52 protein-coding genes are annotated in these 53,575 nt (G+C 38.6%); 19 read left to right on the forward strand and 33 right to left on the reverse strand.

Translation table 11 applies throughout. The annotated features are described in order from the left end of the window. From ED2_RS07025 to ED2_RS07080, 13 genes are all read right to left on the reverse strand, one after another. The coding region (locus ED2_RS07025; RefSeq protein ID WP_164703920.1) for a transposase family protein at positions 1-279 on the reverse strand (279 nt) is incomplete at its 3' end. Between the two features lie 339 nt (positions 280-618). Then, the gene (locus tag ED2_RS07030; protein WP_016177161.1) at positions 619-927 is read right to left on the reverse strand and encodes a hypothetical protein; all 309 of its coding nucleotides are present in this window, start codon (positions 925-927) and stop codon (positions 619-621) included. A gap of 13 nt (positions 928-940) precedes the next feature. Then, on the reverse strand, positions 941-1,498 hold the full coding sequence (locus ED2_RS07035) for an NUDIX hydrolase (RefSeq protein WP_016177160.1): 558 nt from the start codon (positions 1,496-1,498) through the stop codon (positions 941-943). 586 nt (positions 1,499-2,084) lie between these two features. Next, positions 2,085-3,479, reverse strand: coding sequence for an oxaloacetate decarboxylase subunit alpha (locus ED2_RS07040; protein WP_016177159.1), 1,395 nt, complete (start codon positions 3,477-3,479; stop codon positions 2,085-2,087). Further along, positions 3,442-4,020 (reverse strand): citrate lyase holo-[acyl-carrier protein] synthase, encoded by a 579-nt coding sequence (gene citX, locus ED2_RS07045; RefSeq protein ID WP_025481371.1) that lies wholly within the window; start codon positions 4,018-4,020, stop codon positions 3,442-3,444. The genes ED2_RS07040 and citX overlap by 38 nt, the downstream gene beginning before the upstream one ends. Beyond that, positions 4,013-5,545: a citrate lyase subunit alpha gene (gene citF, locus ED2_RS07050; protein ID WP_016177157.1), complete on the reverse strand. Its 1,533-nt coding sequence runs from the start codon at positions 5,543-5,545 to the stop codon at positions 4,013-4,015. The genes citX and citF overlap by 8 nt, the downstream gene beginning before the upstream one ends. A gap of 2 nt (positions 5,546-5,547) precedes the next feature. Then, positions 5,548-6,435, reverse strand: coding sequence for a citrate (pro-3S)-lyase subunit beta (gene citE / locus ED2_RS07055; RefSeq protein WP_016177156.1), 888 nt, complete (start codon positions 6,433-6,435; stop codon positions 5,548-5,550). Further along, positions 6,423-6,731, reverse strand: coding sequence for a citrate lyase acyl carrier protein (gene citD / locus ED2_RS07060; protein ID WP_016177155.1), 309 nt, complete (start codon positions 6,729-6,731; stop codon positions 6,423-6,425). Before citD ends, citE begins: the two co-directional genes overlap by 13 nt. Positions 6,732-6,736: 5 nt before the next feature. Beyond that, the gene (citC, locus tag ED2_RS07065) at positions 6,737-7,741 is read right to left on the reverse strand and encodes a [citrate (pro-3S)-lyase] ligase (protein WP_016177154.1); all 1,005 of its coding nucleotides are present in this window, start codon (positions 7,739-7,741) and stop codon (positions 6,737-6,739) included. Between the two features lie 12 nt (positions 7,742-7,753). After that, positions 7,754-7,879, reverse strand: coding sequence for an OadG-related small transporter subunit (locus ED2_RS16035; protein ID WP_016177153.1), 126 nt, complete (start codon positions 7,877-7,879; stop codon positions 7,754-7,756). A gap of 15 nt (positions 7,880-7,894) precedes the next feature. Beyond that, positions 7,895-9,010 carry a sodium ion-translocating decarboxylase subunit beta gene (locus ED2_RS07070; protein WP_016177152.1) on the reverse strand — a complete coding sequence of 372 codons (1,116 nt, stop codon included), beginning with the start codon at positions 9,008-9,010 and terminating at the stop codon, positions 7,895-7,897. Positions 9,011-9,036: 26 nt separating this feature from the next. Continuing rightward, positions 9,037-9,429, reverse strand: coding sequence for an acetyl-CoA carboxylase biotin carboxyl carrier protein subunit (locus ED2_RS07075; protein WP_016177151.1), 393 nt, complete (start codon positions 9,427-9,429; stop codon positions 9,037-9,039). A gap of 13 nt (positions 9,430-9,442) precedes the next feature. After that, positions 9,443-9,775 (reverse strand): hypothetical protein, encoded by a 333-nt coding sequence (locus ED2_RS07080; protein WP_016177150.1) that lies wholly within the window; start codon positions 9,773-9,775, stop codon positions 9,443-9,445. A 412-nt stretch (positions 9,776-10,187) separates the two neighbouring features. Between ED2_RS07080 and ED2_RS07085 the strand changes: the two genes are divergently transcribed. The 3 genes from ED2_RS07085 to citG all read left to right on the forward strand — a co-directional run bounded on the left by ED2_RS07085 (position 10,188) and on the right by citG (position 13,324). Further along, on the forward strand, positions 10,188-11,534 hold the full coding sequence (locus tag ED2_RS07085) for a CitMHS family transporter (protein ID WP_016177149.1): 1,347 nt from the start codon (positions 10,188-10,190) through the stop codon (positions 11,532-11,534). A gap of 223 nt (positions 11,535-11,757) precedes the next feature. Beyond that, complete coding sequence (locus ED2_RS07090) at positions 11,758-12,453, forward strand: GntR family transcriptional regulator (protein WP_016177148.1); 696 nt, start codon at positions 11,758-11,760, stop codon at positions 12,451-12,453. After that, complete coding sequence (citG, locus tag ED2_RS07095) at positions 12,446-13,324, forward strand: triphosphoribosyl-dephospho-CoA synthase CitG (RefSeq protein WP_060789731.1); 879 nt, start codon at positions 12,446-12,448, stop codon at positions 13,322-13,324. Before ED2_RS07090 ends, citG begins: the two co-directional genes overlap by 8 nt. Here the strand turns inward: citG and ED2_RS07100 are convergent. After that, complete coding sequence (locus tag ED2_RS07100) at positions 13,273-14,007, reverse strand: response regulator transcription factor (protein ID WP_016177146.1); 735 nt, start codon at positions 14,005-14,007, stop codon at positions 13,273-13,275. The genes citG and ED2_RS07100 overlap by 52 nt on opposite strands. A gap of 57 nt (positions 14,008-14,064) precedes the next feature. Between ED2_RS07100 and ED2_RS07105 the strand changes: the two genes are divergently transcribed. The 3 genes from ED2_RS07105 to ED2_RS15840 all read left to right on the forward strand — a co-directional run bounded on the left by ED2_RS07105 (position 14,065) and on the right by ED2_RS15840 (position 16,649). After that, entirely contained in the window at positions 14,065-15,846 is a 1,782-nt protein-coding gene (locus ED2_RS07105; protein ID WP_016177145.1) for a sensor histidine kinase, read from the forward strand. Between the two features lie 388 nt (positions 15,847-16,234). Continuing rightward, positions 16,235-16,492: a hypothetical protein gene (locus tag ED2_RS15835; protein WP_016177144.1), complete on the forward strand. Its 258-nt coding sequence runs from the start codon at positions 16,235-16,237 to the stop codon at positions 16,490-16,492. Further along, positions 16,461-16,649 carry a hypothetical protein gene (locus tag ED2_RS15840; protein ID WP_016177143.1) on the forward strand — a complete coding sequence of 63 codons (189 nt, stop codon included), beginning with the start codon at positions 16,461-16,463 and terminating at the stop codon, positions 16,647-16,649. The genes ED2_RS15835 and ED2_RS15840 overlap by 32 nt, the downstream gene beginning before the upstream one ends. 793 nt (positions 16,650-17,442) lie before the next feature. On the opposite strand, the gene ED2_RS15665 is transcribed toward ED2_RS15840, so the two are convergent. Continuing rightward, a complete protein-coding gene (locus tag ED2_RS15665) occupies positions 17,443-17,604 on the reverse strand; it encodes a hypothetical protein (RefSeq protein WP_005877524.1) in 162 nt (53 codons plus the stop codon). Positions 17,605-17,695: 91 nt separating this feature from the next. Then, on the reverse strand, positions 17,696-18,277 hold the full coding sequence (locus tag ED2_RS07120) for a TMEM175 family protein (RefSeq protein ID WP_005877526.1): 582 nt from the start codon (positions 18,275-18,277) through the stop codon (positions 17,696-17,698). A 245-nt stretch (positions 18,278-18,522) separates the two neighbouring features. On the opposite strand from ED2_RS07120, the gene ED2_RS07125 reads away from it, so the two are divergent. Further along, complete coding sequence (locus ED2_RS07125) at positions 18,523-18,720, forward strand: hypothetical protein (protein WP_005877528.1); 198 nt, start codon at positions 18,523-18,525, stop codon at positions 18,718-18,720. Positions 18,721-19,075: 355 nt separating this feature from the next. On the opposite strand, the gene ED2_RS07130 is transcribed toward ED2_RS07125, so the two are convergent. Beyond that, a complete protein-coding gene (locus tag ED2_RS07130) occupies positions 19,076-19,894 on the reverse strand; it encodes a ZIP family metal transporter (protein ID WP_005877530.1) in 819 nt (272 codons plus the stop codon). Between the two features lie 149 nt (positions 19,895-20,043). Here ED2_RS07130 and spxB point away from each other — a divergent pair, with 149 nt between their 5' ends. Beyond that, positions 20,044-21,774 carry a pyruvate oxidase gene (spxB, locus tag ED2_RS07135; protein ID WP_060789732.1) on the forward strand — a complete coding sequence of 577 codons (1,731 nt, stop codon included), beginning with the start codon at positions 20,044-20,046 and terminating at the stop codon, positions 21,772-21,774. Between the two features lie 103 nt (positions 21,775-21,877). Here the strand turns inward: spxB and ED2_RS07140 are convergent, their stop codons facing one another. Continuing rightward, the gene (locus ED2_RS07140; protein ID WP_016177142.1) at positions 21,878-22,399 is read right to left on the reverse strand and encodes an HdeD family acid-resistance protein; all 522 of its coding nucleotides are present in this window, start codon (positions 22,397-22,399) and stop codon (positions 21,878-21,880) included. 386 nt (positions 22,400-22,785) lie between these two features. On the opposite strand from ED2_RS07140, the gene ED2_RS07145 reads away from it, so the two are divergent. Further along, positions 22,786-24,408 (forward strand): ABC-F family ATP-binding cassette domain-containing protein, encoded by a 1,623-nt coding sequence (locus ED2_RS07145; RefSeq protein WP_016177141.1) that lies wholly within the window; start codon positions 22,786-22,788, stop codon positions 24,406-24,408. A 360-nt stretch (positions 24,409-24,768) separates the two neighbouring features. On the opposite strand, the gene ED2_RS07150 is transcribed toward ED2_RS07145, so the two are convergent. The 14 genes from ED2_RS07150 to dnaA all read right to left on the reverse strand — a co-directional run bounded on the left by ED2_RS07150 (position 24,769) and on the right by dnaA (position 42,580). Next, the gene (locus ED2_RS07150) at positions 24,769-25,632 is read right to left on the reverse strand and encodes a DegV family protein (protein ID WP_005877537.1); all 864 of its coding nucleotides are present in this window, start codon (positions 25,630-25,632) and stop codon (positions 24,769-24,771) included. A gap of 283 nt (positions 25,633-25,915) precedes the next feature. Continuing rightward, entirely contained in the window at positions 25,916-27,208 is a 1,293-nt protein-coding gene (locus ED2_RS07155) for an adenylosuccinate synthase (RefSeq protein WP_005877539.1), read from the reverse strand. A gap of 561 nt (positions 27,209-27,769) precedes the next feature. After that, complete coding sequence (dnaB, locus tag ED2_RS07160) at positions 27,770-29,137, reverse strand: replicative DNA helicase (protein WP_005875816.1); 1,368 nt, start codon at positions 29,135-29,137, stop codon at positions 27,770-27,772. Positions 29,138-29,766: 629 nt separating this feature from the next. Then, on the reverse strand, positions 29,767-30,219 hold the full coding sequence (gene rplI / locus ED2_RS07165; RefSeq protein ID WP_005875813.1) for a 50S ribosomal protein L9: 453 nt from the start codon (positions 30,217-30,219) through the stop codon (positions 29,767-29,769). Between the two features lie 5 nt (positions 30,220-30,224). Further along, entirely contained in the window at positions 30,225-32,198 is a 1,974-nt protein-coding gene (locus tag ED2_RS07170) for a DHH family phosphoesterase (RefSeq protein WP_016177140.1), read from the reverse strand. A 248-nt stretch (positions 32,199-32,446) separates the two neighbouring features. After that, on the reverse strand, positions 32,447-32,683 hold the full coding sequence (rpsR, locus tag ED2_RS07175; protein ID WP_005875810.1) for a 30S ribosomal protein S18: 237 nt from the start codon (positions 32,681-32,683) through the stop codon (positions 32,447-32,449). A gap of 25 nt (positions 32,684-32,708) precedes the next feature. After that, positions 32,709-33,221: a single-stranded DNA-binding protein gene (gene ssb, locus ED2_RS07180; RefSeq protein ID WP_060789733.1), complete on the reverse strand. Its 513-nt coding sequence runs from the start codon at positions 33,219-33,221 to the stop codon at positions 32,709-32,711. A 49-nt stretch (positions 33,222-33,270) separates the two neighbouring features. Continuing rightward, on the reverse strand, positions 33,271-33,570 hold the full coding sequence (gene rpsF, locus ED2_RS07185) for a 30S ribosomal protein S6 (RefSeq protein ID WP_005875806.1): 300 nt from the start codon (positions 33,568-33,570) through the stop codon (positions 33,271-33,273). A gap of 320 nt (positions 33,571-33,890) precedes the next feature. After that, positions 33,891-36,392 carry a DNA gyrase subunit A gene (gyrA, locus tag ED2_RS07190; RefSeq protein WP_016177139.1) on the reverse strand — a complete coding sequence of 834 codons (2,502 nt, stop codon included), beginning with the start codon at positions 36,390-36,392 and terminating at the stop codon, positions 33,891-33,893. A 19-nt stretch (positions 36,393-36,411) separates the two neighbouring features. Next, on the reverse strand, positions 36,412-38,358 hold the full coding sequence (gene gyrB / locus ED2_RS07195) for a DNA topoisomerase (ATP-hydrolyzing) subunit B (protein ID WP_005875803.1): 1,947 nt from the start codon (positions 38,356-38,358) through the stop codon (positions 36,412-36,414). Continuing rightward, positions 38,359-39,480, reverse strand: a complete 1,122-nt coding sequence (recF, locus tag ED2_RS07200; protein ID WP_005875801.1) for a DNA replication/repair protein RecF — start codon at positions 39,478-39,480, stop codon at positions 38,359-38,361. Further along, the gene (gene yaaA / locus ED2_RS07205; RefSeq protein ID WP_005875799.1) at positions 39,467-39,709 is read right to left on the reverse strand and encodes a S4 domain-containing protein YaaA; all 243 of its coding nucleotides are present in this window, start codon (positions 39,707-39,709) and stop codon (positions 39,467-39,469) included. The genes recF and yaaA overlap by 14 nt, the downstream gene beginning before the upstream one ends. A 216-nt stretch (positions 39,710-39,925) precedes the next feature. Further along, on the reverse strand, positions 39,926-41,056 hold the full coding sequence (gene dnaN, locus ED2_RS07210; RefSeq protein WP_005875797.1) for a DNA polymerase III subunit beta: 1,131 nt from the start codon (positions 41,054-41,056) through the stop codon (positions 39,926-39,928). 189 nt (positions 41,057-41,245) lie between these two features. Further along, positions 41,246-42,580 carry a chromosomal replication initiator protein DnaA gene (gene dnaA / locus ED2_RS07215; protein ID WP_005875795.1) on the reverse strand — a complete coding sequence of 445 codons (1,335 nt, stop codon included), beginning with the start codon at positions 42,578-42,580 and terminating at the stop codon, positions 41,246-41,248. Positions 42,581-43,112: 532 nt separating this feature from the next. Here dnaA and rpmH point away from each other — a divergent pair. From rpmH to jag, 4 genes are all read left to right on the forward strand, one after another. Beyond that, positions 43,113-43,247 (forward strand): 50S ribosomal protein L34, encoded by a 135-nt coding sequence (gene rpmH, locus ED2_RS07220; protein WP_002293121.1) that lies wholly within the window; start codon positions 43,113-43,115, stop codon positions 43,245-43,247. Positions 43,248-43,364: 117 nt separating this feature from the next. Continuing rightward, positions 43,365-43,721, forward strand: a complete 357-nt coding sequence (gene rnpA, locus ED2_RS07225) for a ribonuclease P protein component (RefSeq protein WP_005875793.1) — start codon at positions 43,365-43,367, stop codon at positions 43,719-43,721. Next, positions 43,718-44,539, forward strand: a complete 822-nt coding sequence (locus ED2_RS07230) for a YidC/Oxa1 family membrane protein insertase (protein WP_005875785.1) — start codon at positions 43,718-43,720, stop codon at positions 44,537-44,539. The genes rnpA and ED2_RS07230 overlap by 4 nt, the downstream gene beginning before the upstream one ends. 14 nt (positions 44,540-44,553) lie before the next feature. Then, the gene (gene jag, locus ED2_RS07235; RefSeq protein WP_005875783.1) at positions 44,554-45,312 is read left to right on the forward strand and encodes an RNA-binding cell elongation regulator Jag/EloR; all 759 of its coding nucleotides are present in this window, start codon (positions 44,554-44,556) and stop codon (positions 45,310-45,312) included. A 186-nt stretch (positions 45,313-45,498) separates the two neighbouring features. On the opposite strand, the gene ED2_RS07240 is transcribed toward jag, so the two are convergent. Next, positions 45,499-45,837: a heavy metal-binding domain-containing protein gene (locus ED2_RS07240; RefSeq protein WP_005875781.1), complete on the reverse strand. Its 339-nt coding sequence runs from the start codon at positions 45,835-45,837 to the stop codon at positions 45,499-45,501. A 337-nt stretch (positions 45,838-46,174) separates the two neighbouring features. Between ED2_RS07240 and ED2_RS07245 the strand changes: the two genes are divergently transcribed. From ED2_RS07245 to ED2_RS07270, 6 genes are all read left to right on the forward strand, one after another. Further along, a complete protein-coding gene (locus tag ED2_RS07245; RefSeq protein WP_016177138.1) occupies positions 46,175-47,317 on the forward strand; it encodes a hypothetical protein in 1,143 nt (380 codons plus the stop codon). Positions 47,318-47,597: 280 nt separating this feature from the next. Further along, positions 47,598-48,995 (forward strand): tRNA uridine-5-carboxymethylaminomethyl(34) synthesis GTPase MnmE, encoded by a 1,398-nt coding sequence (gene mnmE / locus ED2_RS07250; RefSeq protein WP_060789734.1) that lies wholly within the window; start codon positions 47,598-47,600, stop codon positions 48,993-48,995. A gap of 13 nt (positions 48,996-49,008) precedes the next feature. Beyond that, positions 49,009-50,913 carry a tRNA uridine-5-carboxymethylaminomethyl(34) synthesis enzyme MnmG gene (gene mnmG / locus ED2_RS07255; RefSeq protein ID WP_016177137.1) on the forward strand — a complete coding sequence of 635 codons (1,905 nt, stop codon included), beginning with the start codon at positions 49,009-49,011 and terminating at the stop codon, positions 50,911-50,913. A gap of 354 nt (positions 50,914-51,267) precedes the next feature. Continuing rightward, complete coding sequence (gene rsmG, locus ED2_RS07260; protein ID WP_005875772.1) at positions 51,268-51,981, forward strand: 16S rRNA (guanine(527)-N(7))-methyltransferase RsmG; 714 nt, start codon at positions 51,268-51,270, stop codon at positions 51,979-51,981. Positions 51,982-51,992: 11 nt separating this feature from the next. Continuing rightward, positions 51,993-52,760: a ParA family protein gene (locus ED2_RS07265; protein ID WP_005875771.1), complete on the forward strand. Its 768-nt coding sequence runs from the start codon at positions 51,993-51,995 to the stop codon at positions 52,758-52,760. Next, a partial coding sequence (locus tag ED2_RS07270) for a ParB/RepB/Spo0J family partition protein (protein WP_060789735.1) occupies positions 52,747-53,575 on the forward strand: 829 nt, incomplete at its 3' end. The genes ED2_RS07265 and ED2_RS07270, both read left to right, overlap by 14 nt.

The raw sequence follows: 53,575 nt of genomic DNA on the forward strand, positions 1-53,575 counted from the left end.
AGACTTACATTTAAATCGTTGTTTCTTCAATTCCAGATAAGTGCGATACTCAGACACATCATTCAGTAACAACCGAACGGTTGTCGTCCCCCAACGAATGATCCTAGAGGGGACGACACAAAGACAATGGGGACACTCTTCTGGCGTGTACTGAAGAGTTCCTTTGTAAATCAAGCAAATTTGCCCTTTATATTTTTCTTTAGTTAAACAATTTTCCTCGAAATAGATATTTAGGTCTAGAATATTTAGGGTATCTTTGATAAGCTGAGTATGAGACATCTTGATTCCTCCTATGAATTTGTTAGCCAAATTAATTCTAAAGGATTTCAGGGTGTCTTTTCTATATTTTTTTATACAAAAAAAGATGTTGGCGAAGTTCACCAACATCAAAAAGTATAGAGCCCAAAAATCCCTTGTCAGATTAACGTTTGACAAGGGATTTTTCTTTTGTTCGCTATTTTTCAAGACATGGTTGGCAATCCTATTCTTTTATTATTTTTGAAAAAATGTGGAAATTCTATCATATCACGCTTTTCACCTAGATTACTTTGAATGTGTTTTGCTGAATTTAATGAATTCGTAACCAAAAATAATCCTGAACGTCTACAAGTATCTATGTTAAAAAATAATTTCCAACAACGCTTCATCAAAAATTTCTTTTGATTTGAGCAGCGGTTCAGAATCACATCCACAAATATGAAACTCTAGCGGCCAGTATTTTTGGTGTTTAGGGTTTAATACATTTTCAATGATTGTATCAACGCCTCGAATACTAAAATGATCCACTAATGGATTATTTTTTTTGTATCCTTTCTTCCCTATACACCATGCACAATTTAAATTACATCTTCCATTTACAGGATGTATATCAACTACTCTAGGAAATACTACTTCATCAGCGTTCAACAATTGAGTTGAAATTTCCATTTATCTTAGAATGTCAGTTCTCATTTTGGCTACCTTTTTCATTAAAGAAATAGAGTAATAATGCTGTTAGAGACAATCCATCATCAAACTTATTACTTGCAATCATGGACTTAACTTTCTTCTTATCTATCCATTCTATTTTTTGAATTTCCTCTTCATCAATGCCCCTTTGAAAACTATTTTTATCTACTTCTGCAAATAGAACATGAAATTTTTGATTACTTACTCCATTACTTGCATAAAAGTCAAAATGCTCTTTTTTTAAATAAATAGAGTACCCAGTTTCTTCCAAGCACTCTCTAACTCCTGCCTCTGATAGATCTTCTCCTTGCTCTACATTTCCAGCTGGAATTTCTAAACAGATTTTATTCAAAATATATCTATATGCGCTAACAAACAGCACTTCCTCATTTTCATTTTCTATGATTACTGCAACCGAATCGTTAAAAAAATCTATGAAAAAATAGTCCTGTTCTAGCACTTTTCCAACCTCGCTTAACTTATCTAAATAGATCTTATACCACTGGTTTTGTAACACAGGTTCCCTTGAAATTAGTGTGTATCTATCCAATGCAATCTCTCCTATCGTTAATCACTTTCTTAGCATCTGACTATGTTTCACCTTCACACTTCTTTTAAACACTACGAGTCCCTTCCGTCCAATTACGCTTCCATCCTACTACTGTTTCGTACTTCCTTATTCTTACCGAAATAAGTAAAAACGTTTTCGTAGCTTTTACAATTTCAAACTACGGATCATGATTCGTCATGGCAAAACATTTTTAACCAAATAAACAGAACAGGAAGAGGGTTTCTTCTTTCTGTTCTGTCCAAATTATTCTAAGATTTCTCTTTACCAACATCATTTGACAAAGAGCCCGAATAAACGGCGGGAGCAAAAAGCAACTCCTTCGGAAATTTCAAAAAAAAAAAACGAGCAATACAAAAAGCGTATTGTTCGTTTTTCTCTCCAATTTCTCAAACCTGAACGACTTTTGTCTCGACCTCTCTAAGCACGAATAGATGGTGGAAGCAGAAGCCTTCGAAAACCGAAATTCACAAAAGTTTGAAAAGTGATTTTTCGTGAATCCCTTTATATTTCTCAGTGAACCCCTACTGTTTAGGACTCTTATGAAAATTGATCGTCTGTGCTATGTTTATGCCGAAAAATCGATCTTCACTTCTACTGTTTGAAGAGGTATATCGTAAAATGGGTCTTCTCTGCGCCCAAGAAAATCTTTGGCTTGTTTTGGAAATAGAGCATACATCAAAACATCTTCTTCTGTTTTCGCATATTCTGCAATTTCCTTACGAAATTCCGGTAGTTGTGATGCAATCAAATCAGCAGGTCGAACAGTAACAACTGCTTCTTGACCGATGATGAGTTCTTTGATTTCCTCACTGATCGGTACTGGAGCTTTTCCATAAAGCCCTCTGACGTAATCCTTGATTTCACTGGGCACTAATTTATAGCGTTCACCAGAGATCACATTCATCAGTTCTTGTGTACCTACCATTTGAGAAAGTGGCGTAACAAGTGGCGGGTAACCCAAATCTGCGCGAACTTTTGGTACTTCTGCCAAAACATCTTCATATTTGTCTTGAAGTCCTTGTTCGGTCAATTGACTAAGCAAGTTCGAGAGCATACCACCTGGAACTTGGTAGATCAACGTTTTAGGCTCGATGTCCTTCACTTTGGGATTCAAGAGGCCTTCTTCTCTAAAACGGTCACGTACAGGATTGAAATGTTCAGCAATCTGCGCCACTTTGTCCATATCTAAACCAGTATCAAAGCCCATTTCGGCTAACGTCATCGCTATCGATTCCGTAGCAGGCTGACTTGTTCCGCCAGCAAAAGAAGAAATGGCCGTATCGATGATATCAGCTCCTGCTTCAGCGACTTTCAGATACGTCATTTCAGCAATTCCACTGGTCGCATGCGTATGGACTTCTAAAGGTAGATCAATCGTTTCTTTGATACGGCTGACTAATTCAAAACCAGTGTGTGGCGTCAATACACCGGCCATATCTTTGATACAGATAGAATCCGCACCTGTATCCGCCATTTCTTTTGCTAATTGGACAAAATAATCGACTGTATGAATCGGACTTGTCGTATAAGAAATAGCTGCTTGACAATGCCCACCTGCTTCTTTTGCTGTGACGATCGCAGTTTGTAGATTGCGGGTATCATTCAATGCATCAAATACTCGAATGATATCTATCCCATTTTGGATCGATTTTTCAACAAAATCACGCACAACATCATCCGCATAATTTTTATACCCTAACAAATTTTGTCCTCGCAGCAACATCTGTAATTTTGTGTTTTTTACTTCTTTACGAATCGTTCGTAATCGTTCCCAGGGATCTTCATTCAAAAATCTTAGGCAGGAATCAAAGGTCGCCCCTCCCCACATTTCTAGAGAATGGTACCCTGCCTGATCCATTGTTTTTAAGATAGGCAACATGTCACTTGTTGGCATGCGTGTAGCAATCAAGCTTTGTTGGCCATCACGTAAAACGGTTTCCATGAACTGGATTTTTTTCATAAAATCGTCTCCTTTCTTTGTCTACGATTGCTTGGATTGCGTACTGCATTTCTTTCACCGTATGCGTTCTTGAACGGCCGCATACTTTCGCTTCTTCTGTACAAAGCAAACATTTTCGCTTAGGATATCCCAATTTTTCACGGGTAAGAGGTTGAATATTTTCTGTAAATGCGAGTACGTCGATATCTGCCAATCGACCAAATGGATGTTCCTCTTCGATCACGACCATTTTTTGTTTCGCTTCTTTTTGTGTTACATTGAGTTTTAAATAATACTCTGAACCTGTCCATTCATGATGGAGTACTTTTGCGCCCATTTCTTCTTCTGAAAAAGCCTGTTCGATTTCTTTCACCAAGACGAGAAAGACATTCTGCCATTCATATGAATTTTTGATTGGCCCAGGAATATTCAGGGTCAAACAAACCAGACTTTTATTTTTTTCTTGCCCTAATAACTTTTTCTGTCTTTCCGCTCTGTTGGATCGCGCAGTTAGCATTTGCTCTAAAGTAATCGTGCGCCCTTTAAATAATTCGTTAGACATTTTTGACCACATCGATGATCGTGCCATCACGGTATTCGATCAAAGCGACTACTTTTTCCCCATATTCGATTGACTCGGGCGTGCCAACGATTTGATAGGCTTTTTCTTTTAGTTCTTCCAGCGTGAATTGTGGGATATCTACGGTATTAAAATGAGCCAATAAGTCTGAGCGGTTTGGATTGATCGCAATACCTACTTCTGTGACTACGACGTCGATACTTGAGCCTGGTGTGACTACTGTATTGACTTGATCCACGATCGTAGGGATTCTTCCACGAACTAACGGAGCGATAACTAGGCTCATTTTACATGCCATACTCGTATCTGAATGCCCGCCAGAAGCTCCACGGATCACCCCATCGGACCCAGTGATCACGTTGACGTTATAATCCGTATCGATCTCCAAAGCAGATAAGATAGCCGTATCTAGCTGATTGATCACTGAACCTTTACTTGAAGGTGATGCATACATATTGGCATCAATCTCATAATGCTGGTCATTTTTCCCTAACGACAATGCAGAAGAATGATCAAAATCTTGGACATCGATGATTTTTCCAACTAAGCCTTCTTCTAATAATTCAACCATGGCATTCGTGATTCCGCCAAGAGCAAAACTTGCAGTAATCCCATCTTCGATCATTGCTTCTCGCAAAAAGCGTGAAACAGCTAATGCTGCGCCCCCTGTCCCTGTTTGGAAGGAGAAACCTTCACGGTAATAAGGCGAATTCGTGATTACTTTCGCTGCATATTCAGCAATCAATAATTCTTTGGGATTTTTTGTAAATCGAGTGGCACCTTTAGCAATTCCTTCTGGATCACCGATTTCATCAATCTCCACTACAAAATCAACATCCGTTTGTGGAATGCTGATGGGGGTGTTCGGGAAAGGAACAAGCGTGTCTGTGATGATGACTACCTGATCTGCATATTTCGCATCAACCATTGCATAGCCCAGAGAGCCACAAATGGCCTTCCCTACCGTACCATTCGCATTTCCATAAGCATCTGAACTAGGCGCTCCTAGAAATGCCACATCGATATGGATATCCCCAGTGGCAATTGCGCGAGCCCGTCCACCATGTGAACGAATAATCACTGGATTCTCCATGATTCCTTCAGAGATAGCTGCCCCGACTTTATCTCTTAGACCGCTGGAAGTAATGTTTGTGACTACTCCGTTTTTGATATGCTCAATCAAGGGCTCGTGTACATTTGCAATGGAACTTGGCGCAATCGTCAGATTTTTGATGCCCATGTGCGCAATTTCTGCCAATACTTGGTTCATCACTCGATCGCCTTCACGAAAATGATGATGGAAGGAAATCGTCATGCCGTCTTTTAACCCTGTTTTTTCGATTGCTTCACGTAGACTGCCTACTAATTTTGTTTCTCGTGGTTTTCTTGGCACAATCCTGCGACTGGCTTCATCATATGGTGTGATATGCGCCAATTCTCCTTCGAAAATATCGTAATGTTCAGCGATTTCTTGAGGAATCTCTTTTCCCGCTTTGTTTCTAACCATCTTTACATCCCCTCCTCTGAGATTAATTTAGCTGCTTTTGCAAGTGCAATCACTCGTTGCGCACGTTCTACGATTGGTTTGTCGATCATTTTTCCGTTGAGTGAAATGACACCAGAACCTTTTGCTTCCGCTTCGTTGATTGCCCAAATCACTTCTTTTGCATGTTGGATCTCTTTTTCTGTTGGTGCATAGATGGCATTGACTAATGGGATCTGTCGAGGATTGATCACGGATTTTCCATCGAAACCTAGCTGTTTGATCAAGTTTGTTTCTGCTTGGAAGCCTTCGACATTGTCTACATCAGAATAAACGGTATCGATTGCTGCGATTCCTGCTGCTCGTGCCGCATGTAAAATCATATTTCGTGCAAAAAACAGTTCTTGCCCATCTGGATATCGTTTTGTTTTCATATTCGTCACATAATCTTCTGCGCCCAAAGCAATCCCAATCAGTCGAGTAGATGCTTGCGCGATTTCTCGTGCATTCAACACACCTTCTGCAGATTCGATCGCTGCCATCATTTTTGTTGTACCAACTGGGATCTGATTGCTTTCTTCCACTAGTGTAATTGCTTCATCCACATCAATGATATCTTGGGCTGTCTCTGTTTTAGGTAATCGAATGACATTGACACCTGCTAAAACGACTGCTTCAATATCTTGTTTTCCGACAGTATCTAATCCATTGATTCGCACAACTGTTTCAACTGCTGAATAATCAAAGGTCTTTAAAGCAAAATGGACAAGTGTCCGTGCTGCATCTTTTTCTTTTAACGAAACCGCATCTTCTAGATCAAACATGATGGAATCTGCTCCATATAGTGGCGCATCGCGAAGCATTGCCGCATTTGCACCTGGAACAAACATCATCGTTCTTCTTAAACGTTCCATGAGTCGATCTCCTTCCAGTCATAACTTTCTTCTTCCGCTGCGCGATGGACAGCAGTAATCAAACGAGCAACGATCGTACAATCTAAGGCACCTTTGTCCACTGCTGTTACTTTTGCTCGTGTAATCCCCAATTGTTGTAAGGTAGTGGTCATCATCTCACGAATCTGTTTCCCAAATTGTTTTTCCACGCTGCTTTCTAATGAAAGTTCGATTTGCTCCTGTTCATTGGGTGCAATAGTAATTAAAATATCACTTGATTCTACTGTACCGGCAGAAGCGATTTTTTTGATTTCCATTCGTTTCACTCCTTGATTATTTTCAATTTATGCAAATACATGTAAGTCGTCTCTGGCAGAAATTTTTTTAAAAGAGGCAAGTCATTTTTTTGAATGGCTTCACGAACTTTTGTCGCACTGATGATCGAATCATCAACCTGTAAGCGAGGAATGATCGTCAAAGTTATTTCTGGATAAAAGACAGCTTTCATTGCTTCGTTATACTTATTCGTTACTGGCGAAAATGGTTCTTCACCGACATAGCGCCGTTTGATCATTAAGATAGGTGCAATCTTTTGCTTGAACAATTGTGCATCAAAGGTAGCCTGTAGCTGAGCAAGTTCTAATGGCGCACGCTCTTTTAGAAAATAAGCAGGAAATACGGCTGACGATACGAGATACTCGTTGGTCGTCAACACCACCACATTTTTTAAATGTGCAACCCCCATTTTCACCATTTCCAATCGATCTCTTGCAGAAAATTCAGAGCGCTCTTCTGATAGAACAAAGACATAGACTTGTTCACTTTCAGCTGCTGCTGTCTCAATCAAATATTGATGCCCTTTGGTAAAAGGATTGGCATTCATCACGATTGCACTTTGGTTTTGCCCTTCTTTTTTTCTACTTCGCAAATATGCTTCATATTGATTGAAGGAAGGCGCTCCGAGTTCCATGAAACTGATCGTTTGAGTCGTTAAGATTTCTTGGAAACCCAAAGAATGAAAAATCGCTTGATTCTCTGGCTTTGTATATACAAACAGATGGTTTTGGTCCACCGCTCTTAATCGTTCCACTAAATGTGTGATGATACTTGTTAAAAGATTCTCAGATTGATAGTTCTTACAAACAGCGAGACATTTGATGATTTTCCCTTGATAAGAACCTGTAGCAATCAGTTGGCCTTGTTCATAAATGCCCACCGTGTATTCCACTGGTTCATCTGTGCGCAATCCTGTTTTTTCTAACAGCGCGCGCCATTGTTGCCATGCTTTTTTATCTTGAGCTAACCACAAACGTTTTGGATTCTCCATTTGACCCCTTCTTTATTTTTTTACTGGGAACAGCTTTGCTAAAGTTAATGAGGCTAAGTAGATGATCAAGATAACTGCAAAAACACCGCCCCAACCGAAAAGTAATAGTTCTAATGATACCCACAAATCATGTGTCATCTGTCTTCCTCCTTCTTAAGTTAATAAGGCTAATAACAGCCCACCAGCGATAACCGATGCGATCTGTCCCGAAACATTCGCGCCTGCTGCATGCATCAAAATAAAGTTTTGCGGATCTTCATCTGTTGCCATTTTTTGGATCACTCGACTAGACATTGGAAATGCAGAGATACCTGCTGCACCAATCATTGGATTGACTTTTTCTTTACGGAAAAGGTTCAATAACTTCGCAAACAATACCCCACCGATCGAATCCATGATGAACGCCACTAATCCTAGTGCAATGACCATCAACGTATCGATTTGCAGGAATTCTTCATATTGCATTTTCACTGAGATCGATAACCCTAAAAGAATACTGATAATGTTGACCAGTTCATTTTGCGCAGTAATAGAAAGTCGATCTAATACGCCACATTCTCTTAACAGATTCCCAAACATCAAGAAATCTACAAGTGGCAACGATACTGGTGCAATCAATCCAGCAACGATCGAGATCACAATTGGAAAAAGAATCTTCGCTGTTTGTGAGACTTCACCTGCTCGATAGTTCATTCTGATCCGACGTTCATTTTTAGTTGTTACTGCTTTGATGGCTATAGGCTGGATGATTGGTACTAACGCCATGTAGGAGTAAGCGGCAACCATGATCGCTCCCATGTATTTTGAGTTCAGTGTGTTCGCTACAAAAATAGAAGTAGGTCCATCGGCTGCACCAATGATCCCGATAGATGCAGCATCATTTAAATCAAATCCTAGCAACACCGCCATAATGATCGTAAAGAAGATCCCAAACTGAGCAGCGGCTCCGAATAACAATAGGAATGGATTTTGCAACAATGGACCAAAGTCGATCATTGCACCGATCCCGATAAATAATAGCAATGGAAATAGTTCTGTATTGATCCCCATATCAAAGAGTACTTGGAATGGTCCCGCCTCTCCACCGGCACTCAATACTCCTGAGTTCGGAAAATTGACTAAGATCGTTCCTAAGCCCATCGGTACTAATAAAGTTGGCTCATATTCTTTTTTGATTCCCAGATACATCAGCACGCCACCGATGATCATCATGACCAAGCGACCAGGTTCAGCCCCGATCCCCATCACACCTTCTAACAAAGTCTCCATAAACGTCACTTCCTCTTTTCTTTAAATTAATTGATTGTAATCAGCGCATCTCCTGGATTGACCATATCCCCCGTTGAAACATGGATGCCAGCAACAACTCCTGATTCTCCAGCAACGATTTCATTTTCCATCTTCATTGCCTCTAAGATCATCAATGGTTGGTTTTCTTGAACGGATTCTCCGGGATTAACTAAGATTTTAAGAATCGTACCGGGCATTGGTGCAGTCATCGCATCTGCTGTGGCAGCACTGGTTTGAACTGGTGCTGCAGGTGCTGTTGGTTCAACTACTGGTTCTGGATTTTCTGCCGGAACTGGTGCGGTTGGTTGCGGTACACTAGCAACTTGTGGTGCGCCGATTTCTTCCATCTCTACTAAATATTCTGTTCCATTTACTGTGATTTTAAATTTTCGCAACATGTTATTTCCTCCATTATTTTGATCTTTTCTTTATATTTTTGACAATGAATTGTGATTGCTGAGATTCCCCTGCCATAATACTTGCCGCAATCACGGAAGTAAGGACAACTTCAGGATTCTTTTGCTTGATACTTTTGATAATAAATTGACTATCTGGTCGATCACCCGCGGCGATCGCCGTAGCAATCACACTAACTAAGTCATAATCCTCTGGGGGAACCGGTATATATTCTGGAACCGTTTCCCATTCATCGGTCAACACACGCTGTTTTTCTTGTTGATTGCTCGGTTGGTCAATTTTCTCTTCTTTTTGTGTTTTTTTGAACAATCTTTCGAAGATCCCCATTTCGCCTCTCCTTTCTATTTTTCTGACTTACTCTTAATTATAAAAATTACTCGAGATACGGCTAGTGTGAATTGTAGGATAAATTGTTTTTTCATTGTTTCTTTTTATCCATTTTTTCTAAAAACTAGTTAAAACGTTGATATGAAGCGTTTTTTATAGCGTTAATATTTCATTAAGAACTTTTTAAGCAAGCGATAAGATTTGTTTCTCTGGATTGTTTTTTTCCTGTTCTTTTTCTAGGAACCTCTTTTCTTCTCTCAAAATTTTGACTATTCTTAACCACATCAAAGAAAGTTAAAAAGAAAGGAGAGGCTCCAAATTTGTTTATATCATCACAAATAAGAACTTATTTTTTTACGATTATTTGTTAACGCTTACAGATTTTTATTTTAGTTAGAGAGGAAGGAACACCATGTTACTTACTGTTTTATCTTATGCTATGATCATTGTTTTTATGTTCGTTATTATGAAAAAGAAGATGTCTCCTTTTACTTCTTTAGTCCTTATCCCGTTGATTTTTACACTTGTTGCGATGGTATCAGGTGTCGCAGAGAAAGGTTCGATTGGTGATTTTGTTTTAGAAGGGATTTCTACTACCGCTAACACGGAGATCATGTTGCTTTTTGCTATTTTGTATTTTTCAATCATGCTTGATGCAGGTCTTTTTGACCCCATCACTAAAAAAATGATTTATTTTGCTAAAGGCGATCCGATGAAAGTATTGATGGCTACAGCAGTTGTTGCAGCAGCCGTTTCATTGAATGGCGATGGCACAACCACCACGTTGATTTGCTGTTCTGCATTTATTCCGATTTATAAGAAGTTGAATATGAAGATGATGAATCTAGGTGTTTTGATCATCCTACAAAACACGATCATGAATCTTTTGCCTTGGGGTGGTCCGACAGCACGTGCGATGGCAGTATTAGAAGTAGATGCTGACATTTTGACTTATCTTCTGCCTGGTATGGTTCTTTCTCTGCTTTATGTTACCTTCTTTGTTGCTCGGAGAATGGGAAAACAAGAACGGGCACGTTTAGGGATCACAGAACTCACTACTGAAGAAATCGAAGAGATGACCACGATCACTGATCCTGATACATTAAAAATTCGTTGTCCACACAACTTTATTTTCAATGGATTGTTAACGATCCTTTTGATTGCTTGGCTTGTAGCAAGCTCGTTTATCGATGCGATCGCATTACCGCCGATTTTGCTGTTTTTATTGGGTACATGTATCGCGTTGATGATCAACTATCCAATATTAAAAGATCAATCTGCGCGTATTGGCGCAAATGGTGGGGACGCTGTTCAAGTAGTTATCTTAGTCTTCGCAGCCGGTGTCTTCATGGGCTTGTTCCAAGGTTCAGGGATGGCAACTGCTTTAGCGAATAGTTTCACTACGATTATTCCAGAACAACTGGCAGGCTTCTGGGGATTAGTCATCGCCTTGATTTCTGCTCCAGGCACATTCTTTATTTCAAATGACGGTTTCTACTTTGGGGTCTTGCCAGTCTTAGCTGAAGCAGGAAGAGCCTATGGATTTACCAATATGGAGATGGCCCTTGCTTCACTGATGGGACAAGCCTTCCACTTATTAAGCCCACTTGTCGCATTTATTTACTTGCTTTTACGCTTGACTGGGCTAGACATGGGACAATGGCAGAAAGAAGCCGCAAAATATGCCTTAGGTATCTTTTTCATCTTTGTAGTGACGATCGTACTTTTAGGCCATATGCCACTTTATATTCCACAATAAACAAAAAATAGCTAGTAGAAAATTTATGATTGAATTTAGTTGTGTTTTTCGTTATGATTCCGATAATGAACCGATTAGTTCCTTATAAGTAGATAAGATAGACGGCGTTTATTACGAAGTTCCTGTTCAATAAAAAGTTGAGTGACTGATCTCTTCTTGATTGATGAAAGGTGCCTTACAATAAATGCCGTTTATTTGAACGAATCAGAGTAGGAGTTGACAAATGAATGCAATGATTGAAAACGTCAGACAAAACTTAGACTTCTCGCAGAACAAACCTTTAAAAGTTCTTGTGTATGAAGCATTTCGCAAAACGATTATTTTAGGTCAAATCCCTGCAGGCTCTAGAATCAATGAAAAAGAGTTCTCAGATACCTTGAACATCAGTCGAACACCCATCCGTTATGCGTTAAGGCAATTAGTTGATGAACAGTTGGTCGAACATGTACCTAAAATCGGGATCGTAGTCAAAGGAATCAGTAAAAAAGATGCATATGAAATTTTTGATATACGCAAATCTCTTGATACATTGGCAACGATCAAAGCAATGGAAAAAATGGATGAGAAAGATTTTCTGGAATTAAAAGAATTACTGACATATGGAGACAAATTGAACGAAGAAGACCGTGTTGATGAATTGTTAGCCAATTTTTCAGATTTCAATACCTTCATTTATGAAAAAAGCCAGATGTTACGTTTAAAAGGAATCGTGATGGAATTACGCTCTTATCTACTTTATTTTCGTGATATCTCGATCCGTTCTTCTGAACGACGCAGTGTTGCTTTAGCCGAACATTGGTTGATCTATCGAGGGATGAAAACAAACAATATTGCACAGATAAAGATGATCACGCAGGAACATTTAGATCATTCATTGCAATTCATACTAGCGGAAATGGAGCGACAAAAAATTGGATGAACAATTACTTACGATCAGTAACTATGCGGAAACGGCTTTATACGAAGAAGTTGCATTGTCGCCAAAACCTGGGCTCGTAGATCGCTTTTCGAACGGGGCCCACCGTGACATGGATTTCCAAACGTTTCTGGCGAGCATCCAAAGCCTGCGCCCATTCTTCAAGGAATATCTCTATTTAGGTTTGACTCATCGCGGTCAGCCTTCTTCATTATTCGACTCTTTGCGTGAAACTGGAAAAATGGCGGAAACTGCTATGCTAAAAGCAACAAAAGGGATCAATACACATAAAGGAGCTAACTTTTCTTTTGCTGTTTTACTAGGGGCTACAGGACTTCATCTGCAGTCGAATACACACCTCCCTTTTACTGCTAAAGATACTCAAAAGATCCTGTCACTTTCACAGGATATCACGCAAGACATAGTTGCCAAAGATTTTCAACAATTAACAACCAAGCAACACTTGTCTTATGGGGAAGAATTGTATTTGAAGTACCAAATATCTGGTATTCGTGGGGAAGCGGCCAACGGATATCCGGCACTGCAAAAATTGATGTGTTTTTTGCGCAAACACCAAGAACTCAGGCAAGAGGAATTACTTTTACGTGCATTACTGTATTTAATGAGTGAGGTGGAAGACAGCAATATCCTCCATCGTGGGGGGCGAGATGCTTTAAAAGAGATAAAAAAAGAAAGCTTAGATTTACAGAAATCTAGACTTTCTTATGTGCAACTAGTCAAAAAATTAAAAGAATATGATCAGCAACTGACCACCCGCTATCTCAGTCCAGGTGGTTCAGCAGATCTACTCTCATTAGGGTTCTATTTTTCATTTTTAGAAAAGTTGTTTTCCCCTTCTGGTAAAAAGGTATAGCCGATCCCCCAAACCGTTTTGATATACTGCGCGTTTTTGGGGTCGGTTTCAATTTTATTTCTTAGATGATTCACAAACACCATGATCGTGTTTGCGTCAAATTCACCATCTTCCCAGACGCTGCTATAGATCTGTTCTTTCGAAAAAACCTGGTCCGGATTCAGCATAAAGAAACGCATCAATTGGATTTCCTTGGAAGAAAGCTTGATAGGCTGTCCATTTTTATAAAGTTGGTAGCGATTTTGATCAAAACGAAAATCGCCAACAATGATTTCTTTTTTTTCAGCTGTCGAATGATGATTCCGAATCACTTTGTTACGATCCAACGCCGCAACAACTTGAGCACGTAAAAGATCCAATGAAAAAGGCTTTGTCAAATATTGATCTGCGCCAACTTCAAGGCCATTGATGATTTCTTGCTCACTTGTTTTACCGCTTAAAAAGAAAATAGGCGTAAATGGATTCGCTTCTCGGATCATTTGAGCAAGATGATACCCATCATTTTCATGCTCCAAACAGATATCCAACAAAAATAGATCAAACTCAACTCGAGTGATGATGTCTAGCGCTTTTTCTACTGAATCACTTTGATACACTAGAATCCCTGTTGACTGAAGTGCTTTCCAAATCAAACGGCGTACACTTGGTTCATCGTCTATGATTAATATTTTTTCATTTCGCAAAAGAAACTCTCCTCGCTTTATTATATAATAATGGAAACGGTAAAAAGGAAGATCATGATGAAAAAGCTAACTTACAAGAAACTTTATAGTCTCATCCTAGTCGTTACATTACTGACGATTCTCGGCATGATTTTTACCTGCTCTAGCTATTACCAATTGCAAAAGCATGCGGTTGATCTAGCAGAAAATCAGCTCTCGACCCTCAATCATTCCGCAATCAACGTAGTGAAAACAAAGTTTCGTTCTTATCAGCAAACATTGAACCTGCTCCAACCACAAATGACAAACGAACAGTTCATTGAGGAACCAAAGAATCTTTCCAATTTAAAAAATGAAGAAGCGCTCGTTGGTCTTTTCCTTTTTTCGCAGGATGGAACCTTAATAAATAGCCAACCTTTGCACACCTCACAACCGACTGCAGGATTAGCTAAACTTGTTGCCAAAGATCCCGACTTTTCTCAAGCTTTATCGGGTAGTATCAAGCAGAATGGTGCCGTTTATTTCAATGATAACCACTCCTACATAAATATCTATCAAACCGTGCCTTTAAACAATAATCAGCATGCCTTACTCGTATTGCTCGCTGATCTGCAGACCCTCTACCATTCTGAATTATTGGATACAGATGATCAAGCTGGTTATACGATGGTCAAAAATCAAGAAATGAAAGTCGTCATGCATCCTTCAAGTGAGCAAGTAGGTCTTTCTATTGTAAATGGGCGAGAAGAAAAATACCCCACACTTGATTTATCTGATCTAAAAAAATTAGAAAAAAAGCAATTGACACAATCTAGAGGGGATGCTGTCTATTACTCTTATTGGTGGCCTAAACCAAAAATTAAAAGAGTATTGAAAATCACGTCATTCGAATGGACTACTATTGGAAATAGCCGTCTCATTTTTGCCAGCAATGAAGACTACTACGAAAGAAACGGCTTGTTGCTGCAAGATGGATTGATCATTATCGGTTTACTCATGATCTTATTGGTTGTCATCGCGTTATTAGGTCTATCAATTAAATATTATCATAAGCGCAACCAAACTTATGCTGAAAATTTACAATTAAAGAAACATCAACAGCTGCTCCAAGAGAAGCATGCCCTTGAAAAACAAATTCTTCAAGAATCGAAGCTCGAAACAATTGGGTTACTGACCACTACGATCGTCCATGACATGAATAACTTTTTAACGCCCATCATTGGTAATTTGCAGTTGCTGATGGAAGAACATCATGAAGACGAACTATTAGTGGATGACCTTAATGAAGTTTACCAATCTGCGATCAAAGGACAGAATCTTTCAAAGAATGTTCTAGGTTTTTCAAAAGTGGAAACAGCACCTAAAAGTAATTATGCACTTTCGCAAGTAATACAAGAAGCCATCGATCATCTTTCTTTACTCGTGCCAAAAAGCTTTACTTTAACTACGGATTTGCCAGATATAGGAAAAACTGTCTTTGAAAAAGAAGATCTGCAAATCATCATCTACAACTTGATCACGAATGCTTACCAAGCCAAACAAGATGCACATGTTTCAATTACACTCTTTGCTGATGATCCATCTGCATATTTTGATCAATCGCTACTTCCTAAGACGAAGAAAAAGACAAATGTACCTGGTCAATTCGCAATTATCGAAATTTCTGATAACGGACCTGGTATTCCGTTAGAGATCAGAGAAAAAATTTTTACTCCCTTCTTTACAACAAAAAAAGAAGTCGGCGGAACTGGCCTAGGGTTATTCATCGTTTCATCCATCATCAAAAAAAATGGATGGTCGATCCAACTCGTCAGCCAGTCACAAGGCACTACCTTTTATCTAGGTATTCCGTTAAACTAAGTTTCAAAAAATAGACCTTGTTAAAAATTTTCAAGAAAATTCGCTACTTGTAATTTTATTCGCTACTGAATGAGAGAAGCAATACGAATTTTCTTGAAGCTTTTTTATATCTTATCACGAAAACGCTAACAAAATGAAAACAAGAATAATTATCATCAACAGTTTCATTAGTTATTTTTCATTTAACTCTCAATAAAATAAACTATAAAATAAAAAAATTTATGCTTTATTTTTTCTATAAATACACTTATACTTTGATTGTGGTAGTTTATTAATAACGCATTTTAAAAATGTAGCTTTTATTATTACTAACAACATCACTCACAAAGATTTTTTATAATATGATCAACTGTTTTTATAGCATAATCACCATATAGGAGTGTGGAAGATGAAAAAAACAATTATTCTCGTTAGTAGTATTTTAATAATAGTCGCTATATTTTTTATTGTTGATTTCTTGACCTCTCCTATAAAAGATATCTCTTCAAAAGCACAGATGCAGCCAACACAAACATCAAAGATGGACTATGTACCTACTGAAAACGAACTAGTCAAAAATGAAGGCCCTCAGCTTCGTCTATTAGGCAGTTATGAAGTTGTTGAGATCAATTTTGATGATCAACCCTTATATCACTTTGCGCAATGAAGAACACGAGGATATCAGCTTTACGATCACTATTTTAGACAAAGATAAAAAGACATTCATTATCCCAGCTATCCAATTCGCACCACAGAATCTACATGTATCAGATACCTTTGGTTTAGCAAAAAAAGATACTCGCTATTTTGCTTACAAAGAATAGCATCCCCCTCCTGAGTGCAACACTATTGAGAAATCCTCCAATTAATATACCCCCTCACGGTATTTTTGTGCAATACATAGAGGACATAAGGCAAAAGTAAGGGCTCTTTTGCCCTCCCACTTCAACCGCAAATAAACGGCGGGAGAAAAAGACATTTCCTTCTAAAAATCAGTATTCACCAAAAATTTGAAAAGCAATTTTCATATAGCCTTCTTCTTTCTCAAAATGAAACACTTCTTTTGTTTACTTCCCATTTTTGAAGTTTCCGGACTGATCTGTTCTACCCACTCTCATTGATGTATCCTTCTCCACATTTTACTCCATTTACTTCTAGCTCCTACAAACGTCTTTACGATTTTCTTTGATTCGTTATTTTAAATCTATAAAATAACATTCATTTTCATTGCTGCAAGTTATTTTTTTATTTGCTTTTTCTTAGCTCATACAATCTATTAATATTTATACATTATCTATGTATAATCGATTTTGCCCCTATAGCTATGCGTTTAACCTCCTTCCCTCTTTATGTGGAAAACAATTTTCCAATCCAAAAGTTTTCCACATGAGCGTCCAAATTTGCTTTTTTACGGAGCTCACAAAAACGAATGGGAGACAAATCTAAAAATCAAGTTTGCTACAAACTCTCGAATAAACGGCGTCCAAAAGTCAGTTTTTTCGGAAATCTCAAAAAAAAAGCGTGGGACAAAAGTAAGAAACACTTCTGTCCCAGCCTATTTTCTCTTCAATTTCTCAAACCTAAACGACTTTTGTCTCGACCTCTTTTCAGCAATGATCATTTGTTTTTTCTTTGGTCTTTGGTTTTCAGTGAAACAAAAAACGTAAGCAGCAAAGATAAAATGATGACTACTGAGCCGCATTTCTGTTGATCCAGATAAATGAGGATCGTTACCATGCTAGTAATCAACCCAATTGTTAATTTTTTCCTGTCTATCATAAGCATCCCTCTTCGGATACTATTCTCTTCTATAGATTAGATCATTTTTTTATCTTTTGTTTATATTTATCTTAATTTTTCTTATTGTTATTTAGTCAACATAATGGGATTCGATTTTCTTACTTGGCATCAACCAACCGAATAACATGATTCCATTAGTGATCAAGACAGCGAGGGGCGTCACTAGATAGCCTAGAACGATTCCGATGATATTCAATGAGATGGTCAAATAGGATTTTTTATAGTTACCTAATAGTTCCTTGATCGCTTTCTTATGGGCTGTATCAGAATTGACCAATTCCCTTGCGAGGAAATAATAAGCGATATTGGCACCTAAAGATACGCCTCCATATGTGATTGCAGGAACTAAACTAAATGTGTATTCGCTGATCCAAGAAGTCGCAAATGGAAAAAGTGACAAAGCAAAGAGAAAAAAGCTATTTGCCCATAATACCTTCCCATTTACTTTATGGACGACTTGGAACATGTGATGATGATTGTTCCAATAGATAACTAAAGTAAAAAAACTGATAATGTAGATCAAAAAACGAGAGCCTAAAGCTGACAAAGCTTGCCAAGTATCTGAACTTGGTTCATGTAACTCTAAAACGAGAATTGTCATGATAATCGCAATCACGGCATCGGTAAAAGCTTCTAAACGATTTTTCGACATAAGTTCCGCCTCCTTATTTGCCTTATTTTAGTAGAAAAGAACGAAAAAAAGCAACTGTTTTATACATCTAAATACCAAATAAAAAATCAGACTAACGATGGATGTGGCTGTTCATTCATTCTGTTATACTTTTTTCAATAAGAAGTTACCATATTTGTTCATCGAGCACCGGGTCAATTCAATTGCTGCAGTAAAGGACATCAACGTAACCGCTAGTCGATGCAAATAAGAAAAGAGGGGTTGTTATGCAACGTAGAAATAGTTTCTTAAATATCTTCATGTTGATCATGGTATTGGTTGTTGCTGGTTTTGCCATCAGTCTTTTTGTTGGTGTATTGAGCAGCATCTTATGGTTTGCTATCAAATTGCTAATTCCTATAGCTATCATTATTTGGCTGATTCGTGCCATTAGTGGGGCTAATCGAAACCGCAAATACTATTAATCGAATACTCGAATGAGTTGATTACTCGGACATTTACTACAAAAAAAACAGGAACAGATTAGACAACCTTCAGAGGTTGCTTTTCTGTTCCTTTTTTTATCCAACGCTAAGGGGTCTGCCTCTAGAAACACTTCCCAAAAAAAAGAGTGTGGGACAAATCTAAAAATCAGGTTTGCTAAAGACTCTCGAATAACCGGTGTCCAAAATTCAGGTTTTTCTCTCCAATATCTCAAGCCTAAACGACTTTTGTCTCGACCTCTTTATTAAATGTTCTTCAATAAGATCTTATGGATTATAGCATGATTTCACACATTTTAGTTTTTTTCCATCCATTATCAAATGATATATCATTTGCTCAACCCAAAGCAACATCAAGGATCATCATGATGATGAATCCTAACATCACACCAAATACAGCAAAATGCCGCTTGCTTGATAATGTTTGCTGTGCTTCGGGGATCAGTTCTTCGACAACGACATAGATCATTGCTCCAGCTGCAAATGCCAACGCGTAAGGCAACAAGATCGATACCTTCGTCACTAAGATCGCACCAACGATACCAGCAATCGGTTCAACGATACCGGATGCTTGTCCATACATAAACGCCTTCGTACGGCTCAATCCTTCTTGCCGTAAGGGAATAGAAACGGCAGCTCCTTCTGGAAAGTTTTGAATACCTATTCCTAGTGCAACAGAAACTGCTGCTAAAACAGCCGTTGTAGGGTTATCTGCGGTAGTTGCTGCTCCAAAGGCTACCCCAACAGCTAGACCTTCTGGGATATTATGCAATGTAATCGAAAATACCAATAAAATCGTCCGCTTCAAGTGGGTGGGTAAGCCCTCTGTTTCATGTTGTGGCCCAAAATGCATGTGGGGCAATGTCTTATCCGCAATATAAAGGAAAAGTCCACCTAGTCCAAAGCCAATACTTACCACTAACCAAGCAATGTCGCCATTTTCTTCTGCTTTCGTGATCGCGGGATCTAGCAACGACCAAAAACTTGCAGCGATCATCACTCCTGAAGCAAAACCAAGCATCAAGTTCAAAACGTCTTTCTTGATCTCTTTAAAGAAAAAGACTAATGCAGCTCCCAGTGCAGTCATGAAATAGGTAAAGCCAGTCCCTACCAATGCCTGTTGCCATGGTTCTAATCTTAATAGCCATTCAGCCATATATTTCTCCTTTCAATCCTTTACTTACTACTCTAGCATATAGAAAAAAGCATGACTACTATTTTACGAAAAGACGTATTAGTTGGGGTTTTTCTGACAAAGCACTATACTTTAGTTAGTAAATTTTATCACTAAGGGAGTGGAAAGTTATGTCAACAATCAATGCTGGTGTCGCTATGGTAAAAGTTCTTGAAAGTTGGGGAGTCGATCATATTTACGGAATTCCTGGTGGTTCATTCAATTCCATCATGGATGCTTTATATCATGAAAAAGAAAAAATCAAATATATCCAAGTTCGTCATGAAGAAGTCGGTGCATTAGCCGCAGCTGCCGATGCAAAACTAACGGGCAAAGTCGGCGCTGTGTTTGGTTCTGCTGGTCCTGGCGCGACCCATTTGATCAATGGACTATATGATGCCCAAATGGATCATGTCCCTCTCGTAGCGCTATTAGGACAAGTGGCTTCTGCAGCGATGAATTATAATTCTTTCCAAGAATTAAATGAAAATCCTATTTTTGCAGATGTTAGCGTCTATAACCGAACAGTGATGACGCCACAAAGTTTGCCACATGTAGTCGATGAAGCAATCAAAGCTGCTTACGAACATAAAGGTGTTGCGATCGTGACGATTCCTGTAGATTTAGGTTTTGCTGAAATCGAAGAACAAGATTTCACAACTGCAGCTACACACAAAACCGGCTATATCTTACCTGACGAAAAAGATTTGTTGGCTGCACTTCCTTACATTGAAAAAGCAAAGAAACCTGTATTGTATGTTGGGCAAGGCACGCGTAATGGCTTCGAACAGATCAAACACTTTTCAGAACACTTTTCAGTTCCTGTCGTTGCTTCCGTTCTAGCCAAGGGAATCGTTCCTGATAGTTATAAAAATTTTCTTGGGTTTGCTGGACGAGTTGCGACGAAACCTGCAAACGAAGCACTTGCTGAAGCTGATTTGATTTTATTCGTGGGAAGTGACTTTCCATTTGGTCGAGCTTTCTTCAATCCTGATGCTGCCTTTATTCAAGTAGATATCGATGCATCAAAATTTGGCCGCAGACATGCCGTTTCTCTTTCAATCCTAGGAGATGCCAACACCACTTTAGAAAGATTAGCAGAACTTGGCCAACCTCGACCTGAAGATCGTTGGTATCTAGCAAACCAAGAAAACAAAGAGAACTGGGTCAACTGGTTGAAATCATTTGAAGATCGTGAAGAGCAACCTATCCGCCCAGAAGCGGTTTATAAAGAAATCAATCGTATTGCGAAAGACGATGCAATCTTTGTCACGGATGTCGGCAATACCACGATCCACTCGATTCGTCTTTTAGATATGAACGGCAACCAAAAGCATACTACTTCTGGTTGGTTCGCAACGATGGGAAATGGTGTTCCTGGAGGAATTGCTGCTCAATTAAGCTTTCCAGAAAAGCAAGTGTTCACTCTAAGTGGCGATGGCGGATTCGCGATGGTCATGCAAGATATCATCACACAAGTCAAATATCAATTACCAATCATCAACGTCGTATTCTCAAATGATTCCTTTGGTTTTATCGAAGCAGAACAAGAAGATACAGAACAAAATAAATTCGGTGTCTTTTTGGAAGATGCAGATTTTGGTAAGGCCAGTGAAGCATTAGGTGCAGACAGTTTCACGATTACTGATTATCATCAACTACGACCAGCCTTTGATGCAGCTCAAAAGTCAACACGCCCTGTAGTAATTGATGTCAAAATCGAAAATAAACGACCATTACCTGTAGAAGACTTGCATTTAGATCCTCGAAAATATTCCGCAGATGAAATCAATGCCTTCAAAGAAAAATATGAAGTACATGATATGCCTGTATTAAATGAGCTATATGAAAAACGTGACTAAGTTATCCTAAAAGCACACTATAAAAAAACGAATAAGCTCATAAAAAAAGAGGCAGGACATAATAATGTCCCGCCTCTTTTTTATATAAACTACTGTCGAATATTTATCTAAATGCGTACACGATATGAGTAATACCAAATAGCATAAAATAGAATCCAACTAAGAAACTTAGGGTCAATGCTGATGAGATAGGATTAAATAATAGCATGATCCCCAAAATGATACCTAAGATATTTACGATGACAGTGAACCAATAATAGCCATTACTTACCCCTTTAGCCAAATCAGCAGCCAATAAAGCAAATACGGAATCCGCAATGAACCACACTGCAAATACGAATGGCAATACCACTACACCGGCTCCAATATTGAATAAGAAAAAGATTCCTACTAAGATATCGATGATCCCTACAACTAATGGTGTCTTCCCTTTGTAGCCAGTCAATTCCTTCATGCGATTGCGAACAAATAATTCAAAAATTCCTTTTAAAAAGGCAAAAATAGCAAATACGACCACGATCGCCATAAGATTACCTACTGGATCTTGGAAAGACATCAGAGAAACAATCACAAATAATATCCCTAAGATCAAAGAACCCCAATCTACCGTTTTTCTTTCATTCATTTTTCAAACCTACTTTCATTTTGATCTACTATCCATACTACCTTTCTCTTTAAACAACGTCAAAACATATGCTGAAAGACGATTGATCGCTCTGTTGATATTGTATTGCGAACTTTTTGATACATTCGAGTGTAAACAATTTACATATGAAAAGACTATTTATTTCTTATCCACTTTTTCTATCCAAGATCATTGTGTTTTTTTTAGAAAATACAGGAATCCATGCAGATATCCACCTTCTATCCATCAGCTGTTTCTTACTTTTTTGTTACGTTGTTCCACGTGAAACACAAAGAATAGCTGATTACCTTGAAACTTTTACTTTTCCCCTATATAATTCTAGAAGACTTGTCAAAAACAATTAAAAGATAAAGTGAGGAAAAAAATTGATTACTGTAAATGATGTAAGTTTGCACTTTTCAGACCGCAAACTATTTGATGATGTTAATATTAAATTTACTCCCGGAAATTGCTATGGCTTAATAGGTGCAAATGGTGCAGGTAAATCAACGTTCCTTAAAGTATTATCCGGAGAGCTACAACCTTCTACAGGTACTGTCTCCTTGGGCCCAGATGAACGTATGGCCGTCTTGAAACAAAATCACTTCGACTATGAAGAATATACAGTCTTAGAAACAGTTATTATGGGACACAAACGATTGTACGAAGTAATGAAAGAAAAAGATGCCATCTACATGAAAGAAGACTTTACAGATGAAGACGGTATCCGAGCAGCTGAATTAGAAGGCGAATTTGCTGAGCTAAATGGTTGGGAAGCTGAACCAGAAGCAGCAGTATTATTACAAGGATTGAATATCCCTGAAGAATTACATCACCAACAAATGAGTGAACTTACGGGTGGTCAAAAAATCAAAGTCCTTTTAGCCCAAACACTATTTGGTAAACCAGATGTATTGCTATTAGATGAACCAACAAACGGATTGGATATCCAATCAATCAATTGGTTAGAAGAATTCTTGATCGAATTTGAAAATACAGTTATCGTCGTTTCCCATGACCGCCATTTCTTGAATAAAGTATGTACACATATGGCGGATCTAGACTTTGGAAAAATCAAATTATATGTAGGTAACTATGATTTTTGGTTAGAATCTAGTCAACTAGCTACAAAATTGCAAGCAAATGCAAATGCAAAAAAAGAAGAACAAATCAAAGAATTACAAGATTTTATCGCTCGTTTCAGCGCGAATGCTTCAAAATCAAAACAAGCGACTTCACGTAAAAAAATGTTAGAAAAAATCACGTTAGATGACATCCAGCCATCTTCTCGTCGCTATCCATTCGTTGGTTTCAAACCAGAACGTGAAATCGGCAACGACCTTTTACAAGTCGAAAACGTGAGTGTTACTATAGATGGTAAGAAAATCTTAAATGATATATCATTTAATTTAAGTAAAGAAGACAAGGTAGCTTTCGTTGCTGAAAATGATATTAAAACTACGACACTGTTCAAAGTAATCATGGGTGAGATCACACCAGATACAGGTACAGTGCGCTGGGGTGTCACAACAAGCAATGCTTATTTACCAAAGGATACAACGAAAGAATTTGATACGGATCTAACGATTTTAGACTGGTTAAGACAATATGCAGGTAAAGAAGAAGACGACAATACTTTCTTACGCAGCTTCTTAGGTAGAATGCTATTTTCTGGTGAAGACGTCTTGAAGCCTGTAAATGTCCTATCTGGGGGCGAAAAAGTCCGTTGTATGCTTTCTAAAATGATGCTTTCTAAAGCAAATGTCTTAGTTTTAGACGATCCAACGAACCATTTAGACCTAGAGTCAATCACTGCATTGAATGATGGGCTAATGGCCTTCACAGGTTCTATTCTCTTTGCTTCACACGATCATCAGTTTATCCAAACTCTTGCAAATCGCATCATTGCTGTTTCTGATAAAGGGGTCATCGATCGCGCAGACACAACGTATGATGAGTTTTTAGAAAACAAAGATATCCAAAAACAATTAAATGAGTTATGGAAGTAAGCGGGTCAATTGTTTCGTGACTGATTGATCGTTGAATCCTAATGGTGCTGTTCGTTAGACATTTCTAACGAACAGCATCTTTTTATATTGTCTGGGCACATACAAGACCCATAATTCTGAAATTCCTCAACAAAGAAGCATGGGACAAAAGTAAGAAACACTTTTGTCTCATGCTTTAAAAACGAAACGACTTTTGTCTCGACCTCTTCTAAACACAACGTCGGAACAGAAACAACTCCTTGAGATAAGCCGAAATTCGCAGGATTTGCAAAACAATTTCCATGATTCTCTGGTTCTTTCTCAGAATGAAATACTTCTGTTGCGACCTATTTTTTCTATTCGATTAGTGATGGTAGACTTCTATCGTTTAATCCCCATTGAAAAAATGGCGATACAGCCATAGCCAGTATGACTAGCGATCGTAGGACCCAACGGATAAAGTTTCACTTCTTTCATCTTGATGTTCTCTTCTAGCAGGCGTTTCGCTTTTTCGGCACTTTCTAAGTCCCCTGCATAGGCAATATAGACGATTTGTTCTAAAGGCGCGACGATCGTTTTAATCGTTTCTTCTACGACTTTTTGGATCGATTTATTTCTGCCACGCACTTTATCGACATTCGTCAGACGCCCTTCTTCATCTACTGTAATAATTGGTTTGACACTCAGAATACTTCCTAGTGTAGCGCTAGCCTTTGAAATACGTCCGCCACGTTCAAGATGTTTCAAATCATCGACGGTTACCCAAGAGTGTACTTTTAAATAATTATTTTTTAACCACTCTAACGTTTCTTCTAATGTTTTTCCTTCATCTTTCAATCGCACAGCTTCTAATACCAATACGCCTTCACCTACACTAGCAGCTTTCGTGTCGAATACATGTATTTGAGGATCAGGATACTCTTCTTTTAGTAATTCTACAGCTTGCAATGCACTACTATAAGAGCCACTCAATGCACTTGAAAAAGCAACGTATAAAACTGGGATTTTTCTTTCAGCATACGTACGGAAGAATTCAAGGTATTGTCCCACATTGATCTGTGAGGTAGTTGGCGTTGCTCCGTTTCTCAATTGTTCCATATATTTGTCATAGTTAAATGTTTTCCCCAGATCATCTACTAATTCTTGTTCATCTAACTGGATCTTCATTGACAAAAAGTCTACATTCGCCGCTGCGAGTACTTGATAAGGAAGATCACAACATGAGTCTGTTACTATTTGATACACCTACTTCAACTCCTTCACCATTCATTTTACCCTTAACCCCTATTATAGCAAATCTCTTGCGTTCAAAATATCTTTAGCTATCTAAAAAGAAAATAATTAATATTCACCCACTCTTTTTGGCTATCTACCCGTGTTCACAGTGAAGAAAACGGCAAAAAAAAGTCGAACACCACAAAAGGACAACAGGTTCTTTCCTGCTTTCATGGTGTTCGACTCTCTAGCACATTCGTTCACTCTTTAAGGCACAAGAATGTCCTGTCTCAACGAATGGTACTAAAATGACTTAGATTTGCGCCCAGACGCTTTCTAAGATGTTTGTTTGTGTTCGGTCAGGTCCAACTGAGAATGTTGAAATACGGACTCCTACAAGCTCTGAGATACGTCTAACATAGTTACGGGCGTTTTCTGGTAGTTCAGCAAGTGTTTTACATGCTGTAATATCTTCAGACCAACCAGGAAGTTCTTCGTATACTGGTTTGCAACGTTTCAATTCTTTCAGGCTTGCTGGGTAATGATAGATCAATTCTCCATCTAATTCATACGCTGTACAGATTTTTACTGTTTCTAGTCCGCTTAATACATCGATTGAATTCAATGATAGGTTAGTGATTCCTGATACACGTTTTGAATGGCGCATCACGACTGTATCAAACCAACCGACACGACGAGGTCGACCTGTTGTCGTACCATATTCACGACCGACTTCACGGATTTGTTGACCTGTTTCGTCAAATAGTTCTGTTGGGAATGGGCCATCTCCTACACGAGAAGTATAAGCTTTACATACACCAACGACTTTATTGATCTTTGAAGGGCCAACGCCACTACCGATCGTTACACCACCAGCTACCGGATTAGAAGAAGTCACAAATGGATACGTTCCTTGATCGATATCCAACATCACACCTTGGGCACCTTCAAACAAGACACGTTTTCCTGCATCTAGAGCATCATTTAAGATGACTGATGTATCAGTGACATATTGTTTGATTTGTTGGCCATATTCATAGTATTCTTCGAAAATATCCTCAAATACCAATGGTTCAGAATCGAACATCTTCACAAATTGACGATTTTTATCTTCTAAGTTCAAACGCAAACGTTCTTCAAAAATCTCTTTATCTAATAAATCTGCAATACGGATGCCGACGCGAGCAGCTTTATCCATATATGCTGGTCCGATCCCTTTGATCGTTGTACCGATCTTGTTTTCACCTTTTGAATCTTCTTGTAATTGATCCAATTTGATATGGTAAGGCAAAATGACATGCGCACGATCTGAAATACGTAAATTATCTGTTTCTACACCTTTTTCGTGCAAATACGCTAATTCCGTCACTAATGATTTAGGATTCACCACTACGCCATTTCCGATCACACTGATTTTATCTTTATAAAAAATCCCAGAAGGAATCAAATGCAGTTTATAAGTAACACCATTGAATTTGATTGTGTGTCCTGCATTGTCGCCACCTTGGTACCGTGCGATCACCTCAGCATTTTCACTAAGAAAGTCAGTAATCTTTCCCTTCCCTTCGTCGCCCCATTGTGTACCTACTACTACTACAGATGACATCTGAACACCTCGTTTTATATTATTTAATCCTGAATTATTGTATCAATAACTCGCTATTTATTCAACTAAAATCGAATGATACTTTTATTTATTTTATAAAAACGCTTAAAAAACGAACAATAAACGCGTTTGAAAAATTATTCCCTCAAAAGAATATAGGGAATAACAAAGGCTTGACTTAGAAGATGAACAAAGAATGTAGGACAAATTTAAAAATCGGTTTTGCTACAGACTCTCGAATAAACGGCGGGAGCAGAAGCAACTCCTTCGGAAATAAACGGTGTCCACAAGTCCGGCTTTTCGGAAATTTCAAAAAAAAAAAGAACAATACAAAAAACGTATTGTTCTTTTTTCTCTCCAATTTCTCAAACCTAAACGACTTTTGTCTCGACCTCATTTTGTCTGATTTATTTCGCTATTTTGCAGCAACTACTGACATCGCAGACTGCTTCATCATAGATCATTTTCTTCATAGATGATGCTCATTGGCTGGAGATAGGATCAAGATGAACATTATCTGCTATAACTGCTTATTCTCAGAGTAAAATACTTCCTTCTCTTCTAGTATTCTTCTCTTGGTGATAACGACGAAAACTTGTTGTATTCTTTGATGAACAGTAATTCAACAGTTCCTCGGGCACCACTACGGTTTTTTTCGATGATGACTTCGATCACGTTGTCATTTTGCGGTTCAGCGCCGTCATTGTCTTCGCCGCCTTCTCTTTCATAATAATCATCACGGTACAAGAACGCGACGATATCTGCATCTTGTTCGATAGACCCTGATTCCCTGATATCACTTAAAACAGGACGTTTATCTTGCCGCTGTTCAACACCACGAGAAAGCTGTGATAATGCGATAACAGGCACTTTCAATTCTTTCGCCAGTTTCTTTAACTGACGGGAAATATCAGAAACTTCTTGTTGGCGGTTTTCTCTGCCGTTCCCTTCAATCAGTTGGAGATAGTCGATCAAGATCAAGCCGAGATTGCCTTTTTCCTGTGCGAGTTTGCGGCACTTTGCGCGTATTTCAGAGATTTTGATCCCAGGGGTATCGTCAATAAAGATATTTGCCCGTGATAAGCTCCCCATCGCAACGATCAGATTGGACCATTCTTCTTCAGAAAGCTGACCTGTACGCAAATGGCTCGCTTCAATCGATCCTTCCGCACAAAGCATCCGATTAACCAGGGATTCTGCCCCCATTTCCAAACTGAAGATAGCTACGGAACGATCCGTTTTGGTACCGACATTTTGTGCGATATTCAATGCAAAAGCCGTTTTCCCGACAGCTGGTCGAGCTGCTAAGATGATCAATTCTTCTGGTTGGAAACCTGCTGTCATCTTATCTAATCCTTGATAGCCAGTAGGAAGTCCTGTGATTTCTTCGTTGTTTTGCGCTAACTGGTCAATATTTTCGATCGTTGAATTCAAGACTTCTGCGATCGATAAAAATCCGCTCCGGTTTCTTTTTTCGGATACTTCAAGGATGCTACGTTCTGCATCATCTAATATCGATTGGACTTCTTCTCCTTGTTCAAATCCACGAGTAACAATTCCTGTCGCTGTTTGGATCAAATTACGCAACAACGATTTTTCTTCTACGATTTTTGCATAATAAACGATGTTCGCCGCTGTAGGAACAGCTAATGCTAAATCGGAAAGATAGCTCAAGCCCCCAGCATCTTCTAATAGGTTTCCTTGTTCCAAACGATCTTTGACAGTGACCACATCGATTGCTTCACTGCGATCATTCAATTCGATCATTGTTTCAAAAATGATTTGATGTCCCCGACGATAAAAGTCTTTCGGTTCTATGTACTCCATGGCATCAATGATCGTTTCAGCATCTAAAAAAACTGACCCTAAAACCGCTTGTTCGGCTTCAATATTTTGCGGTGGAATTCGATCCTGCCACACTTCATTCATACATATCGCTCCTTGTCTTCAATTGCTTCATTTTACAAGAAAATAGTCAAAAAGTCATCCTAAAAAGTGGAAAAGTCATTGTGTCTGAACGCAGAAAATCATTCCATTGTATTTGTACGTTGGCTCTATCGTTCAAAAACATTGCCTTTTTCCCTATCCAAATATAAGAGTTTAGTACAGAAGTAGTCTTTCACTCCGAGAAATAACTAGAGATTTATGGAAATGTTTTTTCAAATTTTTGTGATTTCAGGTTATTTTTGAAGATGCTACTTCTTGTTTATTCATGTTTAGAGAATGTGGGACAAATCTAACAATCAGTTTTGCTACAGGCTCTAATTCTGAATAAACGGCGTCCAAAAGCCAGGTTTTTCGGAAATTTCAAAAAAAACGAGCATGGGACAAAAGTAAGAAACACTTTTGTCCCATTCTTTAAAAACGAATAAACGGTGGGAGCAGAAGCAACTCCTTCGGAAATAAGCCGAAATTCACAAAAATTTGAAAAGCAATTTTCGTTCATTTCTTCTTATTTCTCGGAGTTAAACACTTCTGTCCCAACCTCGTTTTTTTCTCCAATTTCTCAAACCTAAACGACTTTTGTCTCGACCTCTCTCATAATTGATTTTACTAACTTATTCTTGTACAACGTGTACTTTGATCGTTGCTGTCACTTCATGATGCAATTTGACTGGTACATTCGTGTAACCTAATGTACGGATTGGATTTTCTAGTTCGATCTTACGTTTATCTAGTTTTACTTTGTACTGTTTGTTCAATCCTTCTGCGATTTGTTTAGAAGGAATTGAGCCGAATAAGCGGCTGTCTTCTCCAGCTTTTGCTTTTAATTCAACAACCGTATCTTCTTTTTCTAAAAACTCTTTCAGTTTTTTTGCTTCTTCTAGAATTTCTGCTTCATATTTTTCTTGTGCTTTTTTCTGACCAGCTAATTGGCTGATGCTGCTTTTTGTTGCTTCTTTTGCTAGATTGTTTTTTAATAGGTAATTTTGAGCATATCCTGTCGGAACTTCTTTTACATCACCTTTTTTTCCTTTACCTTTTACATCTTGTAAGAAAATGACTTTCATAGCAATTACTCCTTATCATATAGTTGATTCATGTTCTCGTTGATTACAGCTAATAAACGCTGTTTGGTTTCTTCAACTGTGACATTTTCCAATTGCGTAGCGGCATTCGTGAAATGTCCACCGCCACCTAGCGACTCCATGATCAATTGTACGTTGATCGTGCCCGTACTGCGTGCACTGATACCGACTAATCCATCCGTTCGTTTCGTAATGACGAATGCACCATTGATATTGATCATTGATAAGAGTGTGTCCGCTGTTTTTGCGGCTATGACACTATTATACTCTTTTTCATCTGTCCCTGTCGCTACCACAATATCTGATGTCACGTACTCACTTTGGGCGATCAAATCACTAATCTCCAAGTAAGTTTCTAAATCTGAACTCAATAAATATTGTACTAGGGAAGCGTCAGCTCCACAAGCCTTTAAATAGCTTGCTACATCAAAAGTTCGAGCGGTCGTCCGAACATTGAAACTATTCGTATCGACCGTCATCCCAGCAAGCAACAATGTAGCTTCAAACCGATCTAAACGATTGGCTCGACTGCTTTGATACTGAATTAGCTCTGTGACTAATTCTGAAGCTGAAGAAGCTGAGGATTCAATGTACGTCAATAATGGTTTACTTGGGAATTCTTCCCCACGTCGATGATGATCAATGATCACGATCTTATCAAACTGCTCATAAAGGCTCTGAGAGATCGATAATGAAGGTTTATGGTAGTCGACCATCACAAGTAAGTCCTCGTCTTTTTTCAGTTCCATCGCTCGTTTAGGCGAGATCAATTGTGCTTCCAAATCTGGATGTTTATGGATTTCTTCCAAACAACGTTCAACGTCTGGAATAATCTCTGTTTCATCTATGACCACATACGCTTTTTTCTGATTAAAGCGTGCTAAACAACTTACGCCAAATGCTGAGCCAATCGCATCCATATCTGGAAACTTATGACCCATGATAAATACATCGCCTGTTTCATCAAAAATTCTTCGTAAAGCCGTACTCATCGCTCTGGATCTCACCCGTGTCCGCTTCACTGTTTTTGCTGATCTTCCACCGTAATAGACCGGTTTCGCTCCTTCACGCATCTCTTTGACGACAACTTGGTCGCCCCCTCTAACTAGCGCTACATCCAGATTGTTTTGTGCTTCTGCACCAATTTCATCGAGCGGATCTTGACCATACGCAATCCCCATACTAAGAGTGATCGGCAGATTTTGTTTCTCCGCTTCTTCACGTAAGCGATCCAGCAAATCAAATTTCTTATCCATCATTTTCTTTAGCACATTCAATTGAGTGAAAAAGAAAAAACGTTCTGAATTGATTCGTTTGAAGAAAACATGGTACTCATTCATCCAATCTGAAACCAACGTTGTCACAAAAGAATTCAGGTAAGAAATTTCTTTGTCATCCAGTTTATCGATCGCATCGGCGTAGTTGTCGATCGATAGTATGCCAATTACCGGCTGGCTGTTGGTTTGGTGCAGTTTCAGTAATTGTGTTTGCGTGACATCACTAAAATAGACTACGCCCTTAACAGTATCTAGATCGAATTGAAATGTTTTATCCGCTAAGTACAGCTGATTCTTTTTCTTTTCTTTTGCAGCAAAAAACGCATCCAGTAGTTCATCTTCTGATAACGCACTTTGATCCTTGATCCCTAATGCAAAAGGATTCATCCAATCGATTTTTTGAGTCATCGGCTGGTAAGAAATGATCCCGACTGGCATGATCTCTGAAACATAAGCTAAGTGTGTTTCGGCAACCGTTGAAGCTTGTTGGATCTTTTCACGATTTCGCAGTGTCAGCCAGCGTTTCACCTTCAGCCAGTAGCGAAGCCACAAGATATTCAAAACTAAAACAACCAAAGCGCTAACAAACCGAAATGGCATAAATAAGATAACCAGTACTTCGATTAATATAAATAAAATAATGAAGAGAGGTCTAGGGGTTAAGTTTGTATTTTCTTTTTCCATCGTCTTCCTCCCATACTTGATTAGTTTAATTTTACCATAACTTTCGTCATTCAAGCGATTAAACAAATGGGTAAGGATTTTTTTCTAATTTTAGTATGTTTAAACGATCTGATTTTTATGTCCCTTGTCCTTTAAGGGAAAAAATTTTACAGAAAATCGATCCTTTGTAGTTGAATCGAGGCTCTTTACTAAAATTTCAGGGGTAAAAAAAGACAACAGTCTTAGCGACTGTCGTCTGATTTTTATTCTTAGTCTTCGCTTACGAAAGGTAGTAAGCCCATGATACGTGCGCGTTTGATAGCAATCGTAATTTTACGTTGGTTCTTAGCGCCAGTACCTGTTACACGACGTGGCAAAATTTTACCGCGTTCTGAGATAAATCTTTTTAGTAATTCAATATCTTTATAATCGATATATTCAATATGGTTAGCAGCGATATAGTCTACTTTACGACGTTTACGTCCGCCTCTTCTTTGTTGTGCCATTCTATTTCCCTCCTATCAAATTCGTTTAGAATGGTAAATCATCGTCTGAAATGTCGATCGTTGAACTTGAGCCAAATGGATCAGAATTGTCACGATCAAAATCAGGCATACCGTTGGATGATTGAGATGTTTGATTATAGTTATTACTTCCGCCAAAATTATTTGCCGATTGACCAGAACTTTGAGAACCGACGCTTTGTTGACGATTTTCAGATGCAGAACGACTTTCCAATAATTGGAAATTTTCAGCAACTACTTCTGTTACATATACACGTTGTCCTTGTTGATTATCATAAGAACGAGTTTGGATACGTCCGGTAACACCTAAAAGGGTACCTTTGCGAGCATAGTTTGCTAATGTTTCTGCTGATTTACGCCAAATCACACAGTTGATAAAGTCAGCCTCACGATTGCCGTTTTGGCTAGTAAAATTACGATTGACAGCTAAAGTGAACGTTGCAACTGCAGTGCCACTTGATGTATATCGTAAATCTGGATCTTTCGTTAGACGTCCAACTAGTACAACATTATTAATCAAAATTGTCATCTCCTCTCATCGTTTTCCATTGTTCCACATGAAACAATGATTAAGCTTCTTCTTTAACAATCATGTGACGAATAATATCGTCGTTGATTTTAGCAAGACGGTCAAATTCATTGACAGCAGCTGCTGATGATGGAGAAGTTACTTTAACGATGTGATAGATACCTTCACGGTAACCGTTCATTTCATACGCTAAACGGCGTTTTTCCCAATCTTTAGATTCGATAACTTCAGCTCCGTTATCTTTTAAGATTGTATCGAAACGTTCGATTAAAGCAGTTTTTGCTTCTTCATCAATGTTTGGACGAATAATATACATGATTTCATATTTCGTATTTTCCATTGATATTCACCTCCCTATGGACTTTCGGCTCTAAGGTTCCCAAGAGCAAGGAGAGTTTTCTAATAAATTAGACTACTCACAATCCTTGATTATACACGAAATAAACAGTTAAAGCAAGAGGACAAAAAGAAAAAGAGCGTGGGACAAAAGTAAGAAACACTTTTGTCTCATTCTCTAAAAACGAATAAACGGTGGGAGCAGAAGCAACTCCTTCTTAAATAAGCCGAAATTCACAAAAATTTGAAAAGCAATTTCCGTTAATTTCTTCTTATTTCTCGGAGTTAAACACTTCAGTCCCAACCTCTTTTTCATCTCGGTGATCATTCTTCCGACTGATCGTCCGTTGTTTCCGTTGAGGCATCTACTTCTTCACTTGTAGGCTCTTCTGGACTTTCAGGTTCGACGGTCGCCATCGTTACTACTTTCGTATCAGCTTCCATCTTGATCAAGCGTACCCCTAAAGTTGCACGTCCTGTTTGAGAAACGGTTGCTACGTTGAAACGAATGATGACCCCTTTATCAGTGATCAACATGATGTCTTCATCTCCAACAACAGTCGCTAGACCAGCTAGTGGACCATTTTTTTCTGTGATATTGGCGGTTTTGATTCCTTTACCACCACGGCCTTTTACTGGATACTCAGAAACTTTTGTTCGTTTACCGTATCCTTTTTCTGTGATGATCAGTACTTCGTGATCTTCATTCATCAATGCTGCACCGACTACATAATCTTCTTCACGTAAACGAATCCCTCTCACACCTGAAGCTGTACGTCCCATATCGCGAACGGCTTCTTCAGAGAATGTTACAGAATACCCATTATGTGTACCAATGATGATATTGGATCGACCATCCGTTAGCAGAACATTGACTAATTCATCGTCTTCTTTCAAACCGATCGCAATCAAGCCATTGCTTCTGATATTAGCGAATGCCGTCACAGTGGTCCGTTTTACCGTTCCTTGGCGCGTTGTAAAGAATAGATAATGTCCTTCTTCTGCTTGCCCAGTTACAGCGATGATTGCTTGGATTTTTTCGCTTGAATCGATTCCCAATAGATTGATGATCGGAATCCCTTTGGCTGTGCGGCCATATTCTGGGATTTCGTAGCCTTTTGCACGATATACTTTTCCGTTGTTTGTGAAGAAAAGCAACGTATCATGGGTCGAACAAGAAACCAGATTCTTGACGAAGTCGTCATTGTGGACACCCATCCCTTGGACACCGCGACCGCCACGACGTTGTGCTCTGAATTCGTTATTTGCTAATCGTTTGATATACCCATTATTTGTTAGTGTGATCACGATTTCTTCTTCTTCGATCAAGTCTTCGTCTTCCAGACTCAATACTTCGCCTACCAATAATTCCGTACGACGTTTGTCACCAAAACGTTGGTTCAAGTCTGCCAATTCTGTTTTGATAATATCAGTTACCCGTTCTGGACGAGCAAGAATATCTGTTAAATCAGTAATCAGTTTTAACAATTCCTGGTATTCATTTTCGATTTTTTCACGTTCCAAACCGGTCAAGCGGCGTAAACGCATGTCTAAAATCGCTTGTGCTTGGCGATCTGAAAGTTTGAATCGTTCGATCATCGTTGTTTTTGCTTCATCATCTGATTTAGAGCCACGGATGATTGCAATGATTTCGTCAATATGGTCTAAAGCAATACGTAAACCTTCTAGAATGTGGGCACGTGCTTCGGCTTTTTCTTTTTCGAAAATCGTACGACGTGTAATTACTTCACGTTGATGTTCAACATAGTTTTCAAGGATTTGCTTCAAGCTTAATACTTTAGGAACACCTTTTTCGATGGCTAACATATTGAAACCAAATGAATTTTGTAAAGAAGTCAATTTATACAAATTATTTAGAATAACTGATGCACTTGCATCACGACGAACATCGATGACGATCCGCATGCCTTCACGAGAAGATTCATCACGCAAATCAGTGATTCCTTCGATCCGTTTATCTCTGTGTAATTCAGAGATACGTTCGATCAATTTGGCTTTATTGACCATATATGGTAGTTCCGTCACAAGGATACGTTCTTTACCGTTTGGCATCTCTGTGATTTCCACTTTCGCACGAACTGTAATTGATCCTTTACCTGTTTCGTAGGCACGACGGATACCTGATTTACCCATAACTAAACCGCCTGTTGGGAAATCTGGTCCAGGAAGTACTTCCATCAATTCATTCGTTGTTACATCTGGATTTTCCATCAACAGGTCAATAGCCGCCACGACCTCTGACAAGTTATGAGGTGGAATATTTGTTGCCATCCCTACAGCAATACCAGTTGTGCCGTTCACTAAAAGGTTAGGGAAACGGGCTGGTAACACAACAGGTTCTTTTTCTGTATCATCATAGTTGCTTTGGAAATCGACTGTATTTTTATTGATATCACGGAGCATTTCTGTGGCGATTTTGCTCATACGCGCTTCGGTATAACGCATCGCAGCAGCCCCATCTCCATCGACTGAACCAAAGTTTCCGTGACCGTCTACCAACATGTAGCGGTAACTAAATGGCTGTGCCATACGTACCATGGATTCATAGATCGCACTATCACCGTGGGGATGGTATTTACCCATGACATCCCCAACGATTCTGGCTGATTTTTTATGTGCTTTATCTGGCGTTACACCTAATTCATTCATTCCGTATAAGATACGGCGGTGAACAGGCTTCAAGCCGTCTCGAACATCCGGTAGTGCACGAGCTACAATAACACTCATCGCATAATCGATGAAGGAGTCTTTCATTTCGCTAGTTAGATTGACATCATGGATGTTCTCTCTGATTTCTTCACTCATCTTTATTCCTCCTTCATGATTAAATATCTAAGTTTTTCACGTAATGGGCATTTTCTTCAATGAATGCACGGCGTGGTTCAACACGATCACCCATCAGCATTTCGAAAATCTGATCGGCTGCAATTGCATCATCCACGCTGACGCGAGCCATCATCCGATTGCTAGGGTCCATCGTTGTTTCCCATAATTGATGATCGTCCATTTCTCCCAACCCTTTGTAACGCTGTACACTAGGTTTTGGTGTCGCTGGTAAAGAAGCAACAACTTCTTTCAAATCTTCTTCAGCAGTTTTGCCTGGCTGAACGTACGTGATTTTTTTCCCTTGTTTTACGCCATACAATGGTGGTTGCGCAATATAAACATATCCTGCTTCCACGATAGGTCGCATATAACGATAAAATAGTGTCAACAGCAATGTCCGAATATGTGCGCCATCGACATCGGCATCTGTCATGATAACTAATTTATGGTAACGGGCTTTAGAAACATCAAAATCTTCCCCAAAACCGGTACCCATCGCTGTAAATAAAGAACGGATTTCTTCATTCGCTAAAATTTTGTCCATGCTGGCTTTTTCAACATTCAGGATTTTCCCGCGGATTGGTAAAATCGCTTGGAATTCACGATTTCGTCCTTGTTTTGCAGAACCACCGGCAGAATCTCCTTCGACGATGAATAATTCACATTTTTCAGGATCATTACTTGAGCAATCGGCCAATTTACCTGGCAGATTACTGATTTCCAACGCACCTTTTCGTCTTGTCACTTCTCTTGCACGTTTGGCAGCTAAGCGGGCTTTAGAAGCCAATAATCCTTTTTCGATGATTTGGCGTCCGACACTTGGATTTTCTAACAAGAACTTCATGAAGTGCTCGCTGAATAAACGGTCAGTTACAGTACGAACTTCTGAATTTCCCAGTTTTGTTTTGGTTTGTCCTTCAAATTGAGGATCGGGATGCTTGATAGAAATGACTGCTGTCAAGCCTTCTCTTACATCTTCCCCTGTCAAATTATCATCGTTTTCTTTCATCAGCTTTTGTTTACGCGCATAATCATTGATGACACGAGTCAATGCTGTTTTGAATCCAGACTCATGTGTCCCACCTTCATATGTGTGGATGTTGTTCGCAAAACTCATGATGTTTGAATGGTAACCATCAGTATATTGCATCGAAACTTCGACCGCGATATCTTGCTGTTCGCCTTCTAAATAAACTGGCTCTGGGAAAAGCACTGCCTTGTTTGCATTTAAATACTCGACATAGCTCTTGATCCCGCCGTCATAATGGTATTCTTTTACTACTGTTTTTTCTTCGCGTCTGTCTTCGATCGAGATGTGCATGCCGCGATTCAAGAAAGCCAATTCACGAATACGAGTCGCTAATTTATTGAAATCAAAAACGGTTGTCTCTGTAAAAATTTCTGGATCTGGAATAAAATGGACAGTTGTTCCGTGACGGTCACTTTGTTCAATGATTTTTAAATCATCAACGACGGCACCACGACGATATTGTTGGTAATAAACATTGCCGTCTTTATAAACTTTTACATCTAATTGTGACGATAACGCATTAACGACGGATGAACCAACACCATGCAGTCCACCAGATACTTTATATCCGCCTCCGCCGAATTTCCCCCCTGCATGAAGCACGGTAAAAACAGTTTCTACAGCCGGACGACCAGTTTTTGCTTGGATATCTACGGGAATCCCACGTCCATCATCGACTACAGTGATGCTGTTATCTTCTTCAATTACGACTTGGATCTTAGTAGCAAATCCTGCTAACACTTCATCGATCGAATTATCGACGATTTCCCATACCAAGTGATGTAATCCTTCAGAACTAGTAGATCCGATGTACATTCCTGGACGTTTTCGAACGGCTTCTAATCCTTCAAGGACTTGAATCTGACTGGCATCATATTCTTTAGCGCGTTCAATTAAACTTCTCTCATCTGTCATTTAACTTTCTTCTCCTTCTATTTTTCCTTGCTGAACATAAAAAATCTCAGGTTCAACGGTCATTTTATTTTTTACATGATCAAGTGTGGTTGTTGTCAAGAAAGTCTGGACTTTACCTTCAATTGTTTCTAGCAAGTGCAGTTGGCGATTATCATCTAATTCACTCATCACATCATCAAGCAAGAGAATTGGATATTCCCCTGTTTCTTCTTTGATCAAGTCGATTTCAGCTAATTTGACGCTCAAAGCTGTGGTTCGCTGTTGTCCTTGAGACCCATAATTCTGCACGTTTTTTTGATTGACGAAAAAAGAAAGGTCATCACGATGGGGCCCTATCGTTGTTGTCCCTCGAAACAAATCTTTCTTTTTATTCTGATCTAGCAATGCCAAAAACTGTGTTTGGATCTCTTCTTGTGTTTGTGAATGCAAAGAAGAAATCGCTGTTACGTATTCAATCTCTAATTGTTCTTTTTGATGTGTGATCTGTTGATGCAAGGTGTTTGCCCAAAATTCTAATCGCTGGACAAATTGCGCACGAGCTTTCAAGATTTTACTGCCAAATTCGGCTAACTGCTCAGATAAAATATCTAAGTAAAGTAGATCTGTTTGCTTTTTTTCGTTCAATTGTTTTAAATATTGGTTTCTTTGTTTTAAGATTCCTTGATATTGAACCAGATCATAAAGATAGATCGGATTGATTTGGCCTAATTCCATATCAAGAAATTTTCGTCTTATCTGAGGACTACCTTTGACTAGAGAAAGGTCTTCCGGTGCAAATAAGATGACGTTCAATTGTCCAACATAACTGCTTAACTTCTTTTGCTCGATATGATTGATTTTTGTTTTGCGCCCTTTTTTTGAAAGTAAGATTTCTAGAGGGATTTTAGATGTACCTTTCGTGATTTCTCCTTGAATCAATGCTTGGTCATCATTCCAACCAATCAATTCTTGTTCACTACTTGTACGATGACTTCTAGTCATAGCTAAAACATAAATACTTTCCAAAAGATTCGTCTTTCCTTGCGCATTTTCACCTAAGAAAATGACGAGATTTTTCGAAAACTCTATTTGTAATTCCTGATAGTTACGATAATTTTTTAAATAGAGCTTATTCAGCCTCATTATCTTTTTTCCCTTTTTTTACCATAAAAAAAGTTCCTACTTCTGGAACTTCAACCATCATACCGGGATAAAGTTTTCGTCCGCGGCGATTCTCAGGTTCGCCATCTACTAAGACAGTGTTCTCAGCTAAATACCATTTTGCTTGTCCACCACTGCTGATCACCGTGACTTCTTTTAGCATTTGACCCAACGTCATAAATTCTGTTTTTAGAATGACTTGTTGTTTCACTCTTCATCCCTCATTTTCATTATAAATGTATACTCTATTATACCTTTTTTTGATCAATAAAACAAATTTATCCATATATTTTTCCATATAAGACGATTTAAGCAAAAAAAGGTGTTTTAAACAAAAAGAAACAAAAAGCCTTAAAATTGATTTTAGGGCTTTTTGTTTCTTTTCTATTTCTTTTCATCTAATTTTTCAATCTATCAAGAAATTTGCTTAATTTGTACGTACAGGTGTGATCAATTGGATAAATTGCACACCGTCTTCTGTTGGTTCTAAAGTAAATGGACGAATAGAAGAAATAAATTTCACTTTGATACTCATATCGCCAAAAGCACGCAATGCAGCTTTCATGTAATCAGGGTTGAAAGAGATCTCTAAAGGATCGCCACTACTTGTCACATAGTTCAAACTTTCTTCGACTTTACCAATTTCAGGAGAATTTCCGTAAAGAACAACAGAATCTGAAGTGATAGATAGACGAACGATGTTGTTACGTCCTTCATGTGACAATAAAGAAGCACGTTCGATCGCTGCTAAGAAACTAGGGACTGAAAATTCAACTTCTGTATTGAAACTTGAAGGAATCAAACGATTCGTATCAGGATAGTTCCCTTCTAACAAGCGCGAATAAAAGTACATATTTTCTGTTTTGAACAATACTTGATTTTCCATGATGCTGATTTCAACGATTTCCTCTTCATTTGTTAGTGAACGAGAAAGTTCCGTCAAACTTTTACCAGGAATGACAATATCGAATTGATCTACTGCTTGTTCAACTGGGATCACTCGTTGACTCAACCGATGTGAGTCTGTTGCGACAGCTAGTAAAGAATTGTTTTTTAAAACAAAGTGGACTCCAGTAAGAATTGGACGGCTCTCGTGTTGTGAGACAGCAAAAACTGTTTCGTTGATCAGTTTCGTCAAGACATGCACAGGTAATTTCATTTGGTTATGACTTTCTACTACCGGTAGATGTGGGTAGTTATCTGCATCTAGCCCATTCACTAAAAAGTTGGCTTTACCTGAAGTGATCGCCACTTGTTTATTTTCTAAAACTTCTAAAGTGAATGTCTCTTCTGGTAAACGGCGAATGATTTCACTAAAGAAACGAGCTTGTAGAACAATTGATCCAGTAGATTCAATTTGCATTTGTGCTTTTTCATTTTCGACCGATAAAAGTGTTTCGATTGAAATATCAGCATTGCTACCAGTTAACGTCAATCCTTCTTGTGTCAGAGTGATTTTGACCCCTGTCAAAATGGGAATAGTTGTTTTACTTGATATAGCTCGTTGAACAGTTTGCAACTCTTGCATAAAACTTGCTCGATTTAAGGTAACTTTCATGATGTTTCTCCTTTAGACATGTATTTATTATTAGTTAATATAAAATAATAAAAGTATTAGATACTGTTGATTCTGTGGAAAACTAAAAAAATGCAAGAAAGAAAAGAAAAAACAGCTGTGGAAAAGGTGTGTATAACTTTTTTGTTTTTTTTCACTTTTATCCACAAAGCGTTTTTTCCTTTGGTTTGATTAATTTAAAAGAAAATTTTTGATTTCCGATACTTCATTCTGCATGCTTACGCTTGAATCAACTAAGTGTTGGATTTTTTCATGCGCATGGATGACTGTGGTGTGATCTTTTCCGCCAAATTCGGCTCCGATTTTAGGCAACGAACTGTCAGTCAACTCTCTTGCTAGATACATTGCGATTTGACGTGGGACAACGATCGATTTCACTCGTTTTTTTCCTTTTAGATCCTTTAATTGAATATGGTAATACTTTGCAACCTCTTCTTGGATCTGTAGGATCGAAAGTTGCGGGTGTCCTTTGCCAGATTTCAGTGTTTTCAGTGCATCAGCAGCTAAACTTGTTGAAATATCTTCACTATTCATCGCAGCAAATGCTTGGACACGCACCAAAGCTCCTTCTAATTCACGGATATTCGAATCGATTTGGCCCGCGATATAACTTAACGTATCGTCGGGGATCTCTAATCGTTCAGCAGCGGCTTTCTTTCTCAAAATCGCTGTTCGTGTTTCTAGATCAGGTGGTGTGATGTCAACGGAAAGCCCCCATGCAAAGCGTGATACTAAACGTTCTTGCAGTTTTGGTATCTCGTTTGGCAAGCGATCACTTGTTAGAACGATCTGCTTTCCTTCATTGTAAAGTGCATTGAATGTATGGAAAAATTCTTCCTGTGTAGCTTCTTTTTCTGCAAAGAATTGAATGTCATCAACTAATAAAAGATCAACATTTCGGTATTCTTGACGAAACTCTTCTGCTGTTTTGTTTTGGATCGAGTTGATGAAATCATTCGCAAATGTTTCACTACTAACGTATTTGACCTTTGCATCAGGTTGGCTCAACAGCATCTGATGACCAATTGCATGCATCAAATGGGTTTTACCAAGACCAACGCCTCCATAAAAGAATAACGGGTTGTAAATAGAGCCCGGATCTTCTGCAACGACTAATGCCGCAGCATGCGCCATTTGGTTTCCTTTCCCAATAACAAACGTGTCAAAGGTATATTTAGGATTCAACATCGCTTTTTTTATGGGATTTGCTACAGGTATTTTTGGACTTTGGACTTCTTCAATGATTTCTTGTTCTGCTTCTTCCCCGGTAACAAAACGCGGGATGATCTCTTTACCTGTCAGCATATAACCGACTTCGACGATCTTTGTCGCTAGGTTTTTTTCCCAATATTCTTTATGAATTTTACTAGGAACCTCTACAACTAGCTGGCTTTGATCCAACGATCTTGGTTGCGCGGTTTCGATCCAAGTATTATAACTTGCAGGCGATAAATCTTTTTGGTAAGTGGTTTTTAATTCGTTCCATAAAGCATCGAGGGATACCATATAAGGCCTCCTCCTTCATTAAAAAGTGAATAACTAGTACTAATTTATCATTTTTCGCTGAAGTTTTCCACAGAAAGAAAAGAAAAAATTTTTATTTTACGTTTATCCACAAAATCAAGAGGTGAATGAGAAGAAAAAAACACAAGTGGGAAAAACAGTTATCCACATGAGTAATCAACAGGTGGATAAGTGGTGTTTTGGAGAAATTCTCCAGAAGTATCTGTGGATAATAAATCTATATTTATCAATTTGTTCAGCAATCAATTCACAAGTTTTGCCCTATCTGTGGATTACTTTTTTTACAGGTGTTTATTCTGTGTAAAAAGGGCATGGAAAATGCTGTGGATAATTCGTGTGCATAACTTTTTCCACATATAAAACACATTGCAAAAAATAGTTCTGTGGAAAAATAGATCACGTATTTTAACAAGAATCGTTCTATTTTATATTGACAAAATACCTTAGTTGTCGTTATACTATCAAAGTATGTCTGTGTTTAATCAGTAGATAAGAAATTTTGGAGGTGGAATACATGAAAAGAACATACCAACCAAATAAACGTAAACGTCAAAAAGTTCACGGATTCCGTAAACGTATGAGTACTAAAAATGGTCGTCGTGTTTTAGCAAGCCGTCGTCGTAAAGGAAGAAAAGTTCTTTCAGCTTAAGCCACTGGGGTTTCAGTGGTTTTTTTTATGCCCTTTTTTTGCGAAAGGGTAAAAGAGTGACATGAAATATGGTATGATTATTGACGTAAGTGAGAGATAGAAAAGGAAAGAAAACGAATGAAAAAAGCGTATCGTGTTAAAAAAGAACGAGAATTTCAAGCTGTGTTCCAAACAGGAGCATCATTTGCTAATCGTAAATTTGTTATCTACCGCTTAGAGAAAAAGGACCAACCACATTTTCGTGTGGGGCTTTCCGTAGGTAAAAAAGTAGGTAATGCCGTATGTCGCAATGATGTAAAGCGCAAGCTCCGTGCAGCGATTTATTCTTTAAAAGAAGAGATCGACCCGGAATTGGATTTTATTGTGATTGCCAGACCAAGTGTCAAAGGGTTGACTTACGATGAGATTCGTTCCAATCTAGTCCATGTCTTAAAACTTGCAAAAATAATCGATAGAGAGGAAAAGAGTAAGTGAAGAAATACAAACGTTTACTTTTGATGGCAGGTATCGTAGGTCTTGCCGTCGTCTTATCCGGTTGTGGAACTGGAGAAGTGAGTGCGCAAAGCACAGGAATTTGGGATCGCTACATCGTTTATTATTTTGCAGAAGCGATCAAGGCATTGTCATTTGGTAACGTGGGGATCGGGATCATTTTATTCACCTTGATCATCCGTGTGATATTGATGCCTTTGATGCATTTTCAGACAAAGAGCATGCGTAAAACGCAAGAGCTTCAACCTAAACTAAAAGCATTACAACAAGAATATAGTGCAAAAGATCCAGATACACAAAGAAAATTACGTGAAGAGCAACAACGTCTATATGCAGAGAATAATGTGAACCCATATGCAGGTTGTTTACCATTATTAGTACAAATGCCAATCTTGATGGCGTTGTGGCAATCCATTTCACGTGTACCAGAATTAAAACAAGGACACTTTTTATGGTTGAACCTAGGAACTGCTGATCCAACATTTATTTTGCCGATTCTAGCGGCTATCTTTACGTTCGCAAGTACTTATTTAAGTAGTATGAGCCAACTTGAGTCGAATGCGTCAATGAAGATCATGAACTTCGTGATGCCTGTGATGATTTTAGTGATGGGGGTCAATTTAGCCAGTGGTCTTTCATTATACTGGGTAGTCTCAAATGCGTTCCAAGTACTACAAACGCTATTGATCAACAATCCATTTAAAATCAGAAAAGAACGTGAAGAAGAAGCACAACGTATTCGTGAAAAAGAACGAGCAATGAAGAAAGCAATGAATCCTAAGAAAAAACGTAGAAAATAAGGGAGGTAATGCTAATGCCAATTTATGAAGCTGCGACAATAGATGAAGCGGTCCAACTCGGACTGGATGATTTGGGTCTATCAAAAGACAACGTAGAGATCGAGATACTTGATGAAGGTAAAAAAGGATTCTTAGGTCTAGGAAAAAAGAATGCCCGTTTGATGATTAAGCCTTCAATCAGTGAAACTGTTTCAGAGACGATCGAAGAAACAGTGGAAGAAGTTTTAGAAGAAAAACCTGAAATAACAGAAATTGTTTACGAAGAAGAATCTCAAGCAGAAGTGCCTAAAAAAGAACTAAGTGAATTAGGTGATGAAGCAGCTTTAACGGAATTAGCAGTTTATCTCACTGAAATTACGAAACAATTGGATGCACCAGCTGTAGTAAAAATCAAACGAGAAGCAAACATGATCGTTTTTCAATTGGATACTCAAAAACAAGGGCTATTGATCGGGAAACATGGAAAAACGCTGAATGCCTTACAATATTTAGCCCAAGTATTTATTCATCGTGTAGCTGAAAATAAGCTTTCTGTGGTAGTGAATGTAGGCAATTATCGGGAGAAACGCCAAGAGATCATCCAACGACTTGCAGAACGTACAGCGGATAAAGTCAGTCGTACGGGACAACCGGTATTTTTAGAACCAATGCCTGCTTTTGAACGAAAGCAGATCCATGCGGTATTGAGTAAAAATGAAGCTGTCCAAACTCATTCAGAAGGTGATGAACCTTATCGTTATTTGGTCGTTGAGCCAGTGAAAAAACGCTTGTAACAGAAGGATGATTTCTAGAAATAATGAATACTCGTTGACAAACTTTTTTAAACCAAGTATATTTTATTAGAAATCATTCTTATCGGAGTATACGATGTTCAAGTAGTCTTACTTTGATAGAAAAAGCACATGAAGCCTCGCTTCATGTGCTTTTTTGCATTAAGATGTACTAATTGTATCAGGTAATCAGCCAATCGTAGTTTGGACAAACTGGATGACCGTTCCGTAGGCAAATAATTCCAAGCACTGTTTTTCGCCACGTGAGCGCTGCTGATAGTCAAAATGACAATTGATCACTGCGTTTGCCCCGTATTCCAGCACTTTCTTTTTTAACTTTCGTTTCGTTGTTAAAAACAGATCCTCAGTATTAAAATTTGGGTCAAACAAGTCAGCTTCAAAGCATTCCACCACAAAAACAATATCACGTACAATATATTTTTGGTTGATATTTCCCGTGGACAACACGACATCATTGATGCGCGGGTCGTCTTCACCGTCAAATGAAACAGGATTAAACTGGCCCATAAGTTTCTCCTTTCGATAAAACAAAGTGTATGTAGATAGCGCTACCATTTTAGTGTACCTTTTTTTTAAAGAAAGATAAAGAAGTATGTAAGAAAGAGCAACGATTATTTCTAGTTAGGGAAAAGACAGATTTTAAACTAAAAATAATACTGCTACACTTGAGAAGAGGTCGAGACAAAAGTCGTTTAGGTTTGAGATTTCCGAAAAGCCTGACTTTTGGACGCCGTTTATTTAAGAAGGAGTTGCTTCTGCTCCCACCGTTTATTCGTGGGTCTATAGCAAAACTGATTTTTAGATTTGTCCCACACTCTAAAAAACTGGATCGAGGTGATGATCATTGAGTATTTACGATTTATTTAGAGAAAGAAAGCAGGCGAAACTTGTACGATTAGTTACGCGAAAACGTCAAAGGTACCTAAACAGTGAAGAGTACGTGAAAAACATGTGCAGCACAATTATTCAGAATTTAAATCTAATGGGAAATCCGATCCAGGAAAAAATGAAAAAAGTGCCTAATGCCGTGATTGAATTGATGTCAATCTATCAACAAATGCTTGATCTACACTCAGATAAGTTTCCAGATAGAAACATCCCTCTGTTAAAAGAATCCTTTCAAAAAAGCCTGCATAGCTCCGTTGAGACAAAATTATTACCTTTTTATCTAAATGAGTTGAAAGAAGATCATCCTGACAGCTTTTTGCTTCTCCCGATAAATGTCTGTATGAAACTGCAAAATGGAGAAGATGGGTATCATGGAATGGATGTGATTATCAGAAAGGTTAGGGGAGATTTCGAAGTTGCTACTTATGACAAAGCACAGATACGCATCATTAGTCCCGATAGCCAATCTATTCAAAAAAAATTAAGGGCAGCTGTTTACATAGATGACCAAAAGAAACAGATTACACCGATTTATATCTATAAAATCAAAAATTCACCACAAAAGATCAAGGCAATCACTCAGGCATTGCGTATAGGACGGCTACATCTGAATTGGTTTGAACGAAACGAATTAATAAAAGAACCATTTGAAGAATATCGTCCGCTTCATTTGTTCAGTCGTTGTGCAAAGAAAGAATATTATTCCAATGATCTGGCAACCTCACAATATGTCCAAGACAATTGTATGGTCAATAATTTAAATGGTGCAATGAAATATATTTTAGGGGTCAAGAAACAGGTCAAAATAAAAAATCAAATATTTTATAAATCAAGTATTCCTAATTTATCTAATGGAGATTTCAAAAAAGAATTGACTCAGTTAGCGATAGTTCATTTGAAAAACAGTGGAGCTTCTAGTAAAACAATAAAAATACTGCAACAGGCACTAGTGACATACCTAGATGAAAAAGGTAAACGTACCGAAGTATCTCAGCAAGAAAAAATTTCTTATAAACTAAAAAAAGGAAAAGAGACGCACCATGCGTGGCTACAAAAAACACTAAGGTCACAAGATTTAAAGATCAAGCAATCTCGGTAATAAAAGAGAACGACTCAAGAAATAGCCCACTTCCACGTTGCGAAAAAAATGAAAAGAATCAGCTAAGATAAATCAGGTAAAGTCTGCCCAAAAACATGAAAGTCCTAGTAAAGATAAAGTCAGTCTCCGATTAAAAACCCTTGATTCCTTCTATTAGATGTGATAACCTATGACCAGAATTTAATCGAGAACAAGCAGTCAAAGTGCTAAGTTCACCATTTATTACAAAGGGTGAAGTGGGCGCTTTTTTTGTGCGTAAAATGAAAGAGGAAGTGAGAAAATGGCTGAAATTACTTTAGAATTTGATACGATTGCTGCAATTTCGACTCCACCTGGAGAAGGCGCCATCAGTATTGTCCGCCTCAGCGGAGATCAAGCAGTAGCGTTAGCAGATAAAGTATACAGTTGTGGAAAGAAAAGTTTACTTGAAGTTCCAAGTCATACGATCCATTATGGGCATATCGTTGATCCTAAAAATGAACAGTTAGTTGATGAAGTCATGGTTTCTGTCATATTAGCACCCAAAACATTTACTCGTGAAGATGTAGTAGAAATCAATTGTCATGGCGGAATCGTTGTAGTAAACCAAATCTTACAATTATTGTTGCGTGAAGGCGCAAGGTTGGCAGAACCTGGTGAATTTACAAAACGGGCCTTCTTAAATGGACGTGTAGATCTATCCCAAGCTGAAGCAGTGATGGATCTGATTCGTGCGAAAACCGACAAGGCAATGGGCTTAGCGTTGAACCAGTTGGATGGGAATCTGTCTGCATTGATCCGTTCGTTACGACAAGAAATTTTAGAAACATTAGCACAAGTCGAAGTCAATATTGATTATCCTGAATATGATGATGTAGAAGAATTGACAACAAAATTATTATTAGAAAAAGCCACAATGATCCAAGAAAGAATCCAAGCGTTATTAGCTACTTCGAAGCAAGGAAAAGTTCTTCGAGAAGGTTTGAGCACAGCAATCATTGGACGCCCCAATGTAGGAAAATCAAGTCTCTTGAATCACTTATTACGAGAAGAAAAAGCAATTGTCACTGACATCGCAGGAACGACGCGAGACGTCATCGAAGAATACGTCAATGTCCGCGGAGTACCATTGAAATTGATCGATACAGCAGGAATCCGTGAAACAGAAGATGTCGTGGAACGAATCGGCGTAGAACGAAGCCGCAAAGCACTCGCTGAATCAGATTTGATTTTATTAGTTTTGAATCAAAGTGAACCTTTAACGAGTGAAGATGAACAATTGCTAGAGGCCACGAAGGGTTTGAAACGGATCATTCTTCTAAATAAAACAGACCTACCACCAAAATTAGAAACAGAAAAACTTGAACAATGGGTAGAAAATGAACCAGTCTTTGCTGTCTCTGTGACTAAAAATGATGGTTTGGATCGTTTAGAAACAGCAATTTCAGATTTATTCTTTGGTGGTCAAACAGGAGAACGTGATGCGACATATGTGTCAAATACGCGTCACATCGCTTTGCTTGAAAAAGCAGCTATTTCATTAGAGGAAGTCATCGAGGGCATCGCTGCTGGTATGCCTGTAGACTTAGTACAAATCGACATGACTCGCTGTTGGGATTACTTAGGTGAAGTGGTCGGAGACAGTGTACAAGATGAACTGATCACTCAATTATTTAGTCAATTTTGTTTAGGAAAATAAGGAGGAAAATCTTTTGAATCATTATCAAGCAGATGCCTATGACGTGATCGTTGTCGGTGCTGGACATGCGGGGTCTGAAGCCGCATTAGCCGCAGCAAGAATGGGCTCAAAAACATTACTATTAACCATCAATTTGGATATGGTTGCTTTTATGCCATGTAATCCGTCCGTTGGCGGACCTGCCAAAGGAGTCGTTGTCCGAGAAATCGACGCATTAGGCGGAGAAATGGGTAAAAATATCGATAAGACCTATATTCAAATGCGTATGTTGAATACTGGGAAAGGCCCAGCTGTCAGAGCATTACGTGCGCAAGCAGACAAACATGCCTATTCCGCAGAAATGAAACATACGATCGAAAAAGAACCAAATTTGACTTTGCGTCAAGGAATTGTCGAAGAATTGATCGTTGAAGATGGTATTTGCTGTGGTGTGATCACCTCTACTGGAGCGAGTTATCGTGCGAAAGCAGTTGTCATCACTGCTGGAACAGCACTACGTGGCGAAATCATCATCGGAGAATTGAAATATTCTTCTGGTCCTAATAACTCCCAACCTTCTGTTGGCTTAGCGAATAATTTGAAAGAGCTTGGTTTTGCCATTGAGCGGTTCAAAACAGGAACACCGCCACGTGTCAAATCAAGCACGATCGATTATTCAGTCACAGAAGAACAACCAGGTGACAAGGAACCCAATCATTTTAGTTTCAGTACACCTGACAGTGCATATAATTTAGACCAAGAATCTTGCTGGCTAACTTATACTGGAGAAACGACCCACCAAATCATCCGTGACAACTTACATCGCGCGCCGATGTTTACTGGGATCGTAGAGGGTGTGGGCGCACGCTATTGCCCATCAATCGAAGATAAGATCGTTCGTTTTGCTGACAAACCACGTCATCAACTATTCTTGGAACCAGAGGGACTGCACACCGAAGAAGTCTATGTGCAAGGATTATCCACCTCATTACCAGAAGATGTGCAAGTCGATGTTTTACACTCGATTGCCGGTTTGGAAAAAGTGGAGATGATGCGTACAGGTTATGCGATCGAATATGATGTCGTTGAACCACACCAATTGCGTCCAACACTGGAAACAAAAGTTGTTGAAAATCTTTATACTGCTGGACAAACAAATGGAACAAGCGGCTACGAAGAAGCTGCTGGGCAAGGTTTGATCGCTGGGATCAATGCCGCATTGAAGGTGCAAGGAAAAGAGCCATTGGTAATCAAACGAAGCGATGGTTATATCGGTGTGATGATCGATGATCTAGTCACAAAAGGAACAAACGAACCTTACCGTTTATTGACTTCTCGTGCAGAATATCGTTTGCTCTTACGTCATGATAATGCGGATCTACGTCTTACTGAAATGGGCCACCAAGTAGGTTTGGTCAAAGAAGACCAATACAATGCATATTTGAAAAAGAAAGCCGCTGTTGAAGAAGAAATCAAATGTTTGATGAGCGTTCGTATCAAACCAACAGAAGAAGTTCAAGCTTTCTTAGCAACAATCAATGCAGCCCCATTAAAAGATGGTGTTTTAGCAAGTGACTTCTTAAGACGTCCAGAGATCAGCTACCAGGATCTATTGCAGTTTATTCCTGCGAATGAAGCGTTGACACGCAAAGAAATCGAACAAGCAGAAATCCAGATCAAATATGAAGGATATATCAAAAAGGCACTTGAAAAAGTAGAAAAATTAAAACGGATGGAAGCCAAAAAAATACCAGAAAATATTGATTATGCAGCCATCAATGGCTTGGCAACCGAAGCAAAACAAAAATTACAAAAAATCCAACCTGAAACAATTGCTCAAGCAAGTCGAATCAGCGGCGTAAACCCAGCTGATTTAAGTATTTTGATGGTCTACATCGAACAAGGGAAGATTGCGAAAGTGACAGAGGAAAAGGCTTGATACTAAGCCTTTTTTCTTTTTTTGATTCTAGAAAATGAATACGAGTCTATCCCTTGTAAGGTACTTATTTATCTTACTCTTTTTTTGAGCGCTCTTATTGCACCATAGAAAAGAATGTTCCATTAAGTACATTATCAATGAATAGGGTAATCCGAAGATGAAAGGGAACCAGATTTTTGGTATATCACTTACCCTTCCTTTTTTGACTTTCGTTTGGAATAGTTAAAATCATTTTTCCTATCCCTTTTTCTGTTTAAATTTCTATTGGAAAGATTGCAACTCCTGACATTTTGCGTTAAAGTAAGAAGAGATTTCGTGAAACAATGTAACTGTTTCACAATGAAAGGACAAACTATGACACCAGAAGAATTTCATCAGATTTTGGCAGAAAAAGGTATCCAGTTGACGGATCAACAAATGACTCAATTTGAACGCTATTATCAACTATTAGTTGAGTGGAACGAAAAAATGAATTTAACAGCAATCACAGAAAAGAAAGATGTTTATTTGAAACATTTTTATGATTCATTGACTCTAGCGTTTGATGGGGACTTTTCAAAAGATGGTACACTTTGTGATGTTGGCTCTGGCGCCGGCTTTCCAAGTATTCCATTAAAAATCGTATTTCCAGAATTGCAGATCACGATTGTTGACTCTTTGAATAAACGGATTACTTTTTTAACGGAATTAACGAAAGAGTTAGGTATTACCGCAAATCTTTACCATGATCGAGCTGAAACATTTGGACAAAATCCGCAATTTCGTGCGTCTTTCGATTACGTCACGGCGCGTGCAGTAGCTCGATTGAACGTCCTAGCTGAATTGTGTTTACCCTTAGTAAAACAAGAAGGCTATTTTTATGCGTTAAAAGCAGCTAAAAGTGAAGAAGAGTTAATGGAAGCAAAACAGGCAATTGCTCTTTTAGGCGGTAAATTCATCAAAGAATACACGGTTGAATTACCTAACGTAACGGATAAACGGCACATTCTTATGATTCAGAAAAAGAAGGTCACACCGAAAAAATATCCAAGAAAACCTGGATTGCCTAACAAGCAACCAATCAAGTAGGAGGAGAAGAGATGGCACAAATAATATCTGTTGCAAATCAAAAAGGCGGAGTCGGTAAAACAACGACAACGGTAAATTTAGGCGCATGTCTAGCTAGTCTTGGGAAAAAAGTTCTATTAGTAGATATGGACGCGCAAGGAAATGCGACAAGTGGCGTAGGTATCCGCAAACCTGATGTGACACAAGATATCTATGATGTGTTAGTCAACGAGTTACCTATCGCTGACGCAACACTTGTCACGGAACACGAAAATCTAAGTATTGTGCCAGCAACTCTCCAATTAGCAGGAGCTGAAATCGAGTTAACCTCAATGATGGCCAGAGAATCTCGCTTAAAAGGTTCATTAGCGGAAGTCACTGACTTATATGATTATATCTTGATCGATTGTCCACCTTCTTTAGGACATCTGACAATCAATTCATTTACAGCTAGTGATTCGATTTTGATCCCTGTTCAATGTGAGTATTACGCACTAGAGGGATTAAGCCAATTATTGAATACTGTTCGTCTTGTCCAAAAGCATTTCAATCCTGAGTTAGAGATCGAAGGAGTGCTACTTACGATGTACGATGCCCGTACAAACTTAGGGAATGAAGTAGTGGCAGAAGTTCGTAAATATTTCCGTGAAAAAGTGTATGAAACGATTATTCCAAGAAATATCCGTCTTTCAGAAGCGCCAAGTCATGGAATGCCTATTATCGATTATGATCCACGTTCTAGAGGAGCTGAAGTCTACCAAGCATTGGCAAAGGAAGTGGTTAATCGTGAAGAAAAATAAAGGATTAGGTCGAGGAATCGATGCATTGTTCCAAGACTTAGAAAATTTAGAAACTGTAGATGTAACAGATGAGACCGTGATCCAGTTGCCATTGAATGAATTACGTCCCAATCCGTATCAACCACGGAAAACTTTTGAAGAGGTCTCTTTACAAGAATTAGCGAATTCAATTGAGCAATCAGGTGTTTTTCAACCCATAATTGTTCGCCGATCATCAGTAAAAGGCTATGAGATCATTGCCGGAGAACGCCGTTTTCGAGCTTCTAAATTAGCTAAAAAAGAAACCATCCCAGCAATCGTTAGAGACTTTGATGAAGAAGCAATGATGCAAGTTGCCGTTCTAGAGAATCTGCAGCGTGAAGATTTAAATCCGCTAGAAGAGGCAGAAGCGTATGATATGCTGATGAAAAATCTCAAATTGACACAAGCAGAAGTGGCAAACCGCTTAGGCAAGAGTCGGCCTTATATTGCGAATTACTTGCGTTTGTTGACGTTACCCGATCTTGTCAAAGAAATGGTCCAAGATCAACGCCTTTCGATGGGACAAGCGCGTACACTCTTGGGCTTGAAAAATAAAAGCTTGATACTAAAATTAGCAAATCGAGCAGTAACGGAGAATCTGACTGTTCGTCAATTAGAACAAATTGTGTCACAATTAAATGAAAATGATGGAAAAGAAAAGAAAAAAATTCCACGTTTAGCAAAAGAAAAACCTTACTATATCCGTGAAAGCGAAGATCGTTTAATGGATAAGTTCGGCACAAGTGTCGCTATCCAAGAAAAAGATGGAAAAGGAAAAATCGAAATTGAATATC

The sequence above is a fragment of the Enterococcus durans NBRC 100479 = LMG 10746 genome (assembly GCF_001544215.1).
In the GTDB taxonomy this organism is placed as follows: domain Bacteria; phylum Bacillota; class Bacilli; order Lactobacillales; family Enterococcaceae; genus Enterococcus_B; species Enterococcus_B durans.

Excerpts from the sequence above, each read along its gene's own strand:
- ED2_RS07030 (WP_016177161.1), bottom strand. The coding sequence starts at position 927 with ATGGAAATTTCAACTCAATTGTTGAACGCTGATGAAGTAGTATTTCCT.
- ED2_RS07040 (WP_016177159.1), bottom strand. The coding sequence starts at position 3,479 with ATGAAAAAAATCCAGTTCATGGAAACCGTTTTACGTGATGGCCAACAA.
- citX (WP_025481371.1), bottom strand. The coding sequence starts at position 4,020 with ATGTCTAACGAATTATTTAAAGGGCGCACGATTACTTTAGAGCAAATG.
- citF (WP_016177157.1), bottom strand. The coding sequence starts at position 5,545 with ATGGTTAGAAACAAAGCGGGAAAAGAGATTCCTCAAGAAATCGCTGAA.
- citE (WP_016177156.1), bottom strand. The coding sequence starts at position 6,435 with ATGGAACGTTTAAGAAGAACGATGATGTTTGTTCCAGGTGCAAATGCG.
- citD (WP_016177155.1), bottom strand. The coding sequence starts at position 6,731 with ATGGAAATCAAAAAAATCGCTTCTGCCGGTACAGTAGAATCAAGTGAT.
- citC (WP_016177154.1), bottom strand. The coding sequence starts at position 7,741 with ATGGAGAATCCAAAACGTTTGTGGTTAGCTCAAGATAAAAAAGCATGG.
- ED2_RS16035 (WP_016177153.1), bottom strand. The coding sequence starts at position 7,879 with ATGACACATGATTTGTGGGTATCATTAGAACTATTACTTTTCGGTTGG.
- ED2_RS07070 (WP_016177152.1), bottom strand. The coding sequence starts at position 9,010 with ATGGAGACTTTGTTAGAAGGTGTGATGGGGATCGGGGCTGAACCTGGT.
- ED2_RS07075 (WP_016177151.1), bottom strand. The coding sequence starts at position 9,429 with ATGTTGCGAAAATTTAAAATCACAGTAAATGGAACAGAATATTTAGTA.
- ED2_RS07080 (WP_016177150.1), bottom strand. The coding sequence starts at position 9,775 with ATGGGGATCTTCGAAAGATTGTTCAAAAAAACACAAAAAGAAGAGAAA.
- ED2_RS07085 (WP_016177149.1), top strand. The coding sequence starts at position 10,188 with ATGTTACTTACTGTTTTATCTTATGCTATGATCATTGTTTTTATGTTC.
- ED2_RS07090 (WP_016177148.1), top strand. The coding sequence starts at position 11,758 with ATGAATGCAATGATTGAAAACGTCAGACAAAACTTAGACTTCTCGCAG.
- ED2_RS07105 (WP_016177145.1), top strand. The coding sequence starts at position 14,065 with ATGAAAAAGCTAACTTACAAGAAACTTTATAGTCTCATCCTAGTCGTT.
- ED2_RS15835 (WP_016177144.1), top strand. The coding sequence starts at position 16,235 with ATGAAAAAAACAATTATTCTCGTTAGTAGTATTTTAATAATAGTCGCT.
- ED2_RS15840 (WP_016177143.1), top strand. The coding sequence starts at position 16,461 with ATGATCAACCCTTATATCACTTTGCGCAATGAAGAACACGAGGATATC.
- ED2_RS15665 (WP_005877524.1), bottom strand. The coding sequence starts at position 17,604 with ATGATAGACAGGAAAAAATTAACAATTGGGTTGATTACTAGCATGGTA.
- ED2_RS07120 (WP_005877526.1), bottom strand. The coding sequence starts at position 18,277 with ATGTCGAAAAATCGTTTAGAAGCTTTTACCGATGCCGTGATTGCGATT.
- ED2_RS07125 (WP_005877528.1), top strand. The coding sequence starts at position 18,523 with ATGCAACGTAGAAATAGTTTCTTAAATATCTTCATGTTGATCATGGTA.
- ED2_RS07130 (WP_005877530.1), bottom strand. The coding sequence starts at position 19,894 with ATGGCTGAATGGCTATTAAGATTAGAACCATGGCAACAGGCATTGGTA.
- spxB (WP_060789732.1), top strand. The coding sequence starts at position 20,044 with ATGTCAACAATCAATGCTGGTGTCGCTATGGTAAAAGTTCTTGAAAGT.
- ED2_RS07140 (WP_016177142.1), bottom strand. The coding sequence starts at position 22,399 with ATGAATGAAAGAAAAACGGTAGATTGGGGTTCTTTGATCTTAGGGATA.
- ED2_RS07155 (WP_005877539.1), bottom strand. The coding sequence starts at position 27,208 with ATGTCATCTGTAGTAGTAGTAGGTACACAATGGGGCGACGAAGGGAAG.
- dnaB (WP_005875816.1), bottom strand. The coding sequence starts at position 29,137 with ATGAATGAAGTGTGGCAGGATCGAATTCCACCGCAAAATATTGAAGCC.
- rplI (WP_005875813.1), bottom strand. The coding sequence starts at position 30,219 with ATGAAAGTCATTTTCTTACAAGATGTAAAAGGTAAAGGAAAAAAAGGT.
- ED2_RS07170 (WP_016177140.1), bottom strand. The coding sequence starts at position 32,198 with ATGGAAAAAGAAAATACAAACTTAACCCCTAGACCTCTCTTCATTATT.
- rpsR (WP_005875810.1), bottom strand. The coding sequence starts at position 32,683 with ATGGCACAACAAAGAAGAGGCGGACGTAAACGTCGTAAAGTAGACTAT.
- rpsF (WP_005875806.1), bottom strand. The coding sequence starts at position 33,570 with ATGGAAAATACGAAATATGAAATCATGTATATTATTCGTCCAAACATT.
- gyrA (WP_016177139.1), bottom strand. The coding sequence starts at position 36,392 with ATGAGTGAAGAAATCAGAGAGAACATCCATGATGTCAATCTAACTAGC.
- gyrB (WP_005875803.1), bottom strand. The coding sequence starts at position 38,358 with ATGACAGATGAGAGAAGTTTAATTGAACGCGCTAAAGAATATGATGCC.
- recF (WP_005875801.1), bottom strand. The coding sequence starts at position 39,480 with ATGAGGCTGAATAAGCTCTATTTAAAAAATTATCGTAACTATCAGGAA.
- dnaN (WP_005875797.1), bottom strand. The coding sequence starts at position 41,056 with ATGAAAGTTACCTTAAATCGAGCAAGTTTTATGCAAGAGTTGCAAACT.
- dnaA (WP_005875795.1), bottom strand. The coding sequence starts at position 42,580 with ATGGTATCCCTCGATGCTTTATGGAACGAATTAAAAACCACTTACCAA.
- rpmH (WP_002293121.1), top strand. The coding sequence starts at position 43,113 with ATGAAAAGAACATACCAACCAAATAAACGTAAACGTCAAAAAGTTCAC.
- rnpA (WP_005875793.1), top strand. The coding sequence starts at position 43,365 with ATGAAAAAAGCGTATCGTGTTAAAAAAGAACGAGAATTTCAAGCTGTG.
- jag (WP_005875783.1), top strand. The coding sequence starts at position 44,554 with ATGCCAATTTATGAAGCTGCGACAATAGATGAAGCGGTCCAACTCGGA.
- ED2_RS07240 (WP_005875781.1), bottom strand. The coding sequence starts at position 45,837 with ATGGGCCAGTTTAATCCTGTTTCATTTGACGGTGAAGACGACCCGCGC.
- mnmE (WP_060789734.1), top strand. The coding sequence starts at position 47,598 with ATGGCTGAAATTACTTTAGAATTTGATACGATTGCTGCAATTTCGACT.
- rsmG (WP_005875772.1), top strand. The coding sequence starts at position 51,268 with ATGACACCAGAAGAATTTCATCAGATTTTGGCAGAAAAAGGTATCCAG.
- ED2_RS07265 (WP_005875771.1), top strand. The coding sequence starts at position 51,993 with ATGGCACAAATAATATCTGTTGCAAATCAAAAAGGCGGAGTCGGTAAA.